Annotated in this window: 39 protein-coding genes; 26 read left to right on the top strand and 13 right to left on the bottom strand. The window is 49.8% G+C overall.

Annotated elements, in window-relative coordinates; all coding sequences use genetic code 11:
- Positions 1 to 27 precede the first annotated feature (27 nt).
- The 4 genes from trxB (at position 28) to infA (ending at position 2821) form a co-directional block, all read left to right on the top strand.
- Positions 28 to 981: a thioredoxin-disulfide reductase gene (gene trxB / locus Q0499_RS09985; RefSeq protein WP_299198858.1), complete on the top strand. Its 954-nt coding sequence runs from the start codon at positions 28 to 30 to the stop codon at positions 979 to 981.
- An 11-nt stretch (positions 982 to 992) separates the two neighbouring features.
- Positions 993 to 1706, top strand: a complete 714-nt coding sequence (aat, locus tag Q0499_RS09980) for a leucyl/phenylalanyl-tRNA--protein transferase (RefSeq protein WP_299198856.1) — start codon at positions 993 to 995, stop codon at positions 1704 to 1706.
- Positions 1703 to 2413: an arginyltransferase gene (locus Q0499_RS09975; protein ID WP_299198854.1), complete on the top strand. Its 711-nt coding sequence runs from the start codon at positions 1703 to 1705 to the stop codon at positions 2411 to 2413. Before aat ends, Q0499_RS09975 begins: the two co-directional genes overlap by 4 nt.
- Positions 2414 to 2602: 189 nt before the next feature.
- Positions 2603 to 2821 (top strand): translation initiation factor IF-1, encoded by a 219-nt coding sequence (infA, locus tag Q0499_RS09970; RefSeq protein WP_091359137.1) that lies wholly within the window; start codon positions 2603 to 2605, stop codon positions 2819 to 2821.
- A 50-nt stretch (positions 2822 to 2871) separates the two neighbouring features.
- Here infA and clpA read toward each other — a convergent pair whose 3' ends face one another.
- Positions 2872 to 5130, bottom strand: coding sequence for an ATP-dependent Clp protease ATP-binding subunit ClpA (gene clpA, locus Q0499_RS09965; protein ID WP_299198851.1), 2259 nt, complete (start codon positions 5128 to 5130; stop codon positions 2872 to 2874).
- A gap of 13 nt (positions 5131 to 5143) precedes the next feature.
- Complete coding sequence (gene clpS, locus Q0499_RS09960; protein ID WP_299198848.1) at positions 5144 to 5500, bottom strand: ATP-dependent Clp protease adapter ClpS; 357 nt, start codon at positions 5498 to 5500, stop codon at positions 5144 to 5146.
- A 242-nt stretch (positions 5501 to 5742) separates the two neighbouring features.
- Between clpS and Q0499_RS09955 the strand changes: the two genes are divergently transcribed.
- Entirely contained in the window at positions 5743 to 5973 is a 231-nt protein-coding gene (locus Q0499_RS09955) for a cold shock domain-containing protein (RefSeq protein WP_299198846.1), read from the top strand.
- 185 nt (positions 5974 to 6158) lie between these two features.
- Here Q0499_RS09955 and icd read toward each other — a convergent pair whose 3' ends face one another.
- Positions 6159 to 7412 (bottom strand): NADP-dependent isocitrate dehydrogenase, encoded by a 1254-nt coding sequence (gene icd, locus Q0499_RS09950; protein ID WP_299198862.1) that lies wholly within the window; start codon positions 7410 to 7412, stop codon positions 6159 to 6161.
- A gap of 139 nt (positions 7413 to 7551) precedes the next feature.
- Here icd and Q0499_RS09945 point away from each other — a divergent pair, with 139 nt between their 5' ends.
- A complete protein-coding gene (locus tag Q0499_RS09945) occupies positions 7552 to 8193 on the top strand; it encodes a pseudouridine synthase (RefSeq protein ID WP_299198845.1) in 642 nt (213 codons plus the stop codon).
- 43 nt (positions 8194 to 8236) lie between these two features.
- Here Q0499_RS09945 and moaE read toward each other — a convergent pair whose 3' ends face one another.
- Positions 8237 to 8692, bottom strand: coding sequence for a molybdopterin synthase catalytic subunit MoaE (gene moaE, locus Q0499_RS09940; protein WP_299198844.1), 456 nt, complete (start codon positions 8690 to 8692; stop codon positions 8237 to 8239).
- Positions 8693 to 8853: 161 nt separating this feature from the next.
- On the opposite strand from moaE, the gene Q0499_RS09935 reads away from it, so the two are divergent.
- From Q0499_RS09935 to Q0499_RS09915, 5 genes are all read left to right on the top strand, one after another.
- Entirely contained in the window at positions 8854 to 9312 is a 459-nt protein-coding gene (locus tag Q0499_RS09935; protein ID WP_299198843.1) for an NUDIX hydrolase, read from the top strand.
- Positions 9313 to 9416: 104 nt separating this feature from the next.
- Positions 9417 to 10574, top strand: a complete 1158-nt coding sequence (mnmA, locus tag Q0499_RS09930) for a tRNA 2-thiouridine(34) synthase MnmA (RefSeq protein WP_299198842.1) — start codon at positions 9417 to 9419, stop codon at positions 10572 to 10574.
- 17 nt (positions 10575 to 10591) lie between these two features.
- The gene (gene hflD / locus Q0499_RS09925; protein ID WP_299198840.1) at positions 10592 to 11263 is read left to right on the top strand and encodes a high frequency lysogenization protein HflD; all 672 of its coding nucleotides are present in this window, start codon (positions 10592 to 10594) and stop codon (positions 11261 to 11263) included.
- A 125-nt stretch (positions 11264 to 11388) separates the two neighbouring features.
- Positions 11389 to 12753, top strand: a complete 1365-nt coding sequence (purB, locus tag Q0499_RS09920) for an adenylosuccinate lyase (RefSeq protein WP_299198837.1) — start codon at positions 11389 to 11391, stop codon at positions 12751 to 12753.
- A gap of 80 nt (positions 12754 to 12833) precedes the next feature.
- A complete protein-coding gene (locus tag Q0499_RS09915; RefSeq protein ID WP_299198835.1) occupies positions 12834 to 13673 on the top strand; it encodes an alpha/beta hydrolase in 840 nt (279 codons plus the stop codon).
- Positions 13674 to 13679: 6 nt separating this feature from the next.
- Here the strand turns inward: Q0499_RS09915 and Q0499_RS09910 are convergent, their stop codons facing one another.
- The gene (locus Q0499_RS09910) at positions 13680 to 14714 is read right to left on the bottom strand and encodes an MBL fold metallo-hydrolase (protein WP_299198833.1); all 1035 of its coding nucleotides are present in this window, start codon (positions 14712 to 14714) and stop codon (positions 13680 to 13682) included.
- 421 nt (positions 14715 to 15135) lie between these two features.
- Here Q0499_RS09910 and trmJ point away from each other — a divergent pair, with 421 nt between their 5' ends.
- The 4 genes from trmJ (at position 15136) to Q0499_RS09890 (ending at position 21241) form a co-directional block, all read left to right on the top strand.
- On the top strand, positions 15136 to 15906 hold the full coding sequence (gene trmJ / locus Q0499_RS09905; protein WP_299198831.1) for a tRNA (cytosine(32)/uridine(32)-2'-O)-methyltransferase TrmJ: 771 nt from the start codon (positions 15136 to 15138) through the stop codon (positions 15904 to 15906).
- Entirely contained in the window at positions 15903 to 17060 is a 1158-nt protein-coding gene (locus tag Q0499_RS09900) for a cupin domain-containing protein (protein WP_299198828.1), read from the top strand. Before trmJ ends, Q0499_RS09900 begins: the two co-directional genes overlap by 4 nt.
- A gap of 556 nt (positions 17061 to 17616) precedes the next feature.
- Entirely contained in the window at positions 17617 to 19212 is a 1596-nt protein-coding gene (locus tag Q0499_RS09895; protein ID WP_299198826.1) for an isocitrate lyase, read from the top strand.
- A 340-nt stretch (positions 19213 to 19552) separates the two neighbouring features.
- Positions 19553 to 21241, top strand: a complete 1689-nt coding sequence (locus Q0499_RS09890) for a sensor domain-containing diguanylate cyclase (protein ID WP_299198824.1) — start codon at positions 19553 to 19555, stop codon at positions 21239 to 21241.
- Between the two features lie 20 nt (positions 21242 to 21261).
- Here the strand turns inward: Q0499_RS09890 and Q0499_RS09885 are convergent, their stop codons facing one another.
- The gene (locus tag Q0499_RS09885) at positions 21262 to 22194 is read right to left on the bottom strand and encodes a LysR family transcriptional regulator (protein WP_299198821.1); all 933 of its coding nucleotides are present in this window, start codon (positions 22192 to 22194) and stop codon (positions 21262 to 21264) included.
- Between the two features lie 164 nt (positions 22195 to 22358).
- Between Q0499_RS09885 and Q0499_RS09880 the strand changes: the two genes are divergently transcribed.
- The 6 genes from Q0499_RS09880 to Q0499_RS09855 all read left to right on the top strand — a co-directional run bounded on the left by Q0499_RS09880 (position 22359) and on the right by Q0499_RS09855 (position 28999).
- The gene (locus tag Q0499_RS09880) at positions 22359 to 23954 is read left to right on the top strand and encodes an isocitrate lyase (RefSeq protein WP_299198816.1); all 1596 of its coding nucleotides are present in this window, start codon (positions 22359 to 22361) and stop codon (positions 23952 to 23954) included.
- Positions 23955 to 24177: 223 nt separating this feature from the next.
- Positions 24178 to 24741, top strand: coding sequence for a hypothetical protein (locus tag Q0499_RS09875; RefSeq protein WP_299198814.1), 564 nt, complete (start codon positions 24178 to 24180; stop codon positions 24739 to 24741).
- 345 nt (positions 24742 to 25086) lie between these two features.
- Entirely contained in the window at positions 25087 to 25701 is a 615-nt protein-coding gene (locus Q0499_RS09870) for an OmpW family outer membrane protein (RefSeq protein WP_299198811.1), read from the top strand.
- Positions 25702 to 26440: 739 nt separating this feature from the next.
- Positions 26441 to 27529, top strand: a complete 1089-nt coding sequence (locus Q0499_RS09865) for a methyl-accepting chemotaxis protein (protein WP_299198808.1) — start codon at positions 26441 to 26443, stop codon at positions 27527 to 27529.
- A 191-nt stretch (positions 27530 to 27720) separates the two neighbouring features.
- Positions 27721 to 28035, top strand: coding sequence for a cupin domain-containing protein (locus Q0499_RS09860; RefSeq protein ID WP_299198806.1), 315 nt, complete (start codon positions 27721 to 27723; stop codon positions 28033 to 28035).
- 124 nt (positions 28036 to 28159) lie between these two features.
- Positions 28160 to 28999 carry an enoyl-CoA hydratase-related protein gene (locus Q0499_RS09855; protein WP_299198804.1) on the top strand — a complete coding sequence of 280 codons (840 nt, stop codon included), beginning with the start codon at positions 28160 to 28162 and terminating at the stop codon, positions 28997 to 28999.
- 13 nt (positions 29000 to 29012) lie between these two features.
- On the opposite strand, the gene Q0499_RS09850 is transcribed toward Q0499_RS09855, so the two are convergent.
- From Q0499_RS09850 to cysS, 5 genes are all read right to left on the bottom strand, one after another.
- Positions 29013 to 30788, bottom strand: coding sequence for an ABC transporter transmembrane domain-containing protein (locus Q0499_RS09850; protein ID WP_299198802.1), 1776 nt, complete (start codon positions 30786 to 30788; stop codon positions 29013 to 29015).
- A gap of 88 nt (positions 30789 to 30876) precedes the next feature.
- A complete protein-coding gene (locus tag Q0499_RS09845) occupies positions 30877 to 31575 on the bottom strand; it encodes a hypothetical protein (protein ID WP_299198800.1) in 699 nt (232 codons plus the stop codon).
- 81 nt (positions 31576 to 31656) lie between these two features.
- Positions 31657 to 32568: a radical SAM protein gene (locus tag Q0499_RS09840; RefSeq protein WP_299198798.1), complete on the bottom strand. Its 912-nt coding sequence runs from the start codon at positions 32566 to 32568 to the stop codon at positions 31657 to 31659.
- A gap of 16 nt (positions 32569 to 32584) precedes the next feature.
- Positions 32585 to 33250: a DUF2064 domain-containing protein gene (locus Q0499_RS09835; RefSeq protein ID WP_299198796.1), complete on the bottom strand. Its 666-nt coding sequence runs from the start codon at positions 33248 to 33250 to the stop codon at positions 32585 to 32587.
- 63 nt (positions 33251 to 33313) lie between these two features.
- A complete protein-coding gene (cysS, locus tag Q0499_RS09830; protein ID WP_299198860.1) occupies positions 33314 to 34699 on the bottom strand; it encodes a cysteine--tRNA ligase in 1386 nt (461 codons plus the stop codon).
- Positions 34700 to 35013: 314 nt separating this feature from the next.
- Between cysS and nifJ the strand changes: the two genes are divergently transcribed.
- Together nifJ and Q0499_RS09820 are read left to right on the top strand one after the other, a co-directional pair.
- Positions 35014 to 38643, top strand: coding sequence for a pyruvate:ferredoxin (flavodoxin) oxidoreductase (gene nifJ, locus Q0499_RS09825; RefSeq protein ID WP_299198794.1), 3630 nt, complete (start codon positions 35014 to 35016; stop codon positions 38641 to 38643).
- Between the two features lie 224 nt (positions 38644 to 38867).
- Positions 38868 to 39401 carry a hemerythrin domain-containing protein gene (locus Q0499_RS09820; protein ID WP_299198791.1) on the top strand — a complete coding sequence of 178 codons (534 nt, stop codon included), beginning with the start codon at positions 38868 to 38870 and terminating at the stop codon, positions 39399 to 39401.
- Positions 39402 to 39495: 94 nt separating this feature from the next.
- Here the strand turns inward: Q0499_RS09820 and Q0499_RS09815 are convergent, their stop codons facing one another.
- Entirely contained in the window at positions 39496 to 41394 is a 1899-nt protein-coding gene (locus Q0499_RS09815) for a glutamine--tRNA ligase/YqeY domain fusion protein (RefSeq protein WP_299198789.1), read from the bottom strand.
- A gap of 202 nt (positions 41395 to 41596) precedes the next feature.
- Between Q0499_RS09815 and Q0499_RS09810 the strand changes: the two genes are divergently transcribed.
- The 3 genes from Q0499_RS09810 to Q0499_RS09800 all read left to right on the top strand — a co-directional run bounded on the left by Q0499_RS09810 (position 41597) and on the right by Q0499_RS09800 (position 44688).
- Positions 41597 to 42106 carry a peptidylprolyl isomerase gene (locus tag Q0499_RS09810; protein ID WP_299198787.1) on the top strand — a complete coding sequence of 170 codons (510 nt, stop codon included), beginning with the start codon at positions 41597 to 41599 and terminating at the stop codon, positions 42104 to 42106.
- Positions 42106 to 42822 carry a UDP-2,3-diacylglucosamine diphosphatase gene (locus Q0499_RS09805; protein WP_299198785.1) on the top strand — a complete coding sequence of 239 codons (717 nt, stop codon included), beginning with the start codon at positions 42106 to 42108 and terminating at the stop codon, positions 42820 to 42822. The genes Q0499_RS09810 and Q0499_RS09805 overlap by 1 nt, the downstream gene beginning before the upstream one ends.
- 273 nt (positions 42823 to 43095) lie before the next feature.
- Positions 43096 to 44688 (top strand): cation:proton antiporter family protein, encoded by a 1593-nt coding sequence (locus Q0499_RS09800; protein ID WP_299198783.1) that lies wholly within the window; start codon positions 43096 to 43098, stop codon positions 44686 to 44688.
- A 28-nt stretch (positions 44689 to 44716) separates the two neighbouring features.
- Here the strand turns inward: Q0499_RS09800 and Q0499_RS09795 are convergent.
- Positions 44717 to 45055, bottom strand: a 339-nt coding sequence (locus Q0499_RS09795; protein ID WP_299198781.1) for a VOC family protein, incomplete at its 5' end; no start/stop codon positions are given.

Below are 45055 nucleotides of genomic sequence, written 5' to 3'. Positions count from 1 at the left end.
AATGCGTGAACAGAAAACGGATCACCAATGAGCGATATACAACACCATAAATTGATTATTCTGGGCTCAGGCCCTGCCGGATACACTGCTGCAGTATACGCTGCCCGTGCCAATCTTAATCCAATTGTTATTACCGGCATGCAGGCCGGTGGTCAGCTAACCACCACTACTGAGGTCGATAACTGGCCTGGTGATGTTGATGGGGTTCAGGGACCTGAACTGATGCAACGTATGCAGGCCCATGCGGAACGTTTTGATACCAAAGTGATATTTGATCATATCAGTGAAACAGATCTTAACAACCGCCCTTTCCGTCTTAAAGGCGATATGGCTGAATATACCTGTGACGCACTGATTATCTGCACCGGAGCATCCGCGCAGTATATCGGCCTGGCTTCAGAAGAAGCATTTATGGGTAAAGGTGTCAGTGCCTGCGCCACCTGCGACGGCTTCTTCTATCGCGGCCAGAAAGTTGCCGTTATCGGTGGAGGAAACACCGCAGTCGAAGAAGCGCTTTACCTGTCGAATATTGCCGCTGAAGTTACACTGATCCACCGCCGTGATTCACTGCGTTGCGAAAAGATCCTGCAGGATAAACTGTTTGAGCGGGCCGAAAACGGCAACATCAACCTTCTCTGGAACCACCAGTTGGATGAAGTGCTCGGCGATCCGATGGGCGTGACCGGCATCCGCGTAAAAAGCACTGAAGATGATTCAACCCGTGAGCTGGAGCTTCAGGGTGTCTTTGTTGCCATCGGCCACAAACCGAATACTGAAATATTTGGCGACCAGCTGGAGATGAAAGACGGTTACATTAAGATCCAGTCAGGCACCAACGGTAATGCCACCCAAACCTCAGTAGAGGGTGTTTTTGCTGCGGGCGACGTAGCTGATCATATCTACCGCCAGGCGATCACCTCGGCGGGCTTTGGCTGCATGGCTGCACTGGATGCCGAACGCTATCTGGATGATATGGTTTAAGCCGCACAGAGATGATTCCATGGCTTGATCCAAACAGTAACGACTTTCCGCCGATCACTCAGGCGCTGGAGGAACCTAACGGTTTACTCGCTGCCGGTGGTGATCTGAGCGGCAATCGCCTCATTGAAGCCTATCGGCATGGTATATTCCCCTGGTTTAGCCCGGGTGAACCTATCCTGTGGTGGTCTCCGGACCCTCGCTGCACGCTGATTCCGGGACAGATCCATATCTCCAGAAGCCTGCGTAAAGCGATTCGCAGTACGGAATTTGAGATTACCTTTGACCAGGCATTCACTGAGGTGATCGCTGCTTGCGCCGCACCAAGAGGCTATACTGACGGTACCTGGATCAGCATGCCGATGCAGAATGCCTATACCCAGCTGCACCAGCGAGGCGTCGCCCACTCGGTTGAGCTGTGGCAAAACGGTGAACTGACCGGCGGTCTCTATGGCATTGCGATGGGCCGACTGTTTTTTGGTGAATCGATGTTTAGTCGGACAACCAACGCATCGAAAATAGCATTTGTGATTTTTGCCAGACAACTGGAAAAATGGGGCTATGCTTTAATTGACTGTCAGGTCGAAAATAACCATCTAACCAGTTTGGGGGTCAGATCTATTCCCCGAACCGAGTTTAAACAGTACCTTGATCACAATCTGGAAACAGAGCTGAATCATCGCTGGCATTTCGATATTGATAAAGAAGACGTGGTAAGAACTGAGTGACAAACCTGAAAACCCTGCATTTTTATGCCACACCGGAACATGAGTGCAGCTACCTCGACGGATTCGAAGCTAAGACACTGTTTGTTGATCCGCAGGAGGTTATTACCTCCGATGCTTACAGTCAGCTTTCAGATCTTGGCTTTCGTCGCAGTGGCAAGCATATCTATCGTCCCTATTGCAGCAACTGCCAGGCATGTATCTCTGTAAGGGTGAATGGACGTGAGTTTTTGGCCAGCAAAAGCCAGAAGCGGATCTTCAACAAAAACAGAGACCTGCAGGTTATGGCGGTTCCTCCTCAGTTTACTGACGAGTATTATGCGCTGTATGAAAAGTACATCAACACTCGCCACAGCGATGGTGATATGTATCCGCCGACCCCTGAACAGTTCAGCGCATTCCTGATTGAGGGCGGCCAGAAAGGCTGTTTTTATGAGTTCAGAGACCCGACAGGTACTCTCCTGGCGCTAGCCGTTACCGATTATCTGACGTCGGGCTTGTCTGCCATTTACACCTTTTTCGATCCGGAAGAGGAGCGCCGCAGCCTGGGCAGCTTTGCCATTCTCTGGCAGCTTAAAGAGGTTAAACGGCTGGAACTGGAATATCTCTATCTGGGCTACTGGATAAGAGAGTGCCAGAAAATGTCATATAAAATTGCTTATAATCCGCTTGAGATGCTGCTTCATGGGCAGTGGATCATGGTTGACTGAGTCATAACAGAGAGTATCCTGCTCGCTGCCTGGTTGTCCTTCCGGCAGCAGAATCACACGATAATCCCAATATTTTCAAAGATTAGTTTGCGGTTTTTAGCAAATGCCTTTGATATAGATAATAAAATAAGGCAAAATACTGCGCTGCAAAATGTAGTATTGCAATTAATTAACTTAGGTAGGTAATGAATGTCTAAAGAAGACAGCTTTGAAATGGAAGGCGTTGTGACCGACACACTGCCTAATACAATGTTCCGGGTAGAACTGGAAAACGGTCACGTTGTTACGGCTCACATCTCTGGCAAGATGCGCAAAAACTATATCCGCATCCTGACCGGCGATAAGGTAAAGGTTGAGTTGACACCTTACGACCTGACTAAAGGCCGCATTACCTACCGCGCGCGCTAATAAAAAAACGGCCCGCAGGCCGTTTTTTTATATCTGACAGGTGGTAGCGGTTAAACCGCTACCCCTGCGTGTATCTCGATATCATCATCAGCATTGACGGTAATATCAACGTCACCACCCTCTTCAGCCAGTTCGCCAAAGAGAATCATTTCAGCCAGCGGCTTTTTCAGTTTCTCCTGAATTAAGCGTCGCATCGGCCGCGCCCCCATGGTTGCATCATAACCCTTTTCAGCAAACCACTGACGCGCTGCATCATCGACATGCAGAACCACTTTTTTATCATCCAGCTGTGCCTGAAGCTCTGTCAGGAATTTATCAACCACACCGGTAATAACCTGTGGAGAGAGTGCTTTAAACTGAATAATACCATCCAGACGGTTGCGGAACTCCGGTGTAAACAGCTTCTTAATCGCCTCCATGCCGTCAGTGGTATGATCCTGCTGACTAAAGCCGATAGACGCCCGGGTCATCTGTTCGATACCGGCGTTGGTTGTCATCACCAGAATCACATTACGGAAGTCCGCTTTGCGACCATTGTTATCGGTCAGCGTACCGTTATCCATCACCTGCAACAGCAGGTTGAATACTTCAGGGTGTGCCTTCTCAATCTCATCGAGCAGCAACACCGCATGAGGCGATTTTGAAACCGCCTCAGTCAGCAAGCCACCCTGATCATAACCAACATACCCGGGAGGCGCACCGATCAGACGCGATACCGTGTGCCGTTCCATATATTCAGACATATCAAAACGTATCAGCTCAATCCCCATAATCCGCGCAAGCTGAGTCGTCACCTCAGTCTTACCGACACCTGTGGGGCCTGCAAACAGGAATGAACCCACCGGTTTATTGGGCTCATTGAGACCCGCCCGGGAAAGCTTGATAGCGGCAGCCAGGGTATCAATCGCCTGGTCCTGTCCCAGAACCACCATCTTAAGATTACTATCCAGCTTCTTGAGCTGCTCTTTATCTGAAACAGACACGCTTTTAGCGGGAATTCGTGCGATCTTGGCAACGACAATCTCAACTTCAGCCACATCGATAACCGATTTGCGATTTTCTGCCGTCATCAACTGCTGATAAGCCCCTGCTTCATCGATTACATCAATCGCTTTGTCAGGCATATGCTTGTCGTTGATGTAGCGGTCGGCCATCTCTGAGGCCGCGCGTAGTGCTTCATCGGTGTACTTCACATTATGATGCGCTTCAAAACGACTCTTCAGCCCCTGCAGGATACGGTAGGTATCTTCAACAGAGGGTTCAAGCACATCAACTTTCTGGAAACGCCGCGCCAGTGCTCTGTCTTTCTCGAAAATGCCGCGAAACTCCTGAAAGGTAGTCGAGCCGATACAGCGCAGCTGTCCGGAACTCAATAACGGCTTAAGCAGGTTAGACGCATCCATAGAACCACCGGATGCGGCGCCTGCACCAATAATGGTATGGATCTCATCGATGAACAGGATTGCATGTTCCTGGTCTTTAATCTCATTCAGCAGCCCTTTCAGGCGCTTCTCAAAATCGCCCCGGTATTTGGTGCCCGCCAGCAGTGCGCCCAGATCAAGCGAGTAAACCACGCTCTTGGCGATAACATCCGGCACCTGGGACTCAACGATCAGTTTAGCAAGCCCTTCAGCGATAGCGGTTTTACCGACACCGGCTTCGCCGACCAACAACGGATTATTCTTGCGGCGGCGAGACAGAATCTGCACCACCCGCTCGACTTCGGCATCCCGGCCAACCAAAGGATCGATCCGGCCTGACATCGCCTGCTCATTGAGATTGACGGAGAAGTTAGCCAGCGGACTCTTCTCTTTATCGGTAGCGTTATCACTATCAAGCAGCCCCTCTTCGCTGGGGCGACTGTCATTCTCTTCCACACGGGAGATACCATGGGAGATGTAATTGACCACATCGATACGCTCAATGCCCTGCTGATTCAGCACATAGACAGCCTGACTCTCCTGCTCACTGAAGATCGCTACCAACACGTTCGCGCCGTTGACCTCAGCTTTACCGGAAGACTGCACATGAAACACTGCCCGCTGTAAAACCCGCTGAAACCCCAGGGTTGGCTGGGTTTCCACATCGGGAATATTCTCAGGCAGCAGAGGCGTCGTATCTTCAATAAACGTACTTAATAAACTGCGCATCTTCTCGAGATCCACAGCGCACGCATCCAACACAGCGCGAGCCTCGGAATTATCAAGCAGCGCCAGTAGCAGATGCTCTACTGTCATAAACTCATGTCGCTTAGAACGCGCACTTTTAAAGGCAACGCTCAGCGTATCTTCAAGCTCTTTATTTAACATACCTTACGCTCCGCTACGCTTTCTCTACTTCACATAAAAGAGGATGCTTATTCTCTCTGGCACACTGATTAACCTGCGCAGCTTTAGTATCAGCTATATCGCGGGTAAAAACACCACATACCCCTTTTCCTTTAGTATGGACTGCCAGCATAACTTGTGTCGCTTTTTCCTGATTCATTCCAAAAAAGCCCATCAGAATCTGTACTACGAAATCCATTGGAGTATAGTCATCATTTAGCAATACCACCCGATACATCGATGGTCTTTTTAGCTCCGGTTTTGCTTCCTCTGTGACCACCCCGGTATTGTTGTGATCAACAAAATCGTCGGGATTGCCTGAAAGTTTAATATCACAAAGCGCTTGACGCATATCATATCTCAAAAAGATTAACAGTTTTACATACACTAATTTGAGTACCCCTTATAGCACGGGGCCTCCAGCCCAATGTTATACTGTGTGGGCAGGAGTTAAGAGTATATGCAGTATCGGATGTCCCTGCATTTTGACAAGGAACCATATCACGCATATTGTCTCATTGTAGCAAGAGAGCTCGTTGTGGTAACAGACCTAAAGCTAATTAGGGTCGATGTAATCGGATATTGGGGGGGGCAATGCACACAGGGAAAGTCAAATGGTTCAACAATGGTAAAGGCTTTGGCTTTATCGTTTCACCAGACTTCAAAGAGGATCTGTTCGCACATTACTCTGTCATACTGACGGAGGGCTACAAAAGCCTTAAAGCAGGTCAGGCTGTACAATTTGAAACAACGCCGGGGCCTAAAGGCACACATGCTATCAATATCAAGCTGATATCAACGGCTGAAACAGAAGAAACTAGCTAAGCACGTCTCTCTGCCAGAACGGCAGAGAGAGCTACATCTCAACGACTATTCAATTCAGCGGCCTTTCCCCAGCCATAAACTTTCCTGAGCCATAAACTTTCCTGAGCCATAAATGGCGCCCTTTTTTGTGAACGCCGACTTAGCAGATAACCACCTTTGTTGACGGTTTGATCGTTTATTGGCAATTACATATGCTGGATTATGGCTTCACCAAACTCCGAACTACTCAGCAGTGTTGCCCCCTCCATTAAGCGCTCAAAGTCATATGTCACTGTCTTCGCGGTAATCGCACCGTCCATCCCTTTTATAATCAGATCAGCCGCTTCGAACCAGCCCATATGCCGTAACATCATCTCTGCAGAGAGAATAATTGAGCCTGGATTAACCCTATTCTTACCGGCATATTTTGGTGCTGTACCATGAGTTGCCTCGAAAATAGCCACTTTATCAGACAGGTTGGCCCCCGGTGCGATACCAATACCGCCCACCTCTGCGGCCAGCGCATCTGAGATATAATCGCCATTAAGATTTAGCGTAGCCACCACATCATACTCCGCCGGACGCAGCAATATCTGTTGTAACATCGCATCGGCAATCACATCTTTAATGATAATGTCTTTACCATTATTGGGGTTCGTCATGCTCATCCAGGGACCGCCATTGAGCGGTTGCGCGCCAAACTCTTCTTTAGCGATCTCATAGCCCCAATCCTTGAAGGCGCCCTCCGTAAATTTCATGATGTTGCCTTTATGTACCAGGGTCATCGATCTGCGATCATTATCAATGGTGTATTGCAGTGCTCGCCTGACGAGTCGTTTAGTCCCCTCTTCCGACACTGGCTTGATACCGATGCCGCACATGGTATCGAAGCGAATTTTAGTGACGCCCATCTCCTCTTTAAGGAAACGAATCACCTTATCTGCCTCAGGGCTACCCGCTTTCCACTCAACACCTGCATAGATATCTTCTGAGTTTTCACGATAGATAACCATATCGACATCACCAGGGTTGATTACCGGACTGGGCACACCCTTAAACCAGCGAACCGGGCGCTGACAGACATATAGATCCAGTTCCTGTCGCAACGCTACATTCAGTGAGCGTATGCCGCCACCAACAGGGGTGGTCAGTGGACCTTTAATCCCCACGGCAAACTCTTTGAAGGCTTCGAGGGTTTCCTCCGGCAGCCAGGTATCCTGGTCATAAATAGTTGTCGCTTTCTCCCCGGCATAGACCTCCATCCAGGCGATCTTACGCTGTCCGCCATAGGCTTTACTAACGGCCGCATCGACAACCTCCAGCATTACGGGGGTGACATCGATACCAATGCCATCCCCTTCGATATAGGGAATAATCGGGTGATCAGGAACATCGAGAGCGTTATTGTCATTCACACTGATCTTGCTGCCTTGCGGTACTGTGATCTTGGTATATGCCATCATTTACCCCTCCTTTATTTGATAATATGACCTTGCAGACGACAAACTTGCAGAATCAGTATAGACGCTGATAACCTGCCTGCCTTTTCAGTTCATATTGTCAGCGCGTTTGAGATACGTTGATTCAGCGGAAACTTGCATGTCCGAGATTATTTTATTTAATAAACCTTTTCAGGTACTTACCCAATTCACCGACAATGATGGACGGAAAACCCTGGCCGACTTTATTAAGCACAAAGGTGTCTATGCCGCAGGCCGACTGGATTATGACTCGGAAGGGCTACTGATCCTCACCGATGACGGTCAACTGCAGCACTCCCTGGCGGATCCCAAATTTAAACTGGAAAAAACCTACTGGGCACAGGTCGAAGGTGAAATCGATGACGACGCATTAAAGCAGCTGCGCCAGGGGGTTGAACTCAAAGATGGCGTCACCCGACCCGCCAGTGCAAAAAAGATCTCGCAACCGGCGATCTGGCCACGCAACCCTCCGATTCGGGAACGGCAGAATAAGCCTACCAGCTGGATTGAACTGAAAATCACAGAGGGGAAAAACCGTCAGGTTAGACGGATGACCGCCGCGGTTGGATTTCCAACACTTCGACTGATCCGGGCCGCCATCGGCAGCTGGGCCCTTGAGGATCTCCGACCTGGGGAGCACCGTACAGAAGAGGTACATATTCCGGTTCCTGCTAAACGCTCTCCGTCGGCAAACCGCCCTACACGAAGAGGCAAGGCGACAGGGGCACCCAGAGGCAGGAGTAACCGCAGGCCACGCTAAACAGCGTTTATCTTCGAGGCCGTTCGGGGCAGCAGGATAATCGCTACCAGTTGTCAGCCGCATCCAGGTCGGACTGTTTCGCCTCCACCCAATATTCGCCCGCCACCGTGATCTCTTTCTTCCAGAACGGCGCATCACGTTTCAGGTAATCCATAATAAACTGGGCCGCCTGAAATGCTGCCAGCCGGTGCGCACTGGCAACACCGACAAACACGATATTGTCATTCAACTCGAGCCGGCCGATGCGATGGACGACGACTATATTACCCAGGGGCCAGCGATTCCGTGCCTGAGTGATGATACCGATCAGCGCTTTTTCGGTCATTCCGGGATAGTGCTCAAGGTACATCGCTTCCAAACCCGGCCCGTCCGGCAGCTGCCTGACAATACCGGTGAACGTGACCAATGCACCATGACTGGCATCATCCACCCTGACCTTCTCTGATAACTGTCCTATCGAAAAATCTTCAGTCTGCACCGACACAATATCTTTAAACAAAGGGCACTCCAAAATACAGCCAAAGGCGGTGAAAAATGGTAAGGTTGGCCGCCAGAGGATGCTGCAGGAAAACATACACTGCAGACAGTCAATTCAATGGGGCTACTCATCAGTGCTAATATACGCACTGTTACATAGACCCTCAATATACGGGATGAAGAATGCGTTGGACACCCCACGTGACTGTGGCAACCATTATTGAGCAGGACGACAGATTTCTCTGTGTCGAAGAACAATCGCTGTCTCTGGGTCAGTTGGTTATCAACCAGCCAGCCGGACATGTAGAAGCCGATGAAACCTTTGTCGAAGCCGCTATCCGCGAGACCCTTGAAGAAACCGGCTGGACCGTCACCCCAACCGAACTGGTGGGTATCTATGTCTATACCGCCCCCGCCAATGGCGTGACCTATCATCGCTACTGTTTTGTCGCCCAGGCTGAAAGCTATGACCCTGAGCTGCCACTGGATACCGGAATTGAACGGGCCGTCTGGCTGAGCCGTGACGAGCTGGACGAGCAGAAAGAACGCTTACGCAGCCCCATGGTGACCCGCTGCATAGACGATTACCTGGCAGGTATCCGTTTTCCGCTGTCGGTTATCGTAGAGCCCGATGTTCAATGAAACGAACACTCGGTGAAGCAAATATCTAGTAAAACATTGAATTACGCGACTTCGGTCGCATATTAACCAGAACATCATCCGTTTTAAGGTCAGATACAGTCCCTATGTCAGAAGCAGCTAAAAGCCGTCCCTCAACGATCGATCCGGCAACCGTAAAAGTGATCGTCGGCATGTCCGGCGGCGTGGATTCATCCGTGTCAGCCCTGCTATTGCAACAACAGGGGTATCAGGTTGAAGGCCTGTTTATGAAAAACTGGGATGAAGATGACGGCACTGAATACTGTACCGCGATGGATGACCTGGCAGACGCACAGGCGGTCAGCGATAAATTAGGTATTAAGCTGCACACCGCAAATTTTGCCGCGGAGTACTGGGACAATGTGTTTGAGCATTTTCTCGAAGAGTATAAAGCCGGTCGCACGCCTAATCCGGATATCCTCTGCAATCGTGAAATTAAGTTTAAGGCGTTTCTCGAATACGCCAAAGTGCTGGGTGCTGACAAAATTGCGACCGGGCACTATGTACGCCGGGGTGAGATTGATGGCAAAGCGGCGCTGCTGAAAGGTCTGGATAACAACAAAGACCAGAGTTATTTTCTGCATCAGGTTGGCTGTGAAGAGCTGGCACAAACATTTTTCCCGGTCGGTGAGTTGGAAAAGCCGGAAGTACGTCGCCTCGCCGAGCAGCATGACCTTATTACCCATGACAAAAAAGACAGTACCGGGATCTGCTTTATCGGCGAACGTCGTTTTACCGATTTTCTGAAACAGTACCTCCCTGCACAGCCAGGTAATATCGAAACCCCCGACGGTGACATCATCGGTCAGCATCAGGGCTTGATGTACCACACCATTGGCCAGCGTCAGGGGTTGGGCATTGGCGGCTTGAAGGATTACCCGGAAGAACCCTGGTTTGTTGCCGAGAAAGATCTGCAGCGTAATGTGCTGGTTGCGGTCCAGGGACAGCAGCATGATCTGCTGTTCAGCAACTGGCTAACGGCCAGTGACCTGTTCTGGATTAGCGGCGAAAAACCCACCCTGCCGTTCAACTGCCGTGCTAAGGTAAGATACCGTCAGTCCGATCAGGGCTGCACCGTTTTTGCTGAGGGTGAGGGTTATCGCATTGAGTTTGACGAACCCCAGCGAGCGGTTACCCCCGGTCAGTCCGTGGTGATATACCATAACGACCTCTGCCTGGGTGGCGGCGTTATTGAAACAACCGGAAAAACAGCTTCCGGAAACACAGATCCCGACAAAGCGTAGAGAGACCGGTCAGCACTATGTCCAGAGCAGAAGATCAACAGGCAATCGCCCTCGCCGGGCTGTTTCAGGCCGCCAGTCTGGTGGAGCAAATTGCTTCCCGCGGAATGGTGTCACAGAATAATTTTGAAACCTCACTGGCAAGCATCTTTGTGACTAACCCGGAGACCACTGAGGAGATTTTCGGTGGGGCTCATGATCTGCCGATCAATCTTAACCAGGGCTTTCGCGGGCTTCAGGAACTGCTGGATAAAAACCGTTCAGAACAGAATCCGGATGTGATTCGTTACGGTCTGAGCATCATCCACTTAGAGCGTAAACTCAATAAACGCCCTGACCTGCTGAAAACTATTGGCGAACGCATCGACAAGATTTCCCAGCAAGCCAGCTATTTTGCTGAAGCCGGCACCAGCCTGACCGATAATCCGACCGCCTATACCCACCCCAGCGTCGTCGCAAACCTTGCCAGCCTGTACCAGGATACGCTGAGTACATTCAGTTTCAGGATTCAGGTGACCGGTGAACCCCGCCATCTGCAGAATGCAGAAAATGCCGCTAAAATACGCGCGCTGCTATTAGCCGGTATCCGTTCAGCGATGCTGTGGCGACAGGTGGGCGGTAAGCGCTGGCACCTGCTGTTTTTCAAATCCCGGCTGCGCCCTTCAGTGCGTAAGATCAGTGGCCGGGGCTGATCTGCCAGCCCGGCTTTTAACCGTTTTAACCCAGCGACAAATAAATACCCTGCAGATTTTCCCTGCGGGGCTATTTTAGCTATAATTCGCCCTCAAAATTTAACCCAGTCAGGTATTTACTCGATATGGATCTTTCTTCTCTTTCCGCGATCTCTCCAATTGATGGTCGTTACGGTAGCAAAACCGCTGATCTGCGCCCTGTATTCAGTGAGTTTGGTCTGATACGCGCCCGTGTAACCGTTGAAGTTCGCTGGTTGCAGAAACTTGCCGCACACCCGCAAATTACTGAAGTTCCGGCGCTGAGCGATGCAGCGAACGCTGTTCTGAACGCACTGGTTGATAACTTTAGTGAAACTGAAGCCAACCGGGTGAAAGAGATTGAACGCACCACCAACCACGACGTTAAAGCGGTTGAGTATCTGATTAAAGAGCATATCGCCGACAATGCCGAACTGGCAGCGGTCAGCGAATTCGTTCACTTCGCCTGTACTTCTGAAGATATCAATAACCTGTCTCACGCACTGATGTTAAAGCAGGGACAGGACGTTATGCTGCCAATGATGCAGCAGATGACCGATGAGATCGCCCAACTGGGTCGCACCTATGCCACTCAGCCAATGTTGTCACGCACCCACGGTCAGACCGCTTCTCCGACCACCGTCGGGAAAGAGATGGCTAACGTTGCTTACCGTCTGCAGCGCCAGATCAACCAACTCAAAAAGGTCGAACTATTAGGTAAGATTAACGGTGCTGTGGGCAACTACAACGCACATATCTCTGCTTACGCGGATGTTGACTGGGCAAAAAATGCCCAGGAGTTCGTTGAAGGTCTGGGGCTGACGTTCAACCCTTACACCACGCAGATCGAACCCCACGACTATATCGCTGAACTGTTTGATGCGGTTTGCCGTTTTAACACAATCATTATCGATTTCGACCGTGATATCTGGGGTTATATCTCGCTGGGATATTTCAAACAGAAAACTATCGCTGGCGAAGTTGGCTCATCAACCATGCCGCACAAAGTTAACCCGATTGACTTCGAAAACTCCGAAGGTAACCTGGGTATTGCCAACGCCGTGATGCAGCACCTGGCAGCTAAATTGCCGGTATCCCGCTGGCAGCGCGACCTGACCGACTCCACCGTGTTGCGTAATATGGGCGTTGGTTTTGGCTACAGCCTGATCGCCTATCAGTCCAGCCTGAAAGGTATCAGCAAACTGGAACTGAACCCTGCCCGCCTCGATGCGGATCTGGAAAACAGTTGGGAAGTTCTGGCAGAGCCGATTCAGACTGTCATGCGTCGCTACGGAATTGAAGAACCGTACGAAAAACTCAAGGCACTGACCCGTGGTCAGGACATGAACAAAGCGACCATTATGGCGTTTGTTGACACCCTGGAGATGCCGGACGCTGCGAAAGAAGAGCTGAAACAGCTGACACCGCATAGCTATATCGGTAACGCGGTTGATCAGGCCAAAGCGATCTGATTATCGCCGACTGTTAAAAAAGCAGAGCCAAGGCTCTGCTTTTTTATTGCTTTAACTTAATATAATAAGTCATTGAAATTATGGAAGTAATAATCGCTGAAGATGGCGCTAAAATTCACTACCTGCGACTGGGCAAAGGCAGTCCTGTTATATTTCTGCACGGCTGGAGCGCCAGCGCAAAAGACTGGTTGCCCTTCGCATCTGCGATGGCAGATCACCACGAAGTGATCTGCTGGGATGCCCGGGGCCACGGTGGTCACCCACTCAATCCAGGGACCAGTACCCATGTCAGAGAGATGGCTACAGATCTGCAACGGCTGATTCATCATCACGACTTAGACAAGGTGTTGCTCGTCGGTCACTCCATGGGGGCGCTGACCCTGTGGCAGTATATTCGTGACTTTGGGTGTGATCGCCTGGCCGGTGTCTGCATCATTGATCAGTCGCCTAAACTGGTCACCGATGAACAGTGGAAAAACGGTATTTACGGTGATTTTGACCGGGTTCACAATCAGCGTCTGATCAGGACTTTGCGTGAAGATTTCGCTGAAGGTCTGCTGCAATTGGTGGCCAATGGTTACAACCGTAAATCCTATGAGAACTACACGCGCAACTCCCGGGGCTTTCAACAGATGCGCGAACACCTGCAAACCCTTGACGGCGAGCCACTGGTACAGTGCTGGGAAAGTCTGACGGCGGCGGATTATCGCGATGTGCTGCCGCAGATCTCAGTCCCAGCACTGCTGATTTACGGCGATGAAAGTCAGTTCTACGGGCCAGCGGTGGCAGAGTATGTGAAGGAGAACATTCCCGATACCGAGCTACATATCTATGAAAACTCTGATCATTCGCCTCAGCTATTTCACCGGGAACGCTTTGTCTGGGACCTGCAAAAATTCGCCCGCCAAATCACCCAATAAGCCGGATTAAGGGCGTTGCGAAAAAACCAGTACGCCCGCGTCATTCAGGTGACTCTGAACTCGCTTTTCAGCTAACAGATAATTGAGGTTGGCCAGACATTCGCCGCCGGCCAGTAAAAGATCGAACAGTGAAAGTTTCCGTTTATAGATCAGTCCCGCCAGTTGCATAACGGTCAGCGGCTCAGAACATGCCTGCTCTACCTGCAGCAGAGTGTCATGATGTTCATCAAGCAAACCGGTTAACCGCGCCCTGAGACCATAAAACGGACGTTCATGGGCCGGCAACACCAGCGTATCCGCCGGCAGCGCTTTTAAGCGCGCCAATGAATCAAGCCAGGTTAGCAACGGATTAGCCTCTGGCTTGCCGGGCCTGACACTAACATTAGAGCTTATCCGGGGTAACACCTGATCACCGGAAATCAGCACCCCCAACGCCTCAGAATACAAACAGGCATGGGCCTCTGAATGCCCTTCGGAGATAATAACCTGCCATTCAAGGTTGCCGATGTTAATGACTGAGTTTTCCTGCAATTCGCAGGTATCCTCAGGCAGAGGGTGTATCAGGGTAGAGATGCCGGTGAAAATCCCCATAATCCCTTCAGATTGCTTGTTATTCATCCCTAGCCGATGAAGAAAGCTCTTCGCTGTCGCGGCAAAGTGGTCAGAGTCATCCCCGCTCACCTGGAAATACTCATGGGCGGTTACCTGCTCTCCTGCGGTGATCCACAACGGAGCCTCAGCGCGCTGACACAGCCAGCCTGCCGCACCAATATGATCAATATGGGCATGGGTCAGGATAACCTTTTTAACCGGCTTACCATCTAGCAAGCTGGCAATGACTTTCTCCCAGACGGCGCGGGTATCTGAATTTCCAAGCCCGCAGTCAACCACCACCCAACCGTCAATATCATCAAGGATATAGAGGTTGATATGATCCAGATCGAAAGGCAGCGGCATTCGCAGCCACAGCACTCCGGGAGCTACCTCTAGCAGCTCACCGGCGCCAGGAACTGAGAATTCGGCAGTTACGACTGCGTTCACTATAACAACCTCGATGGTTCGGATTTAGTTTAAAGAGACAGCACCTGTCTGACGATTCAGATTAACACGTTTAAATCGGACAAAGATCTCTGCCCTTTTGCCTTTACAGTCAATATATTGATCTTTTCGGTCATGCCGCGGTTTGAAACATGTTAATCACAGAGAGACTCCTCTGCCGTAATCGATAGGTAAAGCTTCTGGATTGTCGCTGCAAAACTCATTAAACTTACGCCATTCTGAACACCAAAAACCAGCCACGACAGACCGTCTGATACTCAGATAACCCTCTCGTTTCTGGCAACCGGAACATCCTGCTTGCTCCATGTGACTAACGACAAGCACCCCGGAAGCCTGATCTGAAACAATAACTCTCAGGCCGTAACTGACTATGATAGCCGCCTGACCTGATAACGATGACACTATGCTCGACAATATCCGTATCGTACTGATCAATACCTTTCACCCCGGCAATATTGGTGCCGCTGCACGGGCGATGAAAAACATGGGCCTAAGCCAGCTATATCTGGTTGAACCGCGCATCTTTCCTGATGAAGAAGCAGACTCCCGTGCTGCCGGTGCCAAAGACCTTCTGGAAAGCGCTGTCGTGGTCAGCACTCTGGATGAAGCGATTGCCGACTGCCAACTGGTGATCGGTACTAGTGCCCGTAACCGCACCTTCGACTTGCCGATCTTTGATGCCCATGACTGTGCCCGTAAAGTAGTGGGTGAAGCAGAGCATGGCAAGGTAGCTATTATTTTCGGTCGCGAAACCATGGGACTGCACAACGCGGAACTGCAGAAGTGTAATTACCATGTGTATATCCCCGCCAACCCTGAATATCCGGTGCTTAACGTTTCGGCTGCAATTCAACTGGTGTGCTACGAAATCTGGCAGGCCCATAGCAAACAGGATTTCATCAAAAGAGATGAGCCCTACCCCCTCACACGGGATATGGAGCTTTTTTATGAACACCTGGAAACGGCCCTGCGCAACACTCACTTCATCATCCCTCAACATGAGGGCAAAGTGATGGATAAACTACGGCGCTACTTTAACCGCTCCCGGCCGGAACGCACCGAGCTGAATATGCTTCGGGGCATTCTCACCTCGATAGACGAAACAACCACTAAATTAGCCGCTGCCAGCGCAGCAGAACCGACAACATCCCAGGATAAAGGATCTGATCAATGAGTGATTCACCCTTCGGCGACATCTCAATCGAAGAGTTTTTGCGTGATTACTGGCAGAAAAAACCGTTACTGGTTCGTAATGCCTTCCCGGACCTGGACGCACCTGTTGGGGCGGATGAGCTGGCCGGTCTTTCGCTCGAAGACGATGTTGAGTCACGCCTGGTCGTACAGAGCCCGGATGGCGATGACTGGCAGATCCAGCATGGCCCCTTCGATGAAGACACTTTCAGTAATCTGCCTGACACCCACTGGACGCTGCTGGTTCAGGCGGTAGATCACTGGGTGCCGGAAGCCAGTGAAATTGTTGAGCAGTTCCGTTTTATTCCTAACTGGCGTTACGACGACCTGATGGTCAGTTTTGCCACACAGGGCGGTGGTGTAGGCCCCCACTATGATAACTATGATGTATTCCTGATTCAGACCCAGGGCAAGCGGCGCTGGGAAGTGGGTGGATTCTTCGACCAGAACTCTCCCCGCCGGCCGGATACACCGGTGATGATTATGACCGAGTGGGAACCTGAATTTAACTGGGTGCTGGAACCCGGCGATATGCTCTATATCCCGCCTCAGGTCGGCCATAATGGCATCGGCGCGTCCGATGACTGCATGACCTACTCGGTTGGTTTTCGCGCCCCCTCCCATGCAGAGATTATGCGTAGTTTTACCGATTTTATCGGTGAAAAGCTTACCTCAGAGTCCCGTTATACTGATCCGGACCTGACATTGCAGGACAACCCCGGAGAGATTACGCCGCAGGCGTTACAAAAAGTGCGCGAAATTTTTACCGGTTATCTGCAGGATGATGCCCGTCTGGGCGAGTGGCTGGGTAAGTTTGTTACCGACCCGAAATATCCGGAACTGGACCAAAGTCCTGAAGAACCTGCAACGGTAGAACAGATCAGAACTGCGCTAAAAGAGGGAGACCTGTGCTTCATTCGCAACGAGGGCAGCCGATTCTCCTATAGTGCGGGCAAAGCGGGAGAGATTCAGTTTTACGCTGATGGCAACTGCTTTAAAGTATCAGACAGCGGAAGTACCTTAGCAACCAGTCTCTGCCAGACACCGACCATAGTCATTAGTCAGGGTGAATGGAGCGATCAACAACTACAACTACTGGCAGACCTTTACAATCAGGGATCGCTGTATACTGAGTAACATCAATAGGTCGCCCGGGAAGAGTCTCACGACGTCTAACCCGTGGCTATCTGCATCATAACCAAAAAGGCCATATCTCATGGCCTTTTTCCGTTTTAGTAAATAATTGAAAATACACCTCTTTTCTTGTTGTTTTTCCAATCCCCTGCAGGTTTTGTAGTCATTGGACGAATATAATATTTAGCTATATGAAAACTATATTTATATAACCAAAACAATCTGTAAAAATGTTGATTTTTCCCCTGTACGAAAGTCGCTAGACTTTAGGCTATGGCGACTGAAACCCTTATCACTGATGGCTTTGCTGCGTCGCAATATACAATCAACCTTGTAGTTTAACTACAGCACCGTATAAGCGGCTCATGTAGTGGAACTACAGCATTGCTGCTATGCACAAAAAAGCCTTTGACCACCCTCTGAAAAGGCCGCATCATGGGCTTTCCGTGAGGCGTCAGCCACTTCGACAATTTGCTGGCGCAAGATGTAAACAGCCTTCTAATCCAGAACCGATAAACTATAACCTCTGGATAGATAGCGACCAACAGAAGGATTTACCATGTCTAGCCTGAATCAAGATATCCAATCAGTCACCGCTCTGAAAGAAAACAACGGATCTGCCTGGGATGCAATCAACCCTGAGTCCGCTGCACGCATGCGCGCCCAGAACAAATTCAAAACCGGTCTGGATATCGCTAAGTACACTGCAGGCATTATGCGTCGCGATATGGCTGAGTTTGACAAAGATAAAACCAAATACACTCAGTCTCTGGGTTGCTGGCATGGTTTTGTCGGTCAGCAAAAGATGATCTCTATCAAGAAGCACTTCGGCAGCACCGAACGTAAATACCTCTACCTGTCTGGCTGGATGGTAGCTGCACTGCGTTCCTCTTTTGGCCCTCTGCCTGACCAGTCTATGCATGAAAAAACCGTTGTTGCTGACCTGGTCAGAGAGCTGTACACCTTCCTGCGTCAGGCAGATGCCCGTGAACTGGGTGGTCTGTTCCGTGAACTGGATAAAGCCCGTGAAGCTGGCGATGCTGCGAAAGAAGCTGAAGTTCAGGAAAAAATCGACAACCACGAAACTCACGTTGTGCCAATCGTTGCGGATATCGATGCCGGTTTCGGTAACGCAGAAGCCACTTACCTGATGGCTAAGCAGATGATCGAAGCCGGTGCGTGCTGTCTGCAGATCGAAAACCAGGTAGCTGATGAGAAACAGTGTGGTCACCAGGACGGTAAAGTCACCGTACCTCACGCTGACTTCCACGCGAAACTGCGTGCGCTGCGTTACGCGTTCCTTGAGCTGGGTGTGGATGACGGTGTTATCGTTGCCCGTACCGACTCTGAAGGTGCTGGCCTGACTAAAGAGATCGCAGTTGTGCGTGAGCCGGGTGATCAGGGCGATGTCTACAACTCTTACCTGGACGTTGAAGAAGTCTCTCCTGAAGACACTAACGAAGGCGACGTACTGATCAGCCGTAACGGTAAGCTGGTACGTCCTAAGCGTCTGGCTTCAGGTCTTTATCAGTTCCGTCAGGGTACTGGACATGAGCGTTGCGTATTTGACTGTATCGAAGCGCTGAACGCCGGTGCTGACCTGCTGTGGATCGAAACGGCTGTGCCAACGGTTCACGAAATCAAAGGCATGATGGATGACGTTCGTAAAGTACACCCGGATGCTAAGCTGGTGTACAACAACTCTCCATCATTCAACTGGACGCTGAACTTCCGTCAGCAGACTTACGATGCGATGGTTGAGGCCGGTGAAGATGTCTCTGCTTACGATCGTGCTAACCTGATGTCAGCTGAATACGATGATACTGAACTGTCTGCGAAAGCGGATGCCCGTGTACGTACCTTCCAGGCCGATACGGCTCGCGAAGCGAACGTATTCCACCACCTGATCACTCTGCCAACCTACCACACCACTGCGCTGTCGGTAGACAACCTGGCGAAAGAGTACTTCGGTGAAGCGGGTATGCTGGGCTACGTAGAAGGCGTACAGCGTAAAGAGATCCGTCAGAGCATCGCCTGTGTTAAGCACCAGAACATGTCTGGTTCTGACATCGGTGACGATCACAAAGAGTACTACGCGGGTGAAGCTGCGCTGAAAGCTGGTGGTGCGAAAAACACCTCTAACCAGTTCAGCTGATCTAAAGAGCTAAGCTTAAATAGATAAGTTAAATCAGATATCTCAACTGGCTTGATTTAACGCTGATATAAAAAGACGCTCCGGCGTCTTTTTTTTTGCTTTAAAAAACTCAACTGACCTTGCTTGGTATAAAATGAGCGCTGATCCATCACCTATATAAGAGAAATAGTCAGATACATTCTGGTTATCTTCTATAAAAAAGCTAACCAGAATGACCATACTTTTTTGTGATACAACAAGACTTATGAGAATATCTTATTAATCTTGACCTGACTGCTCATACAATTCTTCCGGCTAAAGTAGACTCAACATATGAATATTCTCTGTTGCTTTGAAACTGATGGATAAGTCTGCCAAACCTCTCTCGACCGACAGAGCCCTGTTTACTGGCCCTGAAGGGGATATCTCAAAAGCCCTTTTTCATAGCGCCAAAATCCCCATGCTCATCATCCTCCCCTCCAGTGGCGAGATAGTGAGCGCAAACAGTGCCGCATGCCAATTTTACGGTTACAACCTGAAACAGTTTTCACAACTAACCATCCATCAGATCAACCAGCTTTCTCCCTCAGACGTTGCAAATGAGATGTCAAAAGCCGCAACCGAAAAGCGGACACACTTTAATTTTGTTCATATGTTGGCCGACGGCAGCTTAAAAGATGTGGAAGTGCACTCAGGGCCGATGACACTCAATGGCGAGCAGTATTTATACTCTATCATTCATGACATAACAGAACGCAGAATAACCCAACAGAAACTTGCATCGCTCAACCGCGACTTTATCACCCTGCTGGAAAATACTACGGATTTTGTCTACTTCAAGGATATGGAGAGTCGCTTTCGATTCTGTAGTCAGACCGTGGCAAATATCACCGGTCATAAAAGCTGGAAAGATATGATCGGCAAACACGATTCAGAGGTGTTTCCAGCGGATATAGCAAAAATCTATATCGAAGAGGAAAAGCCAATCTTCACCCAGGGTTTATCAATTCAGAATCAGATTAACCCCTATTATAATGAACAGGGCTTACCTGGCTGGGTTAGCACCAATAAATGGCCGGTCTTCGAAGCAGACGGAAAAACCGTGGTAGGTTTATTTGGTATCAGTCGCGATGTCACCTTACAACATAACGCTGAAAAAGATCTTAAAATAGCAGCCAGTGTGTTTCAGCATGTCGGCGAAGGTGTTCTGATTACCGATGCCAACAATCTGATCATCGATGCCAATCAGGCATTCTGCCGCCTTTCTGGTTACCAACACCATGAAATAATCGATCGATCCCCCCGCTTTCTGAATTCCGGCCACCACGACCAGTCGTTTTTCAACCAGATCGAAGAATCCTTAACGGAAAACGGGATGTGGAAAGGTGACATATGGAACCGGCGCAAGAATGGTTCTCTGTTTGCCTGTCGCACCATCATTAGTGTAATTACCAATGAACAAGGAGAACCCGAATATAAGATTGGCTTGTTTTCTGATGTTACTCAGCTCCTGCAGCACTTCAATGAGGTCGAACATCTGGCTTACCATGATGCCCTGACAGACCTGGCCAATAGAGTTCTGTTTGATGACAGACTGAAGCAAGCACTGGTAGAAGCAAAACGTTATGATTTAAATCTGGCCGTCTGTTTTATCGACCTTGATAATTTCAAACCGGTTAATGACAGATTCGGACATAGAATCGGCGACCTTTTGCTAAAAGAGATCGCAGATCGCCTGACCGAAACGGTCCGCAGCGCAGATACGGTTGCCCGGCTGGGCGGGGATGAATTTGCATTGGTTCTAACTCATGCAGAAGCCCGGGAAGACTCTCTGCATACAGTAGAGCGCACTCTGCAGAGGATCTCAGCTCCTTTTACTCTGCCACTCGGCAATGTCATCACCGTAAGCGCCAGTATTGGTGTGTGTTTTCATGATAGAAACAGCCAGGAAACGCCTGCTCTAATGCTCCGGCGGGCAGACAGAGCAATGTATGAAGCTAAAGCCAAAGGGCGGAACTGTTATCACATCTATTCAGAGCCTGATAGCTAATTATTTTTTTACTGCCGCTATCAGGTAATCGCCACGTCTGAGATCAGCTTTCTCAGCCACTGATGAGGCGCATTGTGTTGCAGCAGCGGACTCCAGGCCATCTTAAACTCAAACTCGGGTATATCGAATGGCGGCTTTTTAATCACTAAACGGGGATTATCCGATTGCGTTGTTGCTGAACGGGTGGGTATTGTTGCAACCAGTCCTTTCTGCTGTGCCATCAGTGCTGCGGATTGATAGTGACGGGTAAACACCGTTATCTGACGTTTATGCCCCGCCCTTTCCAGCGCCTCATCAACCCACCCAAGTCGCTTGATGTCCTTAGGTGTGATTCCCATCCCGGCCCCCATGCCGGTCTTACTTACCCAGACATGTTTAGCCTGAAGGTAGCTCTCCAGTGAGAAGTTGAGTGAGATCGGATTGTCCACCGCAAACAGACATGAAAAACTATCGGTCCAGAGGGTTTTCTGATGAAACGCCTGGGGCATCGTATCAAAGCGATTTAAAACAAGATCAACAAGGCCCTGTTCTACCTCGGTAAAACTCATATCACTGGGGGTCATAATATCCAGAACAATATCAGGCGCCTCTTTACGCAGTCGCTTCAGCAATCGGGGAACCAGTGTCGCTTCACCATAATCACTGGTCATGATACGAAAAACACGATCACTGCGGCTGGGGTCAAAGGCACTGCCCGGCTCTATCACCTGTTCTACCGATGAAAGAATCTGTCTCAACAGGGGCTGAATTGCCTGAGCACGTTCCGTCGGCGCCATCCCTTCACTGGTTCGTACCAGCAATGGATCACTAAAAGTATCTCTTAAACGGCGCAAACCATTACTCATGGCAGGCTGAGTGATACCTAGCAAGCTCGCGGAACGGGTAACATTTCGCTCCCGTAATAACACATCCAGATAGACTAAAAGATTAAGATCGATCTTATCCAGGTTCATACGAAACCCCATCATTAGCGAGTTCAATCGCATACATTTACTTGGTGAATACTCTATATAATAGCTATTTATTTCCTTTATGTTAATAGCGGACATAGAATAGCTCCCATACCAAATAACAGAGCAGCAACTCAGCTGCCTAACAAATGAGAGAAGGAGACGCCATGTCTAGCCTGAATCAAGATATCCAAACAGTAGCAGGTCTGAAAGAAGCAAACGGATCTGCCTGGGATGCAATCAACCCTGAATCTGCGGCACGCATGCGTGCACAGAACAAATTCAAAACCGGTCTGGATATCGCTAAGTACACTGCAGGCATTATGCGTCGCGATATGGCTGAGTTTGACAAAGATAAAACCAAATACACTCAGTCTCTGGGTTGCTGGCATGGTTTTGTCGGTCAGCAAAAGATGATCTCTATCAAGAAGCACTTCGGCAGCACCGAACGTAAATACCTCTACCTGTCTGGCTGGATGGTAGCTGCACTGCGTTCCTCTTTTGGCCCTCTGCCTGACCAGTCTATGCATGAAAAAACCGTTGTTGCTGACCTGGTCAGAGAGCTGTACACCTTCCTGCGTCAGGCAGATGCCCGTGAACTGGGTGGTCTGTTCCGTGAACTGGATAAAGCCCGTGAAGCTGGCGATGCTGCGAAAGAAGCTGAAGTTCAGGAAAAAATCGACAACCACGAAACTCACGTTGTGCCAATCGTTGCGGATATCGATGCCGGTTTCGGTAACGCAGAAGCCACTTACCTGATGGCTAAGCAGATGATCGAAGCCGGTGCGTGCTGTCTGCAGATCGAAAACCAGGTAGCTGATGAGAAACAGTGTGGTCACCAGGACGGTAAAGTCACCGTACCTCACGCTGACTTCCACGCGAAACTGCGTGCGCTGCGTTACGCGTTCCTTGAGCTGGGTGTGGATGACGGTGTTATCGTTGCCCGTACCGACTCTGAAGGTGCTGGCCTGACTAAAGAGATCGCAGTTGTGCGTGAGCCGGGTGATCAGGGCGATGTCTACAACTCTTACCTGGACGTTGAAGAAGTCTCTCCTGAAGACACTAACGAAGGCGACGTACTGATCAGCCGTAACGGTAAGCTGGTACGTCCTAAGCGTCTGGCTTCAGGTCTTTATCAGTTCCGTCAGGGTACTGGACATGAGCGTTGCGTATTTGACTGTATCGAAGCGCTGAACGCCGGTGCTGACCTGCTGTGGATCGAAACGGCTGTGCCAACGGTTCACGAAATCAAAGGCATGATGGATGACGTTCGTAAAGTACACCCGGATGCTAAGCTGGTGTACAACAACTCTCCATCATTCAACTGGACGCTGAACTTCCGTCAGCAGACTTACGATGCGATGGTTGAGGCCGGTGAAGATGTCTCTGCTTACGATCGTGCTAACCTGATGTCAGCTGAATACGATGATACTGAACTGTCTGCGAAAGCGGATGCCCGTGTACGTACCTTCCAGGCCGATACGGCTCGCGAAGCGAACGTATTCCACCACCTGATCACTCTGCCAACCTACCACACCACTGCGCTGTCGGTAGACAACCTGGCGAAAGAGTACTTCGGTGAAGCGGGTATGCTGGGCTACGTAGAAGGCGTACAGCGTAAAGAGATCCGTCAGAGCATCGCCTGTGTTAAGCACCAGAACATGTCTGGTTCTGACATCGGTGACGATCACAAAGAGTACTACGCGGGTGAAGCTGCGCTGAAAGCTGGTGGTGCGAAAAACACCTCTAACCAGTTCAACTAATCGCTGAAGCACTAAAAAAGGCAGCGAAATAGCTGCCTTTTTTATAAGCGGTAACCGAGGCCGGGTGACGTTCCCTCACCCGGCCTCAACTTCTCTTAACTACAATTACAACAACTTCAATGACAACACCCTCTGATTTTTTAGCACTAAGAAAGAATGAGTCAGCTTTTTAAGTTAGAATCCTTTCCTGCTGTAACTGCAACCTGATTAAGTGATTTAGACTATGACCACACCTGCTTTTCTTAAAGATGCAAAAGAACTGTTAACCGAACAGGGTTTCACAACCGGTAATACCTGGTATCACGGCACTTCGTCAGCACTGGTTGAATCAATTAATGAGCTAGGCCTTAAGCGTTCAGGCGATACTGATCTGAATGAAGCCGCTAAGAATACAATGGCCACTATCGGTAATAACAACTATGCCGAAACAACTGAACCGGTATTCCTCAGCCAGAGTAAAGAGCTTGCGTATTACTGGGCGCAACAAACAGTCAGAAACCGCGGCGTGCGTATCGAAGGCGATCAACAGCCTGTTGTTTTCACAGTAGAACTGCCAGAAGCACTTAACGCTAAAGTGAAACCCGATGTAGGCGCTGCTAGCCTGCTACTGCTTCAGGAGGGTGAAAACTATATGGCTTTTCTGGCGGGTATTTATCAGGAAAATGGCTTCGATCTACCTGAAATAGATCTCATGAAAGCTGACCGCATGGAATACCTGAATAAACTCGGTATGGCCTACTTTGATGCCGACATTGATGCATCAAACCTGAAGCTAATCACTGAGTAATCAGTTCTTCATCGTAACAAGAGGCCGCTACTGCGGCCTTTCTTATATCTGCAAAACTGTTCGTATTTATCAACGAATCCGGTCCTGCATCCATTTCTACTTCCACATTTTTTCATAGCCCCACTTTTCTATAGCCGCTTTTTTTATAGGCCCAGATATTTAGCGGCTCACTTAGCTAAGGCCTCAAAGACCATACAAATAGAGTGGTTATATTGACCTGGCGCAACAGTATCAATCGATAAGGCGTTTAGCCGGGAAACACTGCTCTGAATCAATACTTTCTCAACGCAATACGTGTCAAATCAGTTCACTTTTTGACCGTTGTTTAGCATAAGGATTGTATTAATGAACAGAAAAGCACTTTCCGCATTAGTCATGGGCGTATCACTGACTGCCACCGCAAACTGTATGGCATATGAAGCTGGCGATATGATCCTGAAAGTCGGCGCCGCTAATGTTGACCCTCAAACATCGAATAACACTACTGTTGCAGGCCTGGATGTTGAAGATAATACCCAGTTGGGCATCACCGGCACCTATATGCTAACCGATAACATCGGTGTTGAACTGCTGGCTGCCACCCCTTTCAAACACGATATTACCCTTAATGGGGCTAAAGTCGGTGAAACTAAACATCTGCCACCTACCGTTTCTTTACAATACTACCCGATGGATAGCAGCTCTGCATTTCAGCCTTATGTCGGGCTGGGTATTAACTACACCACATTCTTCTCAGAAAGCACAACCGGTGCGCTGGCAGGTACCAAATTACAGTTGGATAGCTCATGGGGACTGGCGGCTCAGCTGGGTATCGATTATTCAATTAACGACCAGTTACTGGTTAATGCGGCTGTCTGGAAAATGGATATCAATACCGACGTGACAGTGAATGGATCCAATCTGGGTGAACTTGAAATCGACCCGATGGTGTATATGGTTTCTGTTGGTTACAAGTTCTGATTTAAGCTGATCAGTACGCATGCCGGGATGAAGCACTCATCCCGGTTTTATCCGAATCAACAGCTATTCTCTGTTTCATCGGCTCTGCCCTCTACCCCCCTTTCGCATTAACTACTGTCGAATTTCCCCCGGCTTCAGCCAACCATCGCTACATTAGCGTGATCCAAACTGACTGGCTTACTGATTGCCGTTACATACAACAAAAACAACCAGTGATATCAGAAAGTTAGGACGTCTGTTACGCCTACAGAATTCAGAGTAACCCCTGTTAACGACGGTCAGTACCAGTAAGAAGCCTGACAAAGCCATCCCCCTTATCAACTGCCTGGAGCGAATACGTTACCGGGTAAACCATGAGCTGATCTGTGAACTGAACTGTGAGACGAGCTGTGAAATAAGCTGTGAGATGAACGGTAAGACAGTAGTCGATAAGTCGCCGGAAAGTCTGCCCCCTTCTACTGATGAAACAGGGTTTTAAATAATCTATAAAAATGTTACCAACTAAGCGAGCTAATCGCACAATATAAAAATCATCAGCCCCTCTGTTTATTATCTCATCACGCTATATTTTCCAACGTATCAATTAGTTATCCATGACTGATACTCTTTGACCTGGTTTTATAAAAATGTAAGAATCCTTCACAATTTTAGCCCGGATAGCGAATAGCCTGAATACTAAGAGTCTAACGACTTATGTAGTGTTTTTACTATTTTTATCATTTATAGGAGAGTAATCCCTATGTTCGTTAGAGCTCGGATACTGGCAGAATCACGCCAGGAAGTTATCAGGCATGAACGGAATACAGAAAAGCTTCAGCAAGAGCTGAATGCTGCACGCGAACGGATCGCGATACTGGAAGCAGAATTGCAAGATGCCAATGGCGAGAAAGATAATGATATTGGTGTGATGAGAGGTGCGATTCAGGGTTTCTCTAAACTCAACAATATTCGCGAGCGAATCGCCTCAATGGCGACTAATTTGCTGTCAGAACGGAATAAGATCCTCGACTCGGCAACGATCTATGATCAGTCCTCTTCCAATATGAAGAAACTGGTGGCGGGACTCAGTGATGTTAATGGCGAAGTCAGCATCATACACGATCAGGTCTCAACACTTCGAAGTGTTGCTGAAGAGATCACCAAGTTTGTCGGCAGTATTAAAAACATTTCCGAGCAGACAAACCTTCTGGCACTGAACGCAGCCATAGAAGCAGCCAGAGCGGGTGAACAGGGACGGGGCTTTGCCGTGGTCGCCGATGAGGTCCGGACTCTCGCGAAGAGAGCCAGTGAAGCCAGCGGAGAGATTGAAAAACTGGTTGCGCAGATTGATCACAGCACTCAGGAAACACGCAACAGTATAGCCGAAACGCTTGGTAGCTGTGGATCTATGCTGGATAACGCCACTGAAACCAATGGGTCTCTGGAACGCCTGATCAATCACTCTATCTCCATGCATGACACCATTACCGATGAGGCTATGTCCAGCTTTCTTGAAACGGTAAAAATGGATCATATGGTCTGGAAACAAGACATATACAACCACTGGCTTGACCAGGAAACCGGGCATGGCCATATCTCTGACCACACACAGTGTCGTTTGGGCAAATGGTATTATGAAGGTGACGGAGCACAGAGCTACAAAACGATGCCTAGCTTTTCCTATCTGGAAAAACCCCACGCTGATGTACACAGGGGCGGATTGTTAGCACTGCAACGTATCGTAGAAAATGATCTGCATGGTTCTCTTGAAGCTATTCGTTTGATGGAGAAAGCCAGCGATGAAACCTTTGCAGTGCTGGAAAAGCTGGGTAGGGAGATTGGCAAGTAAACGACTATTGAAAGTCATAATATCGATAAAAAAGGGTGGAAATATTCACCCTTTTTATTGCACCAATCATACTCCGGACTACTGCTTCGAATAGGCGTTATTTAAAGCCGAAAATAACCCTTTTATACCTAGCGATGACGAATCTGTAGAACTGAACTAATCTTGTGCTATCCCATAGCAGAGATGAGTCAATGCAAAACCTGTTTACCAATATTCCGGCACAGCTTCCCGATGAGTTATTCACGACACTCTTAGAAAACAACCAGCTGAAGATAGAGCGTATCGTTTGCCGCGGACACCATTCAGCGGCGAAACACTGGTATGATCAGGCGCAGCATGAGTGGGTCTTGCTGATTCAGGGAGCTGCACGTATCGGTTATCCTGATAGCCCTTCAGTTGAGCTGTGTGCTGGTGATTATCTGCATATACCGGCTCACCGCAGGCATCGCGTCGAATGGACATCGACAGATCAGGATACTATCTGGCTAGCGATCCATTATGGCTGAATGAAGATTCCAGAGAGGCTACGGCAGCACTGCAACCGCTGGCATTATCTGATACAATTTTTTTCTCTATGTATAGATTATTTGTATAACAACCAATAAAGATAACAAATTCAACGGAACGATAATGACTGATAATCTGCAACTCCCTGCCCTGAATGACAGCATTCTAAGTCTGTCCAGCCGCATCGCCACTCTCACCTTTAACCGCCATGATGTACGTAATGCTCTGACAGGAACCCACCTGATCGATGATATCGTTAATGTTGCTGAGTGGGTTAACCGCACACCTGAAGTGTCGGTATTGATTATCACCGGTGAGGGCAGCGCGTTCTGTGCCGGTGGCAACATTAAAGAGATGAGCGAACGGGATGGCGACCATAAAGATGGCGCGTTTGGCGGAGACGTGTATACCGTTCAGGAAAAATACCGTCAGGGTATTCAGCGCATGCCACTGGCGATGAGTCGTATTGATATCCCGGTGATCGCCGCGATTAATGGCCCGGCTATTGGCGCCGGATTCGATCTTACCTGCATGTGTGACCTGCGCATCGGTTCAACTAAAGCCCTGCTGGGTGAAACCTTTGTTAATCTCGGCATCATCCCCGGCGATGGCGGAGCCTGGTTTCTACAACGACTCATCGGCTATCAAAAAGCGGCTGAATTGACGTTGACCGGTAGAATGATCAGTGCTGATGAAGCGAAAGAGCTGGGTATCCTTCTTGATGTGGTTGAACCTGATCAACTGATGGACAAAGCGATGGAGCTGGCCCGCCGTATTGCAGACAAGCCCCCTCAGGCGTTGCGCATGACCAAACGACTGCTGAAAACCGCGCAAAAGATGGAACTGCCTGAATTCCTCGAACATTCTGCCCTTATGCAGGGTATCTGCCACAACACCGAAGACCACCTGGAAGCGGTAAACGCCTTTGTCGAAAAGCGCTCCCCCAACTATCAGGGGCGTTGAGGCTTTAAATATTCTAAAGCGCTGACGCCTGAACCCTGGCGTCCGCTTTAAACTGCAACTTTGCCAGGCGTGAATACAGCTCTGAGCTTTGTAACAACTCCTCATGACTGCCCATTGCAACAACCCTGCCCTGATCCATCACCACAATCTGATCCGCATGCAGAATCGTTGATAGACGATGCGCAATGATCACGGTCGTCCGGCCCTGCATCAGGGTGTCCAGCGCCAGTTGCACCTTATGTTCACTTTCGGTATCCAATGCACTGGTGGCTTCATCCAGCAGCAATATTCGCCGGTCATTGAGAATCGCCCGGGCGATTGCAATACGCTGTTTCTGACCACCGGAGAGACGCACGCCCTGCTCGCCAAGATCACTGTAATAGCCATCCGGCAGCCGTTCAATAAACTCATGGGCATACGCTGCTTTTGCCGCCGCAATGACCTCTTCCTGAGTCGCATCGGAACGGCCGTAACGGATATTCTCGATCACATTGGCAGTGAACAGTGCCGGTTGCTGAGAGACCAGCGCCATCTGTTGTCTCAGTTCTCGTGGATTAAAGGCTCGCAGATCAACTGAATCAAAGCAGACCTGTCCTTTCTGTGGATCGTAGAAGCGCAACAGCAATTCAAATACGGTCGACTTACCCGCCCCGGATGGCCCTACCAGCGCAGTGATCGAGCCTTGTTCAAGGGTTAACGAGAAATCCTCCAGAGCCGCCTGATCGGGGCGTGAAGGATAGTTGAAACTGACCGCGTTTAATGAAAGTTTTGCTTCCAGAGTCATCGCATCGACCGACTGTTCGACGACACTGTCCGGCGCCTGAATCTCACTTTCGGCGTCGAGTAACTCCATCAGACGCTCCGTAGCACCGACCGCTCGTTGTAACTCACCATACACTTCAGACATCGTGCCAACCCCCATGGCGACAATCAGTGCATAAAAGACGAAAGCACCCAGCTCACCCGCCGTCATCGCCCCGGTAATCACATCATAGCCGCCAACCCAGAGCATCCCGGATAACGCACCAAAGACCAGAAGTATGACCATCGCCATCAGCATCGCCCGTTGGAGAATGCGGTGCTGTGCAACTTTAAACGCACTATCCACCTCGACGCCGAAAGCCTCACTCTCATGACTTTCCTGCGTATAACTCTGCACCGTTTTAATCTGCTGAATCGCCTCACCGGCATAGCTGCCAACATCGGCAATGCTATCCTGACTCTTACGCGCCAACGCTCGCACCCGGCGACCAAAAATCAGAATCGGTAAGAGAATCAGTGGCACACCGGCAACAATTATCAGTGATAATTTGATATTAGTGACAAACAGCATGATCAGTGCGCCGGAGGTGGTTACCAGACTGCGCAGCGCCATAGAAAAGGAGCTGCCGATAATCGATTGCAGCAGCGTAGTATCGGTGGTCAGTCGCGACATAATCTCGCCACTGCGGTTGATCTCAAAGAAACTGGGATGCAGGCTGATCACATTATCAAACACCGCCTGGCGGATATCCGCGGTGACCCGCTCGCCCAGCCAGGACACCAGATAAAAACGGATAAAGGTACCACAGGCCATCAGAACCGCCATCGCGATCAGCACCACGATCGCCTGATTCAGCTGCGTTACAGAGCCTGCCACAAAGCCATTATCAATCACCAGCCGCACACCCTGGCCGATCGCCAGCGTGATCCCTGCGGTAAATAACAACGCGATAATCGCGCCGACCCAGTACTTGCGGTATGGCAACATAAACCGCAATAACTGGGCCAGCGTTGATAATTTATTCATCAGTGAGCAGTCCGAATGAGTGACTAAGCCAAGAGGCATTGTTTAAGTAATACCTATATATTTCATTAGCTTATAAGAACATGTAAAACTAAAAATTTAACCACTTCCTTTTCAACAGCAGCCACAGCTGCGGCAAAGCTTGCCTAATCCAGTAGAACTGATACTTCAGTGTCAGTCTCCCCCAGCCAGTGGTCGAGTACTTACGTGCACTGGTGGTCAGCACTGCGCCGACACGGGCTAATCGAACACTGTTTTGATGGGCACGCCAGACAAACAGGTGGTCTTCACCATACACTGCTTCGACCGGATAACCACCCAGGCGTTCAAATTGTGCGACAGAAACACAGAAGCCCTGATCACCAAACGGCAGTCCTAAATAACGAGAACGAACATTAGCGCCAAGGCTATTAAGCCACATCGGCCCTTCACCATCAGACAAAAACCGCAGATTAAAATAGTGCAGAGCATCAGGCTGACGTGTAAGGCTCTGATTCAGCGTCTGCCACTGGGTGTTAGATATTCGGCTGTCCAGATGCAGAAACCAGATAAAACCGGTCTCAACCCGTTGCGCACCGGCATTCAACTGCCGGGCACGCCCTGCAGGAACGGTTAAGAACTCAATCTGATCACTGACGGGCAATTGCACAATAAGATGTTCTGAGGCGGGACAAAACACAAAGATGATCTGTTGTGCTTGCTGCAGACAGGCGAGTTGTCCGATCATTGGCTGCAAGCTGGTTTCAGCCGGACCGACTGGAATAACGACAGAGATACTATGCTTATGCATCTGAGCGCTCATCACGCTTTATATAACGCGAGATACACAGTGAAGGTATGATTAAGTTTCGCTGTATTAAGTTTCGCTGTATTAAGTTTCGCTGCATGAGGCGCCATATTTGAAACATGAAAAACAACGATGATGTTTCATACTGATCTGCTGCTCCAGCGCCTGGCGCAAGTCACCGCCCAGATCGTATTCAGGGTCATCATCCACCAGCGTACAGGCATAGATCCGCATCCGGCCATTTTGCTTCACCACCATCTTACTGAAGGCACACATAAAACTGTTGCGGGTCTCTTCCGTATGATAGTGAGTCATACAGTGGGTAGTGATATCCGGGCCGTGTCCATGACTCCCCGGCGGCAGAAAATCCGGGAAGGCAACAAACTTAGTATCAGCAGGCAGTTCGTAAGATAGCAGCATATCCCGATAGGACTGCTCAACTTCAGCGCTGTTCTCCGCTTCCGCCATATGACGTGCCACCGACACATGAAAGCCCATATCGTGAAGCGCTTTCATCCCCTTCAACGCGAGGTTGAACATCCCCTCACCCCGGCCTGAGTCATGTTCTGCCTCAATGTGTGAATCGATACTGACACGAAAACGCACCGGAAACCGGCTTTGCAACAGAGGTACCAGTTGATGCAGACGTTTTTGCAATGCATCGGTGCCATTGGTCAGCACCAGACAGGGCGCATGCTGGGAGGCAAGCTGAAGAATTTTCACCAGATCTTTTGCCAGAAAGGGCTCTCCTCCGGTAAAGGAAAACTGTTCGACACCGAGATCCATCGCCTGATGGATATAGGGCTCAACATCCTCCAGTTTCACCAGCGCGAGCCGCTGATCACCGGGACCGGAGCCTTCCAGACAAAAATCACAACTCAGATTGCAGGCGGTTCCGGTATGAAACCACAGTTCTTTAAGCAGGTGTGGCCGAATATAACCCCGGTCTGTGCCATCAGCAGTTGTATACCAATCGCGGCTGCGAATCAGCTCCATATCAACCCCTTACCCTTTAACCCAGTAGCGTTTGTATTAGTTTCAGCAGCTGCTGCCTGGCGGGTCGGGAATCATGCGGTAATGAATCCAGCAACCGACGCAGATCAGCCTCAGTATCAACATCATAACCAGCGGAACTGAAAACAACCTGAAAACCGGACGCGTTACAGGCGCTGGCGAGCTGATCACCTAACTCAGGGGTACTCCAGGGCAGATTATCCAGTTCCGGCCAGGGAACATTACCGCCCATTGCCGTTACCCCACCATCCTCAGCGGGTGAAAGGACGATATCACCCTGCTGTAACAACTGCTCAAACTCAGCATAGCGCTGTGGTGTATGTTCCGGCGCATCGGTGCCGATAAACAGCAACCGGGAGGCTCCCTGCTGTCGCAACAACTGATCGACATAGTTGAGCTTTGCACCCAGGCCTCCTTCACATTGTGGTATCACCGTATGATGGTCACCCAGCAACAGGTCATCGGCCCAGTCACGATCCGCTTCACTCGCTGGAGAGAGCACCACTGGGCCTGGCCAGCTACGTGAATCTTCGAGTGCACAATCGAGCAATGCGCAGGCAACCTGATAGGCGGCATCTTTGCCCAGTGTTGCTGCTATTCGCTGTTTACCCTGACCGTGTAATGGCCGTTTACAGAAGATAACCAGTGTGGTCTGTTGATTCATTCACTCTGTCCTTACACATAAAAAAGGCAGCTCACAGCTGCCTTAGCAAAAACGACTTAACCTTTAGCCTTCACGAAACCAGGTGGTCCCTTCACGGCTGTCTTTGAGGATAATCCCCTGCGCCACCAGATCTTCACGAATCTGGTCAGCGGCAGCAAAGTCTTTCGCTTGCTTCGCATCAGCACGTTGCTGAATCAACACGTCGATCTGCTCCGGGGTAATCTCACCCGCTTTGCTTTCGCCCTGCAGGAACGCTTCAGGCGGCTGCTGTAGCAGCCCCAGAATCCCCCCCAGCTGTTTCAGCTGGGCCGCCAGTGCCGCGGCTTTCGCATCCCCGGCCCGGGAGGCGGTGTTGAGCTCATTGACCAGTTCAAACAAGACCGCCATCGCTTTGGGGGTATTGAAATCATCATCCATCGCCGCGTAAAAACGTACTTCGTAGTCGTTATCAAGCTCAGCAGGTGCAGCCTCAATACCGTTAAGCGCCTGATAAAAACGTTCCAGCGCGCTACGCGCCTCTTTCAGACTGCTTTCGGAATAATCGATATAACTGCGGTAGTGTACGGAGGAAAGGAAGTAACGGACTACTTCGGCATCATATTTTTCCAGTACATCGCGGATAGTAAAGAAATTGCCCAGCGACTTGGACATCTTCTCCGCGTTCACCCGCACCGCCCCCGCATGCATCCAGGTATTGACGAATTTAACCCCGTTAGCCGCTTCGGACTGAGCGATCTCATTCTCATGGTGCGGAAACGGCAGATCCGGTCCGCCACCATGAATATCGAAGGTATCACCGAGGCAGCATTTGGACATCGCTGAACACTCAATATGCCAGCCGGGACGACCTGCCCCCCAGGGAGATTCCCAACTGACTTCACCCTCTTTGGCAGCTTTCCAGAGCACAAAGTCCAGCGGGCTCTCTTTAGCATCCTGAACCTCTACCCGGGCACCGGAGCGCAGCTCATCGACATTTTTATTGGTCAGCTTGCCATAATCGGCAAATTTCTCGACCCGGTAGTAGACATCACCGTTGGCGGCGGCATAGGCATAACCTTTTTCGATCAGCACCATAACCATGTCGATAATATCCTGCATATGGCCGGTAGCACGGGGCTCTTGGTCGGGGCGCAGCACACTCAGCTTATCTTCATCTTCATGCATCGCATCAATCATGCGATCCGTCAGCTGATCCGGACGCTCGCCATTCTCAGCGGCCCGCTTAATGATTTTGTCATCGACATCGGTGATATTACGGATATAGGTAACATCCCATCCACGCGCCCGCAGATAGCGGGTAATCACGTCAAATGCCACCATCACCCGAGCGTGTCCGATATGACAGAAATCGTACACGGTGATACCGCATACATACATGTTGATCTTGCCCTCTTCCAGTGGCTGAAACGGGGCTTTCTCTTTCGTCAGGGTGTTATAGATCTGCAACATCGGAATTCGCTTATGACTCTGGCTTAGGTGAAGTTCAGTGAAAAACAGGCTGACCATTATAGAGGAAACCGCAGCGGATTTAACAATCTGATTAAAATTACTTTTCACAGCCGCCGCCAGGCTTTTATTGCTCTCAAAATGGGGGACTCAGCCGTTGATCCAGAACAGTTACTGCAGCGATTCATGCCACAATATCTTTCACAAGGGTAAAGCAACCCACTCTCATAAGAGTAAACTAAGATAGTTAATAGTCATTGTAGCTGCAGTTGTATTTGCGTTTTATTAGTACCGACAGCGTGTCCGGGAGTATCACCATGAACAGCCCTGTTAACAGAACCAGACAAACCCGCATGATGGATGGCAACGAAGCCGCCGCCTATATCGCTCACCATCTTAACGATGTTATCGCCATCTACCCGATAACCCCGGCATCACCGATGGGCGAGATGAGTGACAGCTGGAGTTCTGAAGGCGTCAAGAATCTCTGGGGGGTGGTGCCCGATGTGATCGAATTACAAAGCGAAGGCGGCGCTGCCGGAGCTGTTCACGGCGCTCTGCAGGCCGGAGCAAAAACCACTACCTTTACTGCATCTCAGGGGTTGCTGCTAAAGATCCCTAATATGTATAAGATCGCCGGAGAACTCAGCCCGACGGTATTTCATATTGCCGCCCGCTCACTGGCAACCCACGCACTCTCAATCTTCTGTGATCACAGCGATGTGATGGCCACCCGGGCTACCGGCTTTGCCATGCTGTCATCCAACTCCGTCCAGGAAGTGATGGATATGGCCACCATCGCCGAGATGTCTACCCTGAAAGGCCGGGTACCGGTGTTGCACTTCTTTGATGGTTTTCGCACCAGTCATGAAGTCAGTAAGGTGGAAGTGGTCAGCGTCGAGATGCTGCAGGAACTGATCGATATGGAACTGGTGCGGGATTGCCGCAGCCGGGCACTCTCTCCCGACCATCCAGTGGTACGCGGCACCTCGCAAAACCCGGACATTTTCTTCCAGGCACGGGAAGCCTGTAACCCCTATTACGATGCCTTCCCCGAGATCGTGCAGCAGGCGATGAATCGCTTTGCTGAGGTGACCGGGCGGCAATATCAGCTCTATGAATACGAGGGTGCTGAGGATGCTGAATCGGTCATTATTCTGATGGGTTCCGGAGCAGAAACCGCCAGCGAAACCGTCGACTTCATCAACCGCAACGGCGGCAAGACCGGGGTACTGAAAGTCCGTCTGTTCCGCCCCTTTGACGCTGCCCGACTGCTCAGCGCACTGCCTGACAGTGTAAAACAGATCGCGGTGCTCGACCGTACCAAAGAGCCCGGCGCTGACGGCGAGCCGCTCTATAAAGATATCGCTACTGCGTTTATGCAATCGATTCTCTCCGGCAAGCTGTCCGCCGACAAACTTCCTAAGTTGCTGGGTGGACGTTTTGGCCTGTCGTCAAAAGAGTTTACCCCGGCGATGATTCGCGGTGTATTTGATGAGCTGGCCAAACCACAGAGCAAGAACCTGTTCACCGTGGGTATCGATGATGATCTGACCCACACCAGCATCCGCTATGACCCTCACTTTATTACTGACGCCCATAACGATGCTTATCAGGCAGTATTTTATGGCCTGGGTGCTGATGGCACCGTCAGCGCCAACAAAAACAGTATCAAGATTATCGGGGATCTGGACGGTTATTACGCTCAGGGACACTTTGTCTATGACTCTAAAAAATCCGGGGCAATCACCGTTTCTCACCTGCGCTTTGGCCCCCATAAGATCCACTCGGCTTACGAAATACAGGAGGGACAGGCTGATTTTGTCGCCTGCCATCAGCCGCGTTTTCTCAGCCTCTATCCGATGCTGGAAAAAGCCCGTCAGGGCGCTGTGTTCCTGCTTAACAGCAGTGCCGCCCCCGATGAACTCTGGGACACCCTGCCCGAATCCGTGCAGCAACAGCTGATCGAAAAGCAGATCCGGCTGTTTGCTATCGACGCTTACCGAGTAGCGACTGAGTGCGGCATGGGTAAGCGGATCAACACCATTATGCAGAGCTGTTTTTTTAAGATCTCCGGTATTCTGCCTATAGAGAAAGCGACTGCGCTTATAAAAGCAGCGGTGGAAAAATCCTATAGCAGCAATCCGAAAGTGGTTGAACTTAACCTCAACGCGATTGATGCCAGCCTCAGCCAGCTGCATGAGATACAACTGCACGAAAAAGCCACCAGCCGGATTCCGATGCACGAGCTAAATGCAACCCGGGCCAATGACTTTGTGCGCCAACTGACCGCTGAGCTGATTGCCGGTCATGGAGACCGTATCCCGGTCAGCGCTCTATCCGCCGATGGCACCTGGCCCACCGGCACCACCGCCTTTGAGAAACGTGACCTGGCGACTGAACTACCTCTGTGGGATGAAGACCTCTGCACCCATTGCGGTAAGTGTGTGCTGGTGTGTCCCCACAGTGTTATCCGCAGTAAAATCTTCGATAAGTCTCTGTTGGAACAGGCACCTGACGGCTTCAGAGCGGTGCCGGTTAAAGGCGCGAAGGACTTCCCCGAAGACAGTTTCATCAGCTATCAGGTCTCTCCTTCCGACTGTACCGGCTGTACTCTCTGCGTTGATATCTGTCCGATTGTTGATAAGCAACACCCGGAACACAAAGCGATCAATATGGTGCCAAAGGATCAGACCTTTGCCGTTGAAACCGATAACTGGGAGTTTTTCCTCTCCCTGCCGGAGTTCGACCGCACCACACTGAAAAACGCCACGCTGAAAGGCTCTATGGTATTCCAGCCATTGTTTGAGTTCAGCGGTGCCTGTTCCGGTTGTGGCGAAACCTCTTATATTCGCCTCGCCAGTCAGCTGTTCGGTGACCGGATGCTGGTCGCCAACGCTACGGGGTGTTCATCTATCTACGGCGGCAATCTGCCAACCACGCCCTGGACTAAAAACGCCGATGGCCGCGGGCCAGCCTGGAATAATTCACTGTTTGAAGACAATGCGGAATTTGGCCTGGGAATGCGGGTCGCACTGGATAAACAGAAAGATTATGCGACCATGCTGTTAACTGAATTAAAAGATAAGCTCGATCCGGAACTGGTCAACAAACTCCTGACTGAAACCGAAGCCGATGAAGCCGGTATAGAACATCAGCGTCAGTCGGTTGATCAGCTTAAACTGGCACTGGATGGTCTCAGCGACCACTCCGAGATTGGTGGCAAAGCGATAGAACTGCGCCATCTTGCGGATCAGCTCAGTCGTAAGAGTGTCTGGATTATCGGCGGTGATGGCTGGGCCTATGATATCGGCTTTGGTGGTCTGGACCATGTATTGGCCTCCGGGCGCAACGTCAATATTCTGGTGCTGGATACCGAGGTGTACTCCAATACCGGTGGTCAGACCTCCAAAGCAACCCCGTTAGGCGCAGTCGCCAAGTTCTCCGCTTCTGGCAAGTCCGTGGCGAAAAAAGACCTGGCCCGTATCGCCATGGATTATGAGCATGTCTATGTTGCCCATGTGGCCTATGCTGCTAAAGATGTCCAGACTCTGCGGGCGTTTCTCGAGGCAGAGTCCTATGATGGTCCCTCACTGATCATCGCCTACTCACCCTGTATCGCCCATGGTTTTGAGATGAAGGATAACCACCTGCATCAGCAACTCGCCGTGGATAGTGGTCACTGGCCGCTGTTCCGCTATGACCCCCGTCTGGCGGATCAACATAAGAACCCCCTAAAAATGGATTCTAAGCCACCCTCTATTCCTTACTCAGAGTTTGCCCGCAGGGAAACCCGCTTTAACTCACTGCTGAAGCTACATCCGGTTGAAGCGGCAGCATTTCTGGATAAAGCGCAGCATGATGTCAGCGAACGCTACAAACGCTATCAGCAGATGGCCGAGATGGACTGGGAAGAGGCGTCTGTGCCAGTCACATCCGCTGAATGACAACATCAGCTAAGCCCCTCTGCCAACCGGACCCACCTGTAAAGGGTGAGTCCGGCGCATAAAATGATACAAAATTGATCACCGTCATTACATATCCGTAACACAAAGCATAGTATTGATGGTCATTACGCTAAGACTTTCCAATCAGAAGTCCTGTTAATACCTATCTACACGCTATCTGTGTGGCATGAAAAAGATCCCTGCCAGCACTCAAAGGTGAACATATGAATACGACATCCTCCAACCCAACCGATGACTTTTCCCAATGCCATGTCAGTATCATTGAGAACTTTAAAGAACTTCGTGAACTGGGAAAAACAGAGATAACCGATCCGGTTCAGCCAGAGGTTCAGGCCACGGCCAAAAAGCTACTTAACTTCTACCATGAGGTGGTACTCAATCATCATCATGAAGAGGAACAGGAGCTATTTAATATCGTCATGGACTGCGCCAGCCCGGGACAAGAACTCGTACAAGCCAGCCAGATGGTGGAGCGACTGACCGAAGAGCACCGCCATCTGGAAAAAGAGTGGAAAAAGATCGAAGGTGATATCAAAAAGCTGTCAAAAGGTAAGTTTACCCAGCTGGACGAAGCTGCATCGGTAGCAATGGCTGAGCATTATCTGCTGCATGCTAAATATGAAGAATCGTTCTTCCTGCCACTGTCAGCGGAAATTCTCAAGAATACCGATCTCGAATCACTGGGGCTCAGCCTGCACACCCGGCATAACATGCATAAAACCCCCTGCTATATCTGAGGTCTGTCTTATTTTGCGCTTCATCTGAAACGAAAAACGGTCACCTATAGGTGACCGTTTATATTTAAGATAACGCTTTAATTAAAAAGTCATATTACTTTTTCCAGGTATCACGCAGACCGATGGTCTTATTAAATACCGGTGTTTCTGGCGAGTGCTCGTAACGGTCGGCAACAAAATAACCTTCTCGCTCAAACTGAAAAGCGGTTTCCGGTGCAGCATCTACCAGGCCAGGCTCTACCCAGCAATTATCAATCTCACTGAAGGAATCCGGATTGATGTTGGCAAGGAAATCACCATCTCCTTTATCAGGAGACTCAACATTGAACAGACGATCATAGACGCGAACTTTCGCCTGCTTACCCTCAGTTGCTGACACCCAGTGCATTACACCGCGTGGCTTGATGCCCCCTTCCGGATTTTCACCCACAGTACCCGGCAGCAATGATGCGTGAACTTCAACAATCTCACCGGCATCATCTTTAACAAAGTCTTCGGCTTTAATCACATAAGCATTACGTAAGCGCATATAGTCGCCCAGTACCAGTAACTTAAACTTCTTGCGCGACAGAGTTGAGTCTTCACTGAAGTCGGCGCGGTCGATATAAAGCTCGCGGGTAAACGGCAGTTCACGGGTGCCCATCTCCTTTTGCGGATGTAACGGTGCAGAGAGCATCTCTATAGAATTTGGTGGTGAGTTAATAGGAGCTATAAACCTTAAGTTTTTGTCTAAGGTTTTTTCGCCTATTCCATTTACTCGAACAAGATCTGTTACATTTTTGAATGAGCCATTTTCATTGCGATACTTTACTATCTTTTCAGCTAAGAGTTTCCCAATACCTACCAATTTACAAAATTCAAGTTGACTAGCAGTATTAATATCAATCTGTATAGATTTTATATTCTCAACAAAATTGGTAATGATCAGCTTAAGCGGATTCATCACACACATAGCCCGCGCCGCATTGTCGTTCAGGTCTTCACGGATGAAGAACTCAAACTGAGCCATATCGACAGTACCGTCAGTTTTAGCGACAGCCAGACTGTCACAGAAGTTGCGCACGGCCTGCGGACTGTAACCGCGACGGCGCATCCCCTGAATGGTTGGCATCCGTGGATCATCCCAACCATTCACGTGGCCTTCATCAACCAGCTGCTTCAGCTTACGCTTGCTGGTCACTGTGTAGTTGATATTCAGGCGACCAAACTCATACTGACGCGGAACCGTTGGCACCGGCAGGTTTTCAATAAACCATTCATACAGTGGGCGGTGATCAGCAAACTCCAGCGTACAGATTGAGTGAGTCACCCCCTCAATCGCATCTTCCTGACCATGCGCAAAATCATAGCTTGGGTAGATACACCACTTGTCACCGGTCTGGTGATGGCTTTGCTTACGAATACGGTAAAGAATCGGGTCACGCAGGTTCATGTTAGGCGATGCCATATCAATTTTGGCCCGCAACACCCGGCTACCCTCATCAAACTCGCCGTTTTTCATCCGTTCCAGCAGATCAAGGCTTTCCTCTGCAGAGCGCTCACGGAACGGGCTATTCTTGCCTGGCTCTGTCGCCCAGCCACGGTATTCACTGGCCTGTTCCGGGCTCAGGTCACAGACATAGGCTTTGCCCTCTTTAATCAGGTGCTGAGCCCAGGCATAGAAAGTGTCAAAATAGTCAGAGGCATAACGCACATTGCCTGCCCAGTTAAAGCCCAACCAGCGTACATCGTCCATAATGGCATCGACGTATTCCTGATCCTCTTTACCCGGATTGGTATCATCAAAACGCAGGTTACACTCGCCGTTATACTTCTCAGCAGTACCAAAGTTGAGGCAGATCGACTTAGCATGACCGATGTGCAGATAGCCGTTTGGCTCTGGCGGGAAACGCGTTACCACCTTTTCCAGTCCCTGCTGCTGGTCCTGTTCGATAACCTGATGAATAAAGTTAGTAGGTTGTTTAACAGTATTGCTGGCGTCGTTGTTGCTCATAGAGGCGTCTTAAATTCCGTCTGAAATCAAATAGGCGAACATTATAGACAGATGGCTATCATACAACCATAAGTAAGCCGAAATTAATCAGTTAGTTATCAGATTAATTCTTTAGTATAATATTGGCCATTGATGAGCTACAAAATTTATAAGACAAACTTACTAGACGAAAATATCTAGTAAAAACAAAGGGATCGTAAGCATGATCGTACTGCACACTAACTTTGGCGATATCACAATTGAGCTGGATTATGAGAAAGCGCCCAAGTCCGCAGAAAACTTCGAAAACTATGTTAAAGATGGCTTCTACGATGGCTTGATTTTTCACCGGGTAATCGATGGCTTCATGATTCAGGGTGGCGGCTTTGAACCCGGTATGGTGAGTAAAAAGACCTCCGGCAGCATTGAGAACGAGGCCGACAACGGCCTGCAGAACAAGCGCGGCACCCTGGCAATGGCCCGTACTATGGACCCCCACAGTGCCTCCGCACAGTTCTTTATCAACGTCAGTGACAACACCTTCCTTGACCATACTGCCAAAACCACTGAAGGCTGGGGTTATGCAGTATTCGCCAAAGTAACTGAAGGTATGGACGTGGTTGATAAGATCAAAGGGGTTTCCACCACATTCCGCGGCGGCCATCAGGATGTTCCCACTGAAGATGTGATCATTACTTCAGCTGAAATCGTGGAAGCAGACAGCGCTGAATAATGCGTACACTGTTTATATCTGATCTTCACCTTTACAGCGGACGCCCGGATCTTAGCCGGGCGTTACTCCACTTCCTGGCAACAACCGCCAAAGAGTGCGACCGCCTCTATATACTGGGCGACCTGTTTGAAGCCTGGATCGGAGATGACTTTATCCCTGACGATCTGCAACCGGTTGTAACTGCATTAAATACCCTATCTCAATCAGGCTGTCAGATCTTCTTTCAGCATGGCAACCGGGATTTCCTTATCGGTAACCGCTTTGCAGAACTCACCGGTGTTCAGATTATGGGGGACAGTGAGATCATTCAGCTTGCATCCGGGCCTGCACTGCTGATGCATGGTGATCAGCTGTGTACCGATGATCAGGAATATCAGGCACTTCGCCAACAGCTGAGAAACCCTCAGTGGCAACAGGCTGTTTTAACTAAGTCAGTTGCTGAGCGACTGGAGATGGCCAAACAGCTGCGCATGGCCAGCGAAACCCAAACCGCCGGTAAAAGCACCGACATAATGGATGTCAATCAGCAAGCTGTAATGGATACTATGACTAACGCTGAGTGCAACCTGCTGATACATGGTCATACACACCGTCCGGCGACTCACCTCCTTGAAGGGGGAAAACGCCGCATTGTACTGGGTGATTGGGATAAGTCCGGTTGGTATCTGGATGCATCAGAACAGGGTGAACATCTAATCCGGTTTGATATTAATTGATCGCCGCTCTCATTCAGACATTCAAAATCTAATATTGATACTTCAGTCTATTTTTTACAATAAAGCCTTTCTTCGTTGCCACGGTTCAGTGGCTTTAAGCAAAAAGTAGCAAGCACGCTTCAGATCCAGAAAAGCAGCTGTCCGGCTTAACGCTAATCATCAGCATAAAACTCTTTAGTAGGGCCTCAGAATAATAGGGCTTCAGAGTTGATTAGTGTTAACATAGTCTGACTATTTTCTAGCAAATCAATGTAAAAACAAAGACTTAATAATATGGAATTTATCTGGGTTCTATTCGCTTTTTTCTGCGGCCTGTCTCTTAAAGTTATTGGAATGCCTCCCCTAATCGGCTTTTTACTGGCCGGCTTTCTGCTTCACTTTCTCGGCATAGAACCAACTGACAGCCTCGATACCCTTGCGGATCTTGGCATCACCTTGATGTTGTTCACAATCGGCCTGAAGTTGCATATCAGTGACCTTCTTCGGCGCGAGGTATGGGCCAGCACGCTAAGCCATATGGCGCTGTGGACTGTCCTGTTCGGCTCTTTTGTACTGCTGATGGCGGTCGTGGCTGTGCCTTATTATAGCGGCCTTGATCTCACAACAGCGGCGCTTCTTGGTTTTGCTCTGAGTTTCAGCAGTACCGTGTGCATCGTCAAACTACTGGAAGAAAATGGTGAGATGAAAACCCGGCATGGCCAGCTGGCAATCGGTGTGTTGGTCATGCAGGATATCGTTGCGGTGCTTTTCCTGGTGTTCGCCACAGGTAAAATGCCATCGCTCTGGGCACCGCTATTGTTCGCACTGGTCTTTGCGCGTCCCCTGCTTAACAGATTACTCGATAAGGCGGGTCACGGTGAGTTATTGCCGCTAACCGGTTTTTTCTTCGCCCTGGGCGGCTACGAACTTTTCCAACTGGTCGGCGTGAAGGGGGATCTCGGCGCGCTGGTCCTTGGCGTACTGATGGCCCAGCATCCTAAAGCCTCAGAGTTAACCAAATCGCTGCTAAGCTTTAAAGACCTGTTCCTGATCGGCTTTTTCCTGTCAATCGGGTTCACTGCGTTGCCAACCTGGTCGATGCTCGGCACAGCCGCACTGATATCACTGCTCATCGGCATTAAGTTCGTGATGTTTTTTGCGCTGTTCACCCGCCTCAGACTTCGCAGTCGTACTGCCTATCTTGCCTCACTCGCCCTGAGTAACTTCAGTGAGTTCGGTCTGATCGTGGCGGCATTAAGTGTCGACTCTGGCTGGCTCAGCCGTGAGTGGCTGGTCATTCTGGCACTGGCCGTGTCACTCTCATTCGTTCTCACCAGTGTCCTTTATCCTCGTGCGCACCACTTTTATATGCTGCATAAAGACCGTCTTAAGCGCTACGAAAGCAGCAACCGCCTTAAAGCAGATGTCATCGAACAGTTTCCCCATGCAGAGGTTCTGGTCATCGGTATGGGACGGGTGGGTAAAGGCGCGTATAAGGCGTTACACCAGATTATCGACCATCGGGTTGCCGGACTCGATTCCGACCGTTTCAGGGCCGCTGAACTGCAAGAGAAAGGATTAAATGTCTGCTTTGGTGACGGGGAAGATGCCGATTTCTGGGAAAGCTTCAACACCTCAGAGATCAAACTGATATTGCTGGCCCTCCCCTCTATCGAAGACAGCCGGAATATTACCATTCAGCTAACTAACTCAAACTACAAGGGACAGATCGCCGCCATTGCCCGCTATGAAGATGACCGGCAACAGCTGCTGGATGCCGGTATCGATAAAGTGTTTAACTTCTACCGCGAAGCGGGTACCGGTTTTGCTGAGGACAGCTTGCAGTTAATTTCGAAAGATTATAAGCAGCAGTCATTAGGCTTATAAAGGATATTCGAATTGTATGAAGGCCAGATCAGTCAGCAGACTGATCTGACCAGGCAGCAAACTCATTCCCGCCGGGTTCTTTGAAATGGAAACGCCGGCCACCAGGAAAGTCAAAGATTCCTTTACAGATTTCACCGCTATGACGTTCAACCTTTGCCTGGGTTTGTTCGAGATCGCTACTGTAAAACACCAGCAGAGCGCTACCCTTTTCCTGACTTGCCACCTGATCGGAAGTAAAGAAACCACCCTCCAGTCCCTGCTGGTCAAATGCGCTATAGTCGGGGCCATAATCGGTAAAACACCAGCCAAACACCTGGGTAAAAAACTGCTTTGAAGCGTCAAGGTCAGTCGAACCAAATTCGACGTA

Origin of the sequence: uncultured Amphritea sp., assembly GCF_937127095.1 — a bacterium.
Taxonomy (GTDB): domain Bacteria; phylum Pseudomonadota; class Gammaproteobacteria; order Pseudomonadales; family Balneatricaceae; genus Amphritea.
Note: the sequence above shows the minus strand (reverse complement) of the source record. Positions and strands in the feature narration are given on the sequence as shown.

Excerpts from the sequence above, each read along its gene's own strand:
- Q0499_RS09895 (WP_299198826.1), top strand. The coding sequence starts at position 17,617 with ATGTCTAGCCTGAATCAAGATATCCAATCAGTCACCGCTCTGAAAGAA.
- infA (WP_091359137.1), top strand. The coding sequence starts at position 2,603 with ATGTCTAAAGAAGACAGCTTTGAAATGGAAGGCGTTGTGACCGACACA.
- aat (WP_299198856.1), top strand. The coding sequence starts at position 993 with ATGATTCCATGGCTTGATCCAAACAGTAACGACTTTCCGCCGATCACT.
- Q0499_RS09935 (WP_299198843.1), top strand. The coding sequence starts at position 8,854 with ATGCGTTGGACACCCCACGTGACTGTGGCAACCATTATTGAGCAGGAC.
- Q0499_RS09900 (WP_299198828.1), top strand. The coding sequence starts at position 15,903 with ATGAGTGATTCACCCTTCGGCGACATCTCAATCGAAGAGTTTTTGCGT.
- Q0499_RS09915 (WP_299198835.1), top strand. The coding sequence starts at position 12,834 with ATGGAAGTAATAATCGCTGAAGATGGCGCTAAAATTCACTACCTGCGA.
- hflD (WP_299198840.1), top strand. The coding sequence starts at position 10,592 with ATGTCCAGAGCAGAAGATCAACAGGCAATCGCCCTCGCCGGGCTGTTT.
- clpA (WP_299198851.1), bottom strand. The coding sequence starts at position 5,130 with ATGTTAAATAAAGAGCTTGAAGATACGCTGAGCGTTGCCTTTAAAAGT.
- Q0499_RS09810 (WP_299198787.1), top strand. The coding sequence starts at position 41,597 with ATGATCGTACTGCACACTAACTTTGGCGATATCACAATTGAGCTGGAT.
- nifJ (WP_299198794.1), top strand. The coding sequence starts at position 35,014 with ATGAACAGCCCTGTTAACAGAACCAGACAAACCCGCATGATGGATGGC.
- cysS (WP_299198860.1), bottom strand. The coding sequence starts at position 34,699 with ATGTTGCAGATCTATAACACCCTGACGAAAGAGAAAGCCCCGTTTCAG.
- Q0499_RS09945 (WP_299198845.1), top strand. The coding sequence starts at position 7,552 with ATGTCCGAGATTATTTTATTTAATAAACCTTTTCAGGTACTTACCCAA.
- Q0499_RS09875 (WP_299198814.1), top strand. The coding sequence starts at position 24,178 with ATGACCACACCTGCTTTTCTTAAAGATGCAAAAGAACTGTTAACCGAA.
- Q0499_RS09835 (WP_299198796.1), bottom strand. The coding sequence starts at position 33,250 with ATGAATCAACAGACCACACTGGTTATCTTCTGTAAACGGCCATTACAC.
- Q0499_RS09860 (WP_299198806.1), top strand. The coding sequence starts at position 27,721 with ATGCAAAACCTGTTTACCAATATTCCGGCACAGCTTCCCGATGAGTTA.
- Q0499_RS09955 (WP_299198846.1), top strand. The coding sequence starts at position 5,743 with ATGCACACAGGGAAAGTCAAATGGTTCAACAATGGTAAAGGCTTTGGC.
- Q0499_RS09880 (WP_299198816.1), top strand. The coding sequence starts at position 22,359 with ATGTCTAGCCTGAATCAAGATATCCAAACAGTAGCAGGTCTGAAAGAA.
- Q0499_RS09840 (WP_299198798.1), bottom strand. The coding sequence starts at position 32,568 with ATGGAGCTGATTCGCAGCCGCGATTGGTATACAACTGCTGATGGCACA.
- clpS (WP_299198848.1), bottom strand. The coding sequence starts at position 5,500 with ATGCGTCAAGCGCTTTGTGATATTAAACTTTCAGGCAATCCCGACGAT.
- icd (WP_299198862.1), bottom strand. The coding sequence starts at position 7,412 with ATGGCATATACCAAGATCACAGTACCGCAAGGCAGCAAGATCAGTGTG.
- Q0499_RS09870 (WP_299198811.1), top strand. The coding sequence starts at position 25,087 with ATGAACAGAAAAGCACTTTCCGCATTAGTCATGGGCGTATCACTGACT.
- Q0499_RS09815 (WP_299198789.1), bottom strand. The coding sequence starts at position 41,394 with ATGAGCAACAACGACGCCAGCAATACTGTTAAACAACCTACTAACTTT.
- Q0499_RS09845 (WP_299198800.1), bottom strand. The coding sequence starts at position 31,575 with ATGCATAAGCATAGTATCTCTGTCGTTATTCCAGTCGGTCCGGCTGAA.
- Q0499_RS09805 (WP_299198785.1), top strand. The coding sequence starts at position 42,106 with ATGCGTACACTGTTTATATCTGATCTTCACCTTTACAGCGGACGCCCG.
- trmJ (WP_299198831.1), top strand. The coding sequence starts at position 15,136 with ATGCTCGACAATATCCGTATCGTACTGATCAATACCTTTCACCCCGGC.
- mnmA (WP_299198842.1), top strand. The coding sequence starts at position 9,417 with ATGTCAGAAGCAGCTAAAAGCCGTCCCTCAACGATCGATCCGGCAACC.
- Q0499_RS09890 (WP_299198824.1), top strand. The coding sequence starts at position 19,553 with ATGGATAAGTCTGCCAAACCTCTCTCGACCGACAGAGCCCTGTTTACT.
- Q0499_RS09800 (WP_299198783.1), top strand. The coding sequence starts at position 43,096 with ATGGAATTTATCTGGGTTCTATTCGCTTTTTTCTGCGGCCTGTCTCTT.
- Q0499_RS09855 (WP_299198804.1), top strand. The coding sequence starts at position 28,160 with ATGACTGATAATCTGCAACTCCCTGCCCTGAATGACAGCATTCTAAGT.
- Q0499_RS09850 (WP_299198802.1), bottom strand. The coding sequence starts at position 30,788 with ATGAATAAATTATCAACGCTGGCCCAGTTATTGCGGTTTATGTTGCCA.
- trxB (WP_299198858.1), top strand. The coding sequence starts at position 28 with ATGAGCGATATACAACACCATAAATTGATTATTCTGGGCTCAGGCCCT.
- Q0499_RS09885 (WP_299198821.1), bottom strand. The coding sequence starts at position 22,194 with ATGAACCTGGATAAGATCGATCTTAATCTTTTAGTCTATCTGGATGTG.
- Q0499_RS09820 (WP_299198791.1), top strand. The coding sequence starts at position 38,868 with ATGAATACGACATCCTCCAACCCAACCGATGACTTTTCCCAATGCCAT.
- Q0499_RS09865 (WP_299198808.1), top strand. The coding sequence starts at position 26,441 with ATGTTCGTTAGAGCTCGGATACTGGCAGAATCACGCCAGGAAGTTATC.
- purB (WP_299198837.1), top strand. The coding sequence starts at position 11,389 with ATGGATCTTTCTTCTCTTTCCGCGATCTCTCCAATTGATGGTCGTTAC.